55 protein-coding genes and 2 pseudogenes (1 of these 57 running past the window's edge) are annotated in these 55,346 nt (G+C 65.2%); 26 read left to right on the top strand and 31 right to left on the bottom strand.

Features of this window, described 5'->3' with window-relative positions; genetic code table 11:
- The 6 genes from DIE16_RS30175 to DIE16_RS30150 all read right to left on the bottom strand — a co-directional run.
- Nucleotides 1-190, bottom strand: the beginning of a protein-coding gene (locus DIE16_RS30175) for a pyridoxamine 5'-phosphate oxidase family protein (RefSeq protein ID WP_124893996.1). It extends 419 nt beyond the left edge of the window; only the first 190 of its 609 coding nucleotides appear in the window; its start codon is at nt 188-190; its stop codon lies beyond the left edge, outside the window.
- A gap of 87 nt (nt 191-277) precedes the next feature.
- Complete coding sequence (locus tag DIE16_RS30170; RefSeq protein ID WP_044849029.1) at nt 278-466, bottom strand: hypothetical protein; 189 nt, start codon at nt 464-466, stop codon at nt 278-280.
- 10 nt (nt 467-476) lie between these two features.
- Nucleotides 477-1,676, bottom strand: a complete 1,200-nt coding sequence (locus DIE16_RS30165; RefSeq protein ID WP_124893995.1) for a PLP-dependent aminotransferase family protein — start codon at nt 1,674-1,676, stop codon at nt 477-479.
- Between the two features lie 241 nt (nt 1,677-1,917).
- On the bottom strand, nt 1,918-3,261 hold the full coding sequence (locus tag DIE16_RS30160) for a type II toxin-antitoxin system HipA family toxin (RefSeq protein ID WP_124893994.1): 1,344 nt from the start codon (nt 3,259-3,261) through the stop codon (nt 1,918-1,920).
- A gap of 4 nt (nt 3,262-3,265) precedes the next feature.
- Nucleotides 3,266-3,526 carry a helix-turn-helix transcriptional regulator gene (locus tag DIE16_RS30155; protein ID WP_124893993.1) on the bottom strand — a complete coding sequence of 87 codons (261 nt, stop codon included), beginning with the start codon at nt 3,524-3,526 and terminating at the stop codon, nt 3,266-3,268.
- A 443-nt stretch (nt 3,527-3,969) separates the two neighbouring features.
- Entirely contained in the window at nt 3,970-4,158 is a 189-nt protein-coding gene (locus tag DIE16_RS30150) for a hypothetical protein (protein ID WP_059819600.1), read from the bottom strand.
- A 199-nt stretch (nt 4,159-4,357) separates the two neighbouring features.
- On the opposite strand from DIE16_RS30150, the gene DIE16_RS30145 reads away from it, so the two are divergent.
- The 4 genes and pseudogenes from DIE16_RS30145 (at nt 4,358) to DIE16_RS30130 (ending at nt 7,949) form a co-directional block, all read left to right on the top strand.
- The gene (locus tag DIE16_RS30145; RefSeq protein WP_044849019.1) at nt 4,358-5,704 is read left to right on the top strand and encodes an MFS transporter; all 1,347 of its coding nucleotides are present in this window, start codon (nt 4,358-4,360) and stop codon (nt 5,702-5,704) included.
- A gap of 56 nt (nt 5,705-5,760) precedes the next feature.
- A complete protein-coding gene (locus DIE16_RS30140; RefSeq protein ID WP_124489282.1) occupies nt 5,761-6,732 on the top strand; it encodes a dipeptidase in 972 nt (323 codons plus the stop codon).
- A 31-nt stretch (nt 6,733-6,763) separates the two neighbouring features.
- Nucleotides 6,764-6,988, top strand: a pseudogene (locus DIE16_RS37580) (DUF5943 domain-containing protein); the annotation flags it as partial.
- A 388-nt stretch (nt 6,989-7,376) separates the two neighbouring features.
- Complete coding sequence (locus tag DIE16_RS30130; protein WP_124489280.1) at nt 7,377-7,949, top strand: PAS and helix-turn-helix domain-containing protein; 573 nt, start codon at nt 7,377-7,379, stop codon at nt 7,947-7,949.
- Between the two features lie 125 nt (nt 7,950-8,074).
- Here DIE16_RS30130 and DIE16_RS30125 read toward each other — a convergent pair whose 3' ends face one another.
- The 4 genes from DIE16_RS30125 to DIE16_RS30105 all read right to left on the bottom strand — a co-directional run bounded on the left by DIE16_RS30125 (nt 8,075) and on the right by DIE16_RS30105 (nt 12,918).
- The gene (locus DIE16_RS30125; RefSeq protein WP_124489279.1) at nt 8,075-9,247 is read right to left on the bottom strand and encodes an FAD-binding oxidoreductase; all 1,173 of its coding nucleotides are present in this window, start codon (nt 9,245-9,247) and stop codon (nt 8,075-8,077) included.
- Nucleotides 9,248-9,455: 208 nt separating this feature from the next.
- Entirely contained in the window at nt 9,456-10,607 is a 1,152-nt protein-coding gene (locus DIE16_RS30120) for a branched-chain amino acid ABC transporter substrate-binding protein (protein ID WP_124893991.1), read from the bottom strand.
- A 428-nt stretch (nt 10,608-11,035) separates the two neighbouring features.
- A complete protein-coding gene (locus DIE16_RS30110; protein ID WP_044849023.1) occupies nt 11,036-11,227 on the bottom strand; it encodes a CsbD family protein in 192 nt (63 codons plus the stop codon).
- A 155-nt stretch (nt 11,228-11,382) separates the two neighbouring features.
- Nucleotides 11,383-12,918, bottom strand: coding sequence for a helix-turn-helix transcriptional regulator (locus DIE16_RS30105; protein WP_124524189.1), 1,536 nt, complete (start codon nt 12,916-12,918; stop codon nt 11,383-11,385).
- 394 nt (nt 12,919-13,312) lie between these two features.
- On the opposite strand from DIE16_RS30105, the gene DIE16_RS36800 reads away from it, so the two are divergent.
- Genes DIE16_RS36800 through DIE16_RS30095 form a run of 3 tightly spaced genes read left to right on the top strand, consistent with a single transcriptional unit; the run spans nt 13,313 to nt 14,134 of the window.
- Entirely contained in the window at nt 13,313-13,477 is a 165-nt protein-coding gene (locus DIE16_RS36800; protein ID WP_167357956.1) for a hypothetical protein, read from the top strand.
- A 59-nt stretch (nt 13,478-13,536) separates the two neighbouring features.
- Nucleotides 13,537-13,881 carry a BON domain-containing protein gene (locus DIE16_RS30100; protein ID WP_044849024.1) on the top strand — a complete coding sequence of 115 codons (345 nt, stop codon included), beginning with the start codon at nt 13,537-13,539 and terminating at the stop codon, nt 13,879-13,881.
- Nucleotides 13,882-13,936: 55 nt separating this feature from the next.
- A complete protein-coding gene (locus DIE16_RS30095) occupies nt 13,937-14,134 on the top strand; it encodes a CsbD family protein (RefSeq protein ID WP_044849025.1) in 198 nt (65 codons plus the stop codon).
- 227 nt (nt 14,135-14,361) lie between these two features.
- Here the strand turns inward: DIE16_RS30095 and DIE16_RS30090 are convergent, their stop codons facing one another.
- The gene (locus DIE16_RS30090; RefSeq protein ID WP_124489273.1) at nt 14,362-15,390 is read right to left on the bottom strand and encodes a DUF1338 domain-containing protein; all 1,029 of its coding nucleotides are present in this window, start codon (nt 15,388-15,390) and stop codon (nt 14,362-14,364) included.
- Between the two features lie 227 nt (nt 15,391-15,617).
- Here DIE16_RS30090 and DIE16_RS30085 point away from each other — a divergent pair, with 227 nt between their 5' ends.
- The 3 genes from DIE16_RS30085 (at nt 15,618) to DIE16_RS30075 (ending at nt 19,501) form a co-directional block, all read left to right on the top strand.
- Nucleotides 15,618-16,571 carry a LysR family transcriptional regulator gene (locus DIE16_RS30085; RefSeq protein ID WP_124893990.1) on the top strand — a complete coding sequence of 318 codons (954 nt, stop codon included), beginning with the start codon at nt 15,618-15,620 and terminating at the stop codon, nt 16,569-16,571.
- Nucleotides 16,572-17,034: 463 nt separating this feature from the next.
- Complete coding sequence (locus tag DIE16_RS30080; protein WP_124571427.1) at nt 17,035-18,663, top strand: NADP-dependent glyceraldehyde-3-phosphate dehydrogenase; 1,629 nt, start codon at nt 17,035-17,037, stop codon at nt 18,661-18,663.
- 514 nt (nt 18,664-19,177) lie between these two features.
- Nucleotides 19,178-19,501 carry a DNA-binding protein gene (locus DIE16_RS30075; RefSeq protein ID WP_124489271.1) on the top strand — a complete coding sequence of 108 codons (324 nt, stop codon included), beginning with the start codon at nt 19,178-19,180 and terminating at the stop codon, nt 19,499-19,501.
- 36 nt (nt 19,502-19,537) lie between these two features.
- On the opposite strand, the gene DIE16_RS30070 is transcribed toward DIE16_RS30075, so the two are convergent.
- Nucleotides 19,538-20,773, bottom strand: a complete 1,236-nt coding sequence (locus DIE16_RS30070) for an NADH:flavin oxidoreductase/NADH oxidase family protein (protein WP_124893989.1) — start codon at nt 20,771-20,773, stop codon at nt 19,538-19,540.
- A 78-nt stretch (nt 20,774-20,851) separates the two neighbouring features.
- On the opposite strand from DIE16_RS30070, the gene DIE16_RS30065 reads away from it, so the two are divergent.
- Together DIE16_RS30065 and DIE16_RS30060 are read left to right on the top strand one after the other, a co-directional pair.
- Nucleotides 20,852-21,319: a MerR family transcriptional regulator gene (locus DIE16_RS30065; RefSeq protein WP_124489269.1), complete on the top strand. Its 468-nt coding sequence runs from the start codon at nt 20,852-20,854 to the stop codon at nt 21,317-21,319.
- A gap of 190 nt (nt 21,320-21,509) precedes the next feature.
- Entirely contained in the window at nt 21,510-21,830 is a 321-nt protein-coding gene (locus DIE16_RS30060; protein WP_124893988.1) for a DUF1330 domain-containing protein, read from the top strand.
- A 19-nt stretch (nt 21,831-21,849) separates the two neighbouring features.
- On the opposite strand, the gene DIE16_RS30055 is transcribed toward DIE16_RS30060, so the two are convergent.
- Entirely contained in the window at nt 21,850-22,686 is an 837-nt protein-coding gene (locus DIE16_RS30055) for an NAD(P)-dependent oxidoreductase (protein ID WP_044848354.1), read from the bottom strand.
- Nucleotides 22,687-22,799: 113 nt separating this feature from the next.
- On the opposite strand from DIE16_RS30055, the gene DIE16_RS30050 reads away from it, so the two are divergent.
- Nucleotides 22,800-23,903, top strand: a complete 1,104-nt coding sequence (locus DIE16_RS30050) for a LacI family DNA-binding transcriptional regulator (protein WP_124489267.1) — start codon at nt 22,800-22,802, stop codon at nt 23,901-23,903.
- 139 nt (nt 23,904-24,042) lie between these two features.
- On the opposite strand, the gene DIE16_RS30045 is transcribed toward DIE16_RS30050, so the two are convergent.
- The gene (locus DIE16_RS30045) at nt 24,043-25,335 is read right to left on the bottom strand and encodes an MFS transporter (RefSeq protein ID WP_124571431.1); all 1,293 of its coding nucleotides are present in this window, start codon (nt 25,333-25,335) and stop codon (nt 24,043-24,045) included.
- A gap of 342 nt (nt 25,336-25,677) precedes the next feature.
- Between DIE16_RS30045 and DIE16_RS30040 the strand changes: the two genes are divergently transcribed.
- Nucleotides 25,678-27,150, top strand: coding sequence for a DNA-3-methyladenine glycosylase 2 family protein (locus DIE16_RS30040; protein WP_124893987.1), 1,473 nt, complete (start codon nt 25,678-25,680; stop codon nt 27,148-27,150).
- Nucleotides 27,147-27,680, top strand: a complete 534-nt coding sequence (locus tag DIE16_RS30035; RefSeq protein WP_124893986.1) for a methylated-DNA--[protein]-cysteine S-methyltransferase — start codon at nt 27,147-27,149, stop codon at nt 27,678-27,680. Before DIE16_RS30040 ends, DIE16_RS30035 begins: the two co-directional genes overlap by 4 nt.
- Before the next feature lie 28 nt (nt 27,681-27,708).
- On the opposite strand, the gene DIE16_RS30030 is transcribed toward DIE16_RS30035, so the two are convergent.
- A complete protein-coding gene (locus DIE16_RS30030; protein ID WP_124893985.1) occupies nt 27,709-28,527 on the bottom strand; it encodes a helix-turn-helix domain-containing protein in 819 nt (272 codons plus the stop codon).
- Nucleotides 28,528-28,604: 77 nt separating this feature from the next.
- Here DIE16_RS30030 and panB point away from each other — a divergent pair, with 77 nt between their 5' ends.
- Nucleotides 28,605-29,456: a 3-methyl-2-oxobutanoate hydroxymethyltransferase gene (panB, locus tag DIE16_RS30025; protein WP_124893984.1), complete on the top strand. Its 852-nt coding sequence runs from the start codon at nt 28,605-28,607 to the stop codon at nt 29,454-29,456.
- A 19-nt stretch (nt 29,457-29,475) separates the two neighbouring features.
- Here panB and DIE16_RS30020 read toward each other — a convergent pair whose 3' ends face one another.
- A complete protein-coding gene (locus DIE16_RS30020) occupies nt 29,476-29,967 on the bottom strand; it encodes an Lrp/AsnC family transcriptional regulator (RefSeq protein WP_124893983.1) in 492 nt (163 codons plus the stop codon).
- A gap of 156 nt (nt 29,968-30,123) precedes the next feature.
- On the opposite strand from DIE16_RS30020, the gene glmS reads away from it, so the two are divergent.
- Nucleotides 30,124-31,953 carry a glutamine--fructose-6-phosphate transaminase (isomerizing) gene (gene glmS / locus DIE16_RS30015; RefSeq protein ID WP_124893982.1) on the top strand — a complete coding sequence of 610 codons (1,830 nt, stop codon included), beginning with the start codon at nt 30,124-30,126 and terminating at the stop codon, nt 31,951-31,953.
- Between the two features lie 267 nt (nt 31,954-32,220).
- Here glmS and DIE16_RS30010 read toward each other — a convergent pair whose 3' ends face one another.
- From DIE16_RS30010 to DIE16_RS30000, 3 genes are read right to left on the bottom strand one after another with little or no spacing between them, the layout of a single operon-like run.
- Entirely contained in the window at nt 32,221-32,718 is a 498-nt protein-coding gene (locus DIE16_RS30010; RefSeq protein ID WP_124893981.1) for a TPM domain-containing protein, read from the bottom strand.
- A 2-nt stretch (nt 32,719-32,720) separates the two neighbouring features.
- A complete protein-coding gene (locus tag DIE16_RS30005; RefSeq protein ID WP_124893980.1) occupies nt 32,721-33,575 on the bottom strand; it encodes a YgcG family protein in 855 nt (284 codons plus the stop codon).
- Nucleotides 33,572-34,219, bottom strand: coding sequence for a LemA family protein (locus DIE16_RS30000; RefSeq protein WP_409364470.1), 648 nt, complete (start codon nt 34,217-34,219; stop codon nt 33,572-33,574). Before DIE16_RS30000 ends, DIE16_RS30005 begins: the two co-directional genes overlap by 4 nt.
- Before the next feature lie 297 nt (nt 34,220-34,516).
- Between DIE16_RS30000 and DIE16_RS29995 the strand changes: the two genes are divergently transcribed.
- The 5 genes from DIE16_RS29995 to DIE16_RS29975 all read left to right on the top strand — a co-directional run bounded on the left by DIE16_RS29995 (nt 34,517) and on the right by DIE16_RS29975 (nt 38,837).
- Nucleotides 34,517-34,942 carry a hypothetical protein gene (locus DIE16_RS29995; RefSeq protein ID WP_124893978.1) on the top strand — a complete coding sequence of 142 codons (426 nt, stop codon included), beginning with the start codon at nt 34,517-34,519 and terminating at the stop codon, nt 34,940-34,942.
- A gap of 24 nt (nt 34,943-34,966) precedes the next feature.
- Complete coding sequence (locus DIE16_RS29990) at nt 34,967-35,221, top strand: DUF2933 domain-containing protein (protein ID WP_124668178.1); 255 nt, start codon at nt 34,967-34,969, stop codon at nt 35,219-35,221.
- Nucleotides 35,205-35,861, top strand: coding sequence for an isoprenylcysteine carboxylmethyltransferase family protein (locus tag DIE16_RS29985; protein WP_124893977.1), 657 nt, complete (start codon nt 35,205-35,207; stop codon nt 35,859-35,861). Before DIE16_RS29990 ends, DIE16_RS29985 begins: the two co-directional genes overlap by 17 nt.
- Before the next feature lie 69 nt (nt 35,862-35,930).
- The gene (locus tag DIE16_RS29980) at nt 35,931-36,197 is read left to right on the top strand and encodes a DUF5676 family membrane protein (RefSeq protein ID WP_124893976.1); all 267 of its coding nucleotides are present in this window, start codon (nt 35,931-35,933) and stop codon (nt 36,195-36,197) included.
- 234 nt (nt 36,198-36,431) lie between these two features.
- Nucleotides 36,432-38,837, top strand: coding sequence for a heavy metal translocating P-type ATPase (locus tag DIE16_RS29975; RefSeq protein ID WP_409364471.1), 2,406 nt, complete (start codon nt 36,432-36,434; stop codon nt 38,835-38,837).
- Between the two features lie 54 nt (nt 38,838-38,891).
- On the opposite strand, the gene DIE16_RS29970 is transcribed toward DIE16_RS29975, so the two are convergent.
- Nucleotides 38,892-39,704 carry a hypothetical protein gene (locus DIE16_RS29970; RefSeq protein WP_124893975.1) on the bottom strand — a complete coding sequence of 271 codons (813 nt, stop codon included), beginning with the start codon at nt 39,702-39,704 and terminating at the stop codon, nt 38,892-38,894.
- Nucleotides 39,705-39,862: 158 nt separating this feature from the next.
- Complete coding sequence (locus DIE16_RS29965; RefSeq protein WP_124893974.1) at nt 39,863-40,678, bottom strand: helix-turn-helix domain-containing protein; 816 nt, start codon at nt 40,676-40,678, stop codon at nt 39,863-39,865.
- Nucleotides 40,679-40,798: 120 nt separating this feature from the next.
- Here DIE16_RS29965 and DIE16_RS29960 point away from each other — a divergent pair, with 120 nt between their 5' ends.
- Entirely contained in the window at nt 40,799-41,458 is a 660-nt protein-coding gene (locus DIE16_RS29960; RefSeq protein WP_124893973.1) for a glutathione S-transferase family protein, read from the top strand.
- 45 nt (nt 41,459-41,503) lie between these two features.
- On the opposite strand, the gene DIE16_RS29955 is transcribed toward DIE16_RS29960, so the two are convergent.
- The 10 genes from DIE16_RS29955 to DIE16_RS29910 all read right to left on the bottom strand — a co-directional run bounded on the left by DIE16_RS29955 (nt 41,504) and on the right by DIE16_RS29910 (nt 50,934).
- Nucleotides 41,504-42,592 (bottom strand): porin, encoded by a 1,089-nt coding sequence (locus tag DIE16_RS29955; RefSeq protein WP_124893972.1) that lies wholly within the window; start codon nt 42,590-42,592, stop codon nt 41,504-41,506.
- A 216-nt stretch (nt 42,593-42,808) separates the two neighbouring features.
- The gene (locus DIE16_RS29950; protein ID WP_124571446.1) at nt 42,809-43,144 is read right to left on the bottom strand and encodes a Rieske 2Fe-2S domain-containing protein; all 336 of its coding nucleotides are present in this window, start codon (nt 43,142-43,144) and stop codon (nt 42,809-42,811) included.
- A gap of 3 nt (nt 43,145-43,147) precedes the next feature.
- On the bottom strand, nt 43,148-43,459 hold the full coding sequence (locus tag DIE16_RS29945; RefSeq protein ID WP_124893971.1) for a YciI family protein: 312 nt from the start codon (nt 43,457-43,459) through the stop codon (nt 43,148-43,150).
- Nucleotides 43,460-43,464: 5 nt separating this feature from the next.
- Entirely contained in the window at nt 43,465-44,340 is an 876-nt protein-coding gene (locus DIE16_RS29940; RefSeq protein WP_124893970.1) for an intradiol ring-cleavage dioxygenase, read from the bottom strand.
- Nucleotides 44,341-44,369: 29 nt separating this feature from the next.
- The gene (locus DIE16_RS29935) at nt 44,370-45,437 is read right to left on the bottom strand and encodes a maleylacetate reductase (protein ID WP_124893969.1); all 1,068 of its coding nucleotides are present in this window, start codon (nt 45,435-45,437) and stop codon (nt 44,370-44,372) included.
- 7 nt (nt 45,438-45,444) lie between these two features.
- On the bottom strand, nt 45,445-46,911 hold the full coding sequence (locus DIE16_RS29930; protein WP_124489252.1) for an aldehyde dehydrogenase family protein: 1,467 nt from the start codon (nt 46,909-46,911) through the stop codon (nt 45,445-45,447).
- 40 nt (nt 46,912-46,951) lie between these two features.
- Complete coding sequence (locus tag DIE16_RS29925; RefSeq protein WP_124489251.1) at nt 46,952-47,971, bottom strand: hydroxyquinol 1,2-dioxygenase; 1,020 nt, start codon at nt 47,969-47,971, stop codon at nt 46,952-46,954.
- A 42-nt stretch (nt 47,972-48,013) separates the two neighbouring features.
- A complete protein-coding gene (locus tag DIE16_RS29920) occupies nt 48,014-48,508 on the bottom strand; it encodes a hydroxyquinol 1,2-dioxygenase (RefSeq protein WP_124523322.1) in 495 nt (164 codons plus the stop codon).
- A 114-nt stretch (nt 48,509-48,622) separates the two neighbouring features.
- A complete protein-coding gene (locus DIE16_RS29915) occupies nt 48,623-49,552 on the bottom strand; it encodes a LysR family transcriptional regulator (RefSeq protein WP_124893968.1) in 930 nt (309 codons plus the stop codon).
- 131 nt (nt 49,553-49,683) lie between these two features.
- Complete coding sequence (locus tag DIE16_RS29910) at nt 49,684-50,934, bottom strand: MFS transporter (protein ID WP_124893967.1); 1,251 nt, start codon at nt 50,932-50,934, stop codon at nt 49,684-49,686.
- A gap of 273 nt (nt 50,935-51,207) precedes the next feature.
- Here DIE16_RS29910 and DIE16_RS29905 point away from each other — a divergent pair, with 273 nt between their 5' ends.
- The 3 genes and pseudogenes from DIE16_RS29905 to DIE16_RS29895 all read left to right on the top strand — a co-directional run.
- A complete protein-coding gene (locus DIE16_RS29905) occupies nt 51,208-51,762 on the top strand; it encodes a hypothetical protein (protein WP_124893966.1) in 555 nt (184 codons plus the stop codon).
- 21 nt (nt 51,763-51,783) lie between these two features.
- Nucleotides 51,784-54,552 (top strand): type VI secretion system Vgr family protein, encoded by a 2,769-nt coding sequence (locus DIE16_RS29900; protein ID WP_124893965.1) that lies wholly within the window; start codon nt 51,784-51,786, stop codon nt 54,550-54,552.
- A gap of 18 nt (nt 54,553-54,570) precedes the next feature.
- Nucleotides 54,571-55,346, top strand: a pseudogene (locus tag DIE16_RS29895) (hypothetical protein); the annotation flags it as partial.

The raw sequence follows: 55,346 nt of genomic DNA, 5'->3' as shown, positions 1-55,346 counted from the left end.
GCAGGCGATCGGCGCGGCTCACTTGCCGCAACACGATGGTGCGCACCTTCGGCGCACCATCGAGGCCGAGCGTCGCGGCCTGCAGCATCGTGAACGGCGAGCGCTGCGTGCCGACGCCGGACTCGAGGCAGGACCAAAGGCGGTCGTACGTCTCCGTCAGCGATTCGGAAGGGGAGTCGGTGTCCGACATGATGGCGTGGCGATCCTGCGCGATTCGATCGCGACAGCTTAACCGTTTCGGCGACGAGCTTTCCTTGCGAGCCCGCCGCCGCGGGGTTCAGTTGTAGCCGAGGACGGCCGGTGCGGCGTCACGCGTGTCGGTCGACTCCGCGCCGAAGCGGCCGAGTACGTCGGCCACGTACTGCGGCCCCGCGCTGATCTGCGACGACTTGTGCGCGACGGGACGGATATCGGCCATGCCCGGCGCTTCGTCCATCCATGCGGTGTGGTTGATGATCATGTTCATGTGTGTCTCCTCACGCGGCCAGCGCCGCACCATACGCGCGCACGAGGCGCGCCACGCCTTCCCGGATCGCGTCGACATCGGGCGCGGCGAACGACAGCCGCAGCGATGCCGCGTCGACGTTGTCCGCGAAGAACGCCTTGCCCGGCACGAAGACGACCTTGTTCGCGATCGCCTGTTGCAGCAGCACGTCCGACGACACCGCGCCGATGCGCGCCCACACGAACATCCCGCCTTCGGGACGATGGAACGTGATCGCGTCGCCGAGACCGTCGCGCAGCGCGTCGCACATCGCGTCGCACTTGCTCTGGTAGGCCGCCGTGATGCGCGGCAGATGGCGTTCGAGTGCGCAGTCGGCGAGATACTCGGCGGCGGTGGCTTGCGTCCACGGCGTGCTGCACAGGTCGACCGTCTGCTTCGCGATCACGCAGCGCCGCGCGATTTCGGCCGGCGCGATCGTCCAGCCAACGCGCAGCCCCGGCGCGACGATTTTCGACAGGCTCGCGAAATGCACGATCCAGTCGCGCGCGCCTTCGACGTCGTTCGCGAGTGCAAGCATCGACGGCACCGGTTCACCCGCGAAACGCAGGTCGCCGTAGGGATCGTCCTCGACGATCAGGAAACGGTATTGCACCGCGAGGCGCAGCAACTTCAGCCGGCGTTCGCGCGTGAGCGTCGCGCCGGTCGGGTTCGCGAAGGTCGGGACCGTGTAGAGCAGCTTCGGCTGCACGATCGCGCCGGATGCGAGTTGCGACGCGAGGCGGTCGACGTCGAGCCCTTCGCCGTCGACGGGGATCGTGACGATGCGCGCCTTTTGCAGACGCATCGCCGACAGCGTCGCCGGGTACGCCGGCTGTTCGGTCAGCACGACGTCGCCGGGGCCGACCATCACGCGCAATAGCAGATCGAGGCCCTGCTGCGAGCCGGTCGTGACGAGCAGTTCGGCGGGCGTGCACGTCACGTTGCGGCGCGCCATCAACGCGATCAGTTGCTGCTTCAGTTCGGCGAGGCCGTCGGTCGGGCCGTATTGCAGGCAGCGGACCGGCTGGGCGTATGCGCGTTCGGCGGCGGCGTTCAGGCCGTCGACGTCGAACAGGTCGCTGGCCGGGTAACCGCCGGCGAACGAAATCATCCCCGGCTCGGAGAGGTATTTGAACAGCTCGCGGATCGGCGAACCGGCAGGATTCTGGAATGAAGGCGTGAACGCGTACATGTCGTCGTGAGCTGGATGGCAGCGACGGCCGGGATAGCCGACGGGTGCCGCCCGCCAAGGCGCTTCAGGCGCCAACGGCGGGAATTCGAGCCACGATTGTCGATAGTCATTAACGCTGCGGCAAACGATATCTATGCACTAGGTCTTGCGGTTTGGTCATCAAATGGGCGGCGCTCGCCGCTTCTCGGGAGGTCGGCAGACTCCCCCGGTTTCCGGTTGTCGGCGGCTCGGTGACCCGACATCACCCGCCTTTCCCGCGCTCTCCAAGCAATTCCGAGCGCCCGATCACTTCTCTTCCATTGTCGGCCTTGTCCGCATCCGAGAAACCGGCGGCATCAATCACCGGTGTGAGCGCCCTCAGTGCCGCCTGCGGTTTGGCACTCCGTAGCGACGCCATCCCTTCGTTCCACGCATGCAGCATCTGCTTTGCCACCCACTGCCACCGCGTATCGTTTTTTGCCGCTTCGGCGACTGCCTTCCCGGTGGACACGGCCGAATCGCAGAGCGCCTCGACCATCTCGCGATATTGCTTCGGCGGGATGCCGAGCCGGGAGTTGAAGAAGCGCTCCAGCGTCTTCCCGGGTGCCCATGTCTTGCGACCGTCGACGCTCAGCGCGGGCGGATTGTTCGCAAACCGCGGGTAAGCCTCCGTGGTGACGATGTCATAGGCGGGGGTGTAGAGGACATCATCGATGCCCGAGTACAGGAGAGCGATGTTCTTGGCATGGCAGTCCGCGTTACGCACCACATGATTGGTGATGATCAGCCAGCCTAGCTGTTCGGCCTGCCGCCTCCAATTTGCAGCGTGGACGTATGGTTTCGTTGCGTTGACAACCTGTTCCATTGACGGACGGTACTTCTCGTGCGGAGGCAGGCCAAGCAGGCTGCACGCGTCTTCCACGCCATATGCCGGTTTGCCTTGCTCGTCCACGTCGAAACGATCGACGACGAGCACGCGACCATCGTCCGACATCGTGGTATCCGCGACGCGGGCGACGCCCAGCCTTGCCAGCACCTGCATCGAGTAATGTTCATTGAAGCCCAGATACGGCGTTTGCTCATCGGAGCCTTTGATGATGTGCCTGCTCGTGCGCAGTGTCTGCTTGCCGACAGGCGTCTGCAACGATGAGGATTCAGGTGCCAGGAACTTGGGCACGGCTCCGGAAATCGCCGCGCGAGCGTAGTACCGCACCAGTTCTGCGAAGTGATCGGTCGTCATGTCCTCGTGCAGCAGGCGCTTGAGATCGACCGGTTCGAGCTCGCCGCCTGGCGAGCCTCCTTCGGGTGAGACGGTCACGCGGCCAATGCCCGAGCTTCCGATAACAGCCAGTAGCGAAAGGTCCGTTCCGTCCAGATAAGGACCGAACTGCTCACGAATCACCTGAAGGAGAAAACCTTCCGGCAAGTTCTGGCGAAAGAAGGGATGCAAGTCGCGAGGCCACACCCATGCATTTTCGCGAACGGGCATCGTCAAGCCGACAAAGTTGTCGGCGGTCGCATCGTCGGTGTAGCGCAACGCATAATCGTCCGCCTGACGATTGAGATGAGCGACAAGCTTGCCTTTGACATAGACGTTAAGGCGCATCTCGTCAGTCCTCGGTCTTGCGCTGTTCGGCCAGAACATCGTCCAGCGTGCGCTGATGTCCGCGCCGAACCATGCGCAGATCGTAGCCGGCTGCCTCAAGCAGGCGCACCAGCGCGGATACGCTCATGTCGCTTCGTGCAAGCGTTTCCATACGGGCAAGCGTCGTACGGGCGATGCCGGCGCGCTCCGCGAGCTCTCTCTGGGAAAGCCCCACCGCGCTGCGCGCTTCTTTCAGCATCTCTCCGACATCGGACAATGTGGTCATTTGTAGCCCCGGGGCATCAAAAATGAGTGAACCTAGCTTAATTGTAGCCCCAAAGGCACAAATTGCCATCTGCGGTTTTGTATCCCCAGGGATACAAAAATTGATGAAACAGGCACCGATGTAGCCCAAGGGCTACATGATTGGCTACACGCGGTCGATATCGACAAACGATACCCATCGATCACGGTCTTGCGGTTTGATCATCGATTGAGGGACGTGATGCGGCCGTGCCGCGCGCACAAATAGAGTACGTTCGACGGTTTTCGACGGGTACGTGTTGGCGCTTCACGGCGGCTCGCGGCCGTGGCAGTTGTCACAGGTGACTACAGGTGTGCCGCTACATGCGTTGATGGCCGCACGGAAGCGACGCCGCACCTAGCCCCAAGATGCGCGCGCCCCCGAGGCATCTTCCGTCATCGAGCCCTCGCCGCGAAACTCCCCCATCAGCGGCACACAATATCGACCGCCAGAATCTCATACCCCGGATCGGCGTTCTCGCTCGCCACCTTTTTCGCTTCTTCATACGAAAGAAAGGACATCGCTTCCTCGATCTCCGGTGCCATGCCGATGTCGCCGTCCTCGCCGGTACAGAGGAACTGAAGCCCGGTCTTCACGACATAGATGGTCGTCATGTCTCCCTCCATGGTGTGCATGGGGAACTTCCAGTCTAGCCTCCGCGCTCCCTTATTCAACTCCGGCAACGCCGGCCGGCAGCCGCCCCCCGCCCCGCCCCCGATTACCTAGGTAATTGACACGTATGGACCTAGGTAATTGGCGTCCCTACGATGTTTTCGACGCGAACCGAACCATACCTACGAAGAGGACACGACCATGACCACCCAGGACGTCGATACCAGCACGCTACGACGCGTGATCGCCGCAGCCTCGATCGGCAATTTCGTCGAGTGGTTCGATTTCGCCGCATACGGCTTTCTCGCCACCATCCTGACGCGCGAATTCTTTCCGAGCGGCGATCCCACGGTCGGTCTCCTGAAGACCTTCGCCGTCTTCGCGGTGGCCTTCGCATTCCGCCCGCTGGGCGGCCTGGTCTTCGGCGTCATCGGCGACCGGATCGGCCGCAAGCGCACGCTTGCGCTGACGATCCTGATGATGGCCGGCTCGACCACATTGATCGGCCTGCTCCCGACCTACGCGAGCATCGGTTATTGGGCGCCGTTGCTGCTCACGATCATCCGCTGCGTCCAGGGGTTCTCGGCAGGCGGCGAATACGCCGGCGCATGCGCGTACGTGATGGAACACGCACCGCGCCGCCGCCGCGCGTTCTTCGGCAGCTTCGTGCCGGTGTCGACCTTCTCGTCGTTCGCCTGCGCGGCCGTGGTCGCCTATCTGCTCGAATCGTCGCTGTCGTCGCAGGCAATGGTCGAATGGGGCTGGCGCGTGCCGTTCCTGATCGCGGCACCCGTCGGCCTCATCGGCGTGTACCTGCGCGTGAACCTGAATGAAACGCCCGCGTTCCAGGCGCTCGAAGGCAAGCACGACATCGCGCATGCGCCGCTGATGGAAACGCTGCGTTCGCAGTCGCTGAATATCCTGAAGCTCGGCGCGTTCGTGTCCGTGACGGCGCTGTCGTTCTACACGTTCACGACCTATTTCGCGACCTACCTCCAAGTGGCCGGGCACCTGTCTCGCGGCACGTCGCTCCTGGTGACGGTGCTCGCCCTCTTCTTCGCCGCGGCCCTGTGCCCGGTCGCCGGCTTCTTCTCCGACCTCGTCGGCCGCCGCGCGACGATCGCCACGACCGGCCTCTTCATCATCGTGTCGGTGTATCCGGCGTTCTCGCTGGGCGGCTCGGGCGTGCTGTCGCAATCGCTGGCCGGCGTCGCGCTGCTGGCCATCGGCGCGGTGTTCTCGGGCGTCGTGACGGCACCGCTGATGTCGGAAGTGTTCGCGACGAAAACGCGCTATACCGCATCGGCGATCACGTACAACCTCGCGTACACGATCTTCGGCGGTACCGCACCGCTCGTCGCCACGTGGCTGATCTCGGCGACGGGGACCAACCTGTCGCCCGCTTATTACCTGATCGCCGTGTCGATCCTGGCGATGATCGGCGGCCTGTCCCTGCCGGAAACGTCGAAGACGGCGCTCGAAGACGCAGGTCCGGCAACCGCGAGAACCGGCCAGTCCGCCAAGCGCGGCGTCGAAGGCGCGGTTTGAGTACACGCCCCGCTCGTGCAAACGGGGCCGACTAAACCAACGCATGGAGCAACACCATGACGAGCCTTCACGACGCCAGCATCATCATTGACGGCCTGAACATCTCCCGCTTCGAGCGATCGGTGTTCGAAGACATGCGCAAGGGCGGCGTCACGGCCGTCAACTGCACGGTCTCCGTGTGGGAAGACTTCCAGAAGACGATCGACAACATCGCGGAGATGAAGCAGCAGATCCGCGAATACAGTGAAATCCTCACGCTGGTGCGCACGACGGACGACATCCTGCGCGCGAAGAAGGAGAACAAGACCGGCATCATCCTCGGCTTCCAGAACTCATATGCGTTCGAGGACAACCTCGGCTATATCGAAGTGTTCAAGGAACTCGGCGTGAATGTGGTGCAGCTCTGCTACAACACGCAGAACCTCGTCGGCACGGGTTCCTACGAACCGGATGGCGGATTGTCCGGCTACGGCCGCGAAGTGATCCAGGAGATGAACCGTGTCGGCATCATGGTGGATCTCTCGCACGTCGGCGCGAAAACCTCGTCCGACGCGATCGCCTGTTCGAAGAAGCCGGTCACCTACTCGCACTGCTGCCCGTCCGCGCTGAAGGAACATCCGCGCAACAAGACGGACGAGCAACTGCGCGAGATCGCGGAGGCGAACGGCTTCGTGGGCGTCACGATGTTCATGCCGTTCCTGCGACGCGGCGCCGATGCAACCATCGACGATTACCTCGAAGCGATCGAATACGTGATCGACGTGATCGGCGAGGACAAGGTCGGAATCGGCACGGACTTCACGCAGGGCTACAGCACCGAGTTCTTCGACTGGATCACGCACGACAAGGGCCGCTATCGCCGCCTGACGGACTTCGGCAAGGTCGTCAATCCGGAAGGCATCCGCACGATCGGCGAATTCCCGAACCTGACGGCCGCGATGCAACGCGCCGGCTGGAGCGAGTCGCGCATCAGGAAGGTGATGGGCGAGAACTGGCTGCGGGTGTTCGGCGAAGTCTGGAACGGTTGATCGCACGACACGAACCCACCACGCACCCGCCATGCAGCCACAATTGCCGATCGACGTCGATCCGGACACCGGTGTCTGGACCACCGACGCGCTGCCGATGCTGTACGTGCCGCGCCATTTCTTCACGAACAATCATGTCGCCGTGGAAGAGGCGCTCGGCCGCGAAGCCTACGCGTCGATTCTCTACAAGGCCGGCTACAAGTCGGCCTATCACTGGTGCGACAAGGAGGCGAAGCAGCACGGCATCGCCGGCATGGCCGTGTTCGAACATTATCTGAAGCGTCTGTCGCAGCGCGGCTGGGGCGTGTTCAGCATTGCCGAAGCCGATCCGGCGACGTCGCACGCGCGCATCCATCTGCATCACTCGTCCTTCGTGCTGGCCCAGCCCGACAAGCACGGCAAGCTCTGCTACATGTTCGCGGGCTGGTTCTCCGGCGCAATGGACTGGGTCAACGATACCGCGCCCGACACGGCGAGCAGGGGCCCGCGTGCGCATTCGACCGAACTCCGGTGCGCGGGCGAAGGGCACGACTGCTGCGTCTTTCACGTCGGTTGAATGTGCTGCAAGCGCTACGGCTACAATCCGACAGGAGCGAACCTGCCCGATAGCCTGGGTCCGACCACGGTTCGGACCCGCCGACCCGATGCCGAACATGACCGACACGATGCCAAGCCTCGACTACGAAGATCTCTTCAGGCATCTGCCCGTCGCCGCGATCGTGGCGAAAGAGCGCATCATGATCGACTGCAACGAGAAGGCGCTGCAACTGTTCAGGGCGACCCGCGACGACATCATCGACCAATCGTTCGCGAAGCTGTATCCGCAGCAGAAGGACTTCGCGACGACCGGCCGTCGCCTCGCGCCGCTGCTCGCGAAGCGTGCGGGGTTCAGCGACGATCGCATCATGCGCCGCATCGACGGCAGCCATTTCTGGGTCACCGTGTGCGGCTTCGGCTACAACCCGAAGCGGCCTTTCGAGCTGGCCATCTGGACCTTCACCGACCTGTCGGGCGACGCGAAGCATCCCGACGTCGCCAGCACGTTGACCGATCGCGAGCGCGACGTCGCGGCATTCCTGGTTCACGGGCTCACCAGCAAGGAAATCGGCAAGGAGCTGAACATCAGCCCGCGCACGGTCGATATTCATCGCGCGAGCTTGTTGAGGAAGTACGAGGTGCGCACGACGCACGATCTGATCGCCTGCTTGCTGGCCTGAGCCGCTCGCGCCGGAACGACGCGTCCGGCCTCCCGCTCCGATAAAAAAAGCCCGGCAAAGCCGGGCCAATCAGTTTGAGACACAAGGAGAATCCCGCCCACCACACACCGGGCGGTCACGCCGCGCTACACGACGTTCTTTTCGACGATCGGCCGGTTTTCGAGCACACGCTCCCAGCCGAGCGACGACAGGTCGAGCGATTCGTATCGCCCGCCCAGGATCAGCTCGCTCACTCCACGCCCGGTCGCGGGCCCTTGCTGCAGCCCGTGCCCGCTATACCCGTTCGCGAACACGACGTTGTCGAGCTCGGGGTGATACCCGATGATCGCGTTGTGATCGAACACGTTGTACTCGTAGTACCCGGACCAGCAGTTCTCCACGCGCAGCGCTTCGAACTCCGGCACGCGATTCGCGAGCGTCGGCCAGATCACCTCGTCGAACAGGTCGTGATCGACCTCGTCGAGCGGCAGGTCGTCGGGGTCGCGATCGGGGCTCGGCGACGTCCCGCAGATGTACGTGCGTCCTTCCGGCCGGAAATACACGCCGGTCGGATCGATCAGCAGCGGGCAATCGGTGAGCTTCGCCGGCGACGACACGTTGAAGATGCTGCGACGCCGCGCGTACACGGGAATGTCGATGCCCATCATCGACGACAGCGTGCGCGTCCACGCACCGGCCGCGTTGACGAGCGTGTCGCATGCGTAGCGCTCGCCGTCGTTCGTCACCACGTGCGTGATCTTGCGACCATCGCGCACGACGCCGGTCACATCGGCCGGCACATACCGCGCGCCGAGCGCCTGCGCCTTCTTGCGCAGCGCCTGCACGAGCCCGTAACCGTCGAACCACCCTTCGCCGCTCGCGCCATAGGCGCCCGACACGAGATCGTCGACGTTCAGCCAGGGAAACTTCGCGCGCAGCGCGTCGCGATCCATCAACCGGATATCGGCGCCGAGCTTCGTCTGCAGCGCATGGTTCTCGCGCAGCGTCGCATCGCCTGCCGGCGTCGCGAGAAACAGGTAGCCGCCTTCATGCAGATCGATCGACGGGCGCGTGCCGTCGACTTCGAGCCGCTCGCCGATCGTGCGCAGGAAGTCGATCCCGAACAGCGACATCTCGATCGACAGCGGCGTCGAGAACTGCTGGCGAATCGACGCGGCCGACAGCGCCGACGACGATTTCGCATAGGTGGGATCGCGTTCGATGACGGTGACGGACACCGTCGGATCGGTAGCGCGCAGGAAATAGGCGATCGAGCTGCCGATCACACCACCGCCGACGATGACGACTTGAGAACTCACGACTGACTCCAGTTGCACGTGAAAGGCGCGGCCGGCCGGCCGCGCCCGAAGGTTGTTCGTGCCGCGTCGCGCGCGGCGCCGTGCGCGGCAGACCGTGCCCCCGGCGCATCGCCCCGACATGCGCCGCGATCGGATCCGATCGCTGGGGCTATTTCAGCACGTCCGGGCTCGCCGCGAAAGTCCGCGCGCGTTCGGGTAATTCAGGTACTCAGTCCGCCGTTTGCGTGGTGACGGGCTGCCACGCGGCGTTCTTCACTTCATACAGCGTCGAGCTCGGGTTCTTCAGGTCGCCCGTGCTCGTGAACGCGATCGTGCCGGTGATGCCGTCGTAGCGCGTGCCCTTCAGCGCGCCGTTGAAATCGGCCGGCTTCGTCGAGTTCGCCTTCTGCATCGCGTTGATCGCGATCCACGTCGCGTCGTACGCGAACGGCGCATACGCGAGCATGTCGACGCCGTACTTCTGCTTGAATTTCGTTTCGAACTGCTTGCCCTTCGCGAGACGCGACAGCGGTTGTCCGTATTCCCACACCGACGCGCCTTCGGCCGCATTGCCCGCGAGCCTGATGAAGTTCGCGTTCATCACGCCGCCGCCGGCCAGGAACTGCGCGCGGATGCCGAGCTGGCGCATGCGCTTGACCAGCATCGCGGACTGCGCGTCGAGGCCGCCGAAGAACACCAGGTCGGCATTCGTGCTCTTGATCTTCGTGAGCTGCGCGCTGAAGTCGACGGCCTTGTCGTTCGTGAATTCGCGCGCGACGATCGTGCCGCCGTTCGACTTCGCGGCCTTCTCGAATTCGTCGGCTTCGCCCTGGCCGAACGCGGTGCGGTCGTCGATGATCGCGATGCGCTTCGCCTTGGTCACGCTCGCCGCATACGCACCGGCATTGCCGGCGTTCTGCGCGTCGGTCGCGATCACGCGGTACACGGTGCCGAGCCCGGCGCGCGTGATGTCGGGATTGGTCGCCGACGGCGTGATCATCGGAATGCCGGCCTTCGCGTAGATCTTCGACGCGGGCAGCGTCGTGCCCGAGTTGAAGTGGCCGATGACGACGGCCACCTGCGCGTCGGTCAGCTGCTGCGCGGCCTGCACGCCGATGCGAGGATCGCTCTGGTCGTCCTGCGACGCGACGACGAATTTCACCGGCTTGCCGCCGATCGTCGGGTGCGCGGCGTTCGCCTCGTCGACGGCCATTCGCACGCCGTTCTCGATGTCCTTGCCATACGCGGCGCCGCCGCCGGTCAGCGGCACGGCAACGCCGACCTTGACGACGGTTTCCTGCGCATGGGCCGCGCCCGTCTGGAACGCGAGAATCGCAGCCGTCAAAGCAATGCCGGAAAGCGAACGAATGCGGAACGTCATCGGCCAATCCTTCTTCTGTGGGTCGGGATGCGACGCGCGACCATCGCGCGCCGGCGACCTCCCGCGTGCCGGTGATTTTTTCTGTCGCCGGGGCATCGCTCATGGCGCATCGCCTGCCGGTCGATCACCGCGGTTCCGTCTCCGGAGAACCTGTCAGCGCGAAAGAGGTGAACCGATTGTGGGTAGCCAATACGCGTGCAGCAAACGAAATATCGGAACTATGTTGTGAGGAATTGTCATCAAGTGCCCGTGCCACCGATCCGCGGCCCGCGCGACGGCGGCCTGGAAGCGAACGCATCGAGCGGGATGCGCGCACGTACCGTTGCCCCAAGGCCGCGCCGGGTCATGCCGATGGAGAATCATCGCCGTGCCACACGGCGGCAACGCAGCGCACCTCGCGCGATTCGATCAATGGCGCCCGGTGCCGCTCAATGCCGGTCGGTGCCCGTCTGCTTGCGCTCCGCATCGGCTGCCTCGCCGGCCTGCTCCTGACGCTTGCCGGCCTGCTGCTCCGCCACGCCTTCCGCTTCCGTCTCGCGGTCGCCCGTCACCTTGCCGAGCGCTTCCTTGACCGACCCCTTCACCTGTTTGAGCTTGCCTTCGATGCGATTCCTGTCCATGGTCGTCTCCTGCGATGAGTTGGGGGAGAGAGACGACGGCACGGCAGCCCGCGCCGCACCGCCGAGTGGACAGGATCGCAGCCGCGCGCCGCGCGCGGCAGATGCGGATGCACCAGCCTGCATGGTGCATTCGCACCGATGGCCCGACGGCGGCGTCAGTTCTTGCCGTCCTTGTCGGCAGCTTTCTCGCCTCGCGCACCGTTCGCGTCGGACGTGCCGACAATCCCGCGCTCGCGCGCCCACACGATCGCCTCGCCGCGGCTATGCACGTCGAGCTTCGCGTAGATCGTCGCGACGTGATTGCGGACCGTGTTCGGCGCAAGCCCGAGACGGCCGGCGATCTCCTTGTCGGCGAGGCCGTGACACAGCAGGTCGAACACGTCGCGCTCGCGCGCGGTGAGGTCCGACAGCTGCGCGCCCGCGTCCGGCGCATTCGCGCGCCGCACGTTCGCCAGTTTTTCGATCAGCGTGCGGCTGAACCACGACGCATCCTGCATCGCGGTCTCGATCGCATAGACGAGTTCCATCTCGGTGCGCTTGCGATCGCTGATGTCGAGCAGCGCGATCAGCAGGCAATCCTGCCCGTGAATCGCGACCGGCTCGGCCGACACGACGCAATCGCGCACGTCGCCGTCGCGCGTCCGGATCTGCACATCTGCGTTGCGCACGTTGCCGTCGCGCGCGAGTTGCGTGTCGATGCACTGCCGTGCGCCGCGTTCGGCCCACAGGCCGATCTCGTCCGCGGACTTGCCGAGCAGGTCGTCGCGCGCATGGCCGGCCATCCCGACGAACGCATCGTTCACGTCGAGCAGCACGAAACCGTCGGCCGTGACGATCGCGGTCGCGACCGGCGCCATCCGGAACGCCTTCGCGAAGCGCTCCTCGCTCTGCCGCAGCGCGAGCTCGGCCTGCTTGCGCGGCTCGAGATCCATGAACGTGAACAGCATGCACGGCTCGCCGTTCATGTCGATCGGCTGCCCGGCGACCACCACCGCCTTCGTGCCGCCGTCCGCGCGCTTGAGCACGGCCTCCATCTGCGGGATCGTCGCGCCCTCGCCCAGCCGCTCGATCGCGAGTTCGCGCCGCTCGGCCTGTTCGAGCACGTCGAGTTCGTAGACGGAGCGGCCGAGCACGTCGTCGCGCGCATGGCCCGTCATCTCTAGGAAGCCTTGATTGACCTTCACGTAGCGCAGGTCGTCGAGCCGGCAGATCACGGCCGGCGCCGGGTTCGCGTTGAACGTGCGCTCGAAGCGATCCTCGGCGCTCGCCCATTCGGTCGCATCGTGCAGCACGAGCGCGAGACAGTCGGGCTCGCCGGCCGCGTTCGTCAGCACGAGGCTGCGGATCCGGTGAACCCAGCTCACGTTCTCGTCGGCCGCCGATTCGACTTCGACCGTCACGTCGCTGAACTCCTCGCCCGCGATCACGCGGTCCATCGGATAGTGGCCGTCGCGCACCGGACGGTTGTTCCGGTAGCGCAGCCGGAAGCGCTCGCGATACTCGGTGACGTCCGCGCCGAGCGCGTCGAGCTCGGTCACGCCGTGCATCGCGAGCGCGGCCTCGTTCGCCCATACGATGCGCTGGTCGGGTTCGATGAGGATCACGCCCTCGGTGAGCCCCGCGATGATCTGATGCAGCTGGCGCCGGTCGGTATGCGACTTGAGCACCTGTTCGTTGACTCGTTCGTCCATTGATCGGTGGTCCACGTGGTCGATATTGTTGCCGGGCGGGTCGCCGCCGCGCCGATAAGCCCCGACATGTGCGGCCGGCGCGCGCCGCGATGATCGCGTGCGGTCGACGCGGTCGAGAGGCACGGATGCACCCTGCGCAATAGTACATTCGCATGCCGCGCCGCCTGCGTGCGCCGTCCCGCCAAGCGGCGCGCGGCGCGCCTCCCGCGTCTGTCGTCCCGCATCGCGCGTGTCACGACGCATTTCCCGTTCCCGCTTCCCCGTTCCGTCCCCGTGCAAACGCACTAGCCGATCCGGTGAATTTGCGCGATGCCCGCATGCGTTCGCGCCGGTACGCTGGTACTGCATCGGCGCTCACGCGCTGCCCTTCCATACCGCAGAGGAGGACCAACTGATGAAGCTGCATCAGACACCCGATCCGACGCGGCCCGAGCCGGCTCCGGACAATCCGCCCGAACCGTCGCCCGGCACCGATCCGCCGGTGCCGCTGCCGCCCGACGTGCCGCGTCCGGACATGCCGCCGCGCGAGCCCGGCTACGACACGCCGATCGCGCGATGACGCGCGGCGCGCCTGCACCGACTCGCCCATCCATCACGTCAATCGAAGGAGCACATCCCATGAACAAGACCTCGAACCTGTCGGCGTTGCTCGCCGTCAGCGCGGCGTTCCTGCTTTGCGCCGCCCCGCTCACGAACGCACAGGCGTCGTCGTCCGACGAAGGCATGAAGACGGAATCGAACCAGCCCGTGACCGACACGTGGATCACGACCAAGGTGAAGAGCGAACTCGCGACCACCGAGGGCGTGAAGAGTACGCACATCAGCGTGAAGACGGTCGACGGCGTCGTCACGCTGACGGGCGTGCTGCCGTCGAGGATCGCGGTGAAGAAGGCCGTCGCCGCGACGCGCTCGATCAAGGGCGTGAAGCACGTCGACGCAGCCGGCCTGAAGGCGAAGGCCTGAGCTATCACGCGGCCGCGTGCCGCACTTTTTTCTCCCCTTATGACAGGAGCGCATCATGAACGAGGACAAGATCAAGGGTCAATGGAAGCAGCTGACCGGCAAGATGAAGGCGAAGTGGGGCAAGCTGACCGACGATGACCTGAAGGTCGCCGAAGGCAACCGCGACTACCTCTCCGGCAGGATCCAGGAGCGTTACGGGATTGCGCGCGACGAAGCCGAGAAGCAGTTGAAGGAATTCGATCGCGAGCTGTAACGCGCCGGTCGTCTCACCCCGCCGCGGCGCATCCCGCGTCGCGGCCATGAAGAGGACAACGACATGGGCAAGTATCTGATCGCCTGGCTGCTCGGCGTACCGATCGGCGTGCTGCTGCTGTTCTATCTGGTGACGCACCTGTTCTGACGATCGCGGCGCCCATTCAACGCAAACGGGCCGGTGGCTATGCTCAGCCACCGGCCCGTTTTTTTCGTGCGGCGTCGCGCTTACTTCGCCGCGTTCGCCGTCATCTTGAAGATGCCCTGCGCGTTGCCCGCATCGAAACGCAGGTCCGTCACCCAGCGGCGCGCCGCCTGGTCGAACGTGCGACGCCGCGTGATGAACTCGTAGAACGAGCCCGGCACGTTGCGCTTCACCGTGCCGCCGTCGCGCGTGCGGAACTCGCGCTCGACGATGTCCGCGCGATACGCGGTCTGGAACACACGGCCCGAACGCGAGCGCTCGACTTCCGGCTTCATCGGCCGCCCCTTCGCCTTCTCGTCGTCGGACAGCTTGAACACGTCGGCCACGCGATCGGTCGCATGGTTGAACGCGTTGCCTTCGGTCGCGATCCACGCCATCTCGGCCGATTCGAGCAGCAGCGTTTCGTAGTCGAGTTCGTTCGGCAGGTCGTGCTGGCGCGCGAACGCACCGACGATCTCGGGCAGCAGCGCATGCGCAGCGTCGAGCGACAGCCAGCCTTCGCGCTCGATCTCCCACAGGAGCGCGACGGCCGCCGGCGACAGCGGATCGCGCGACGAACTCACGACGTTCGTCACGGCCTGCTGGAATTCCTTCGAGAAGCGCTCCGGATGCAGTTCGCTGACGAAGAACTGCGCGATCTCGTCCGGCGCGTCTTCGTGCGCATACGCGCGGCCGGTCATGCCGAGCTTGTCGAGCGGATAGCGGCCGTTCAGGCGGAAGCCGAGCGGACGCAGGATGCGCGTGAACGCGGCTTCGCCCGGCGGCAGCGCGCCCGTGTGCGGCCAGCGCACCGTGCGCAGCGCGCCGTGGTCGAAGTAGACCGAGCCGCCGTTTTCGATGGCATCGGCCGTATATGCGCGGCCGTTCGCCGAACGTTCGAGCAGCCCTTCGAACAGCGCCATGTTCATCGCCTGCGCGATTTCCGCGCGCGTGACGACGTCGGTTTCCCATTCGTCGAGGATGGCCGGCATGTTCAGGGTCGCGAACAGGGCGTCGGTCTTCGCCTGTCCCAGCAGCTTCGTCAGCAAGCTCTCGATATTCGGATTGCGCATCAGGATTCTCGTGTTCGGGGGACCGCCGGCAAACGTGCCGGCAACTCGATTGGCCGGCCGCCCAGCGGGCGCCTGGCCTTGCGTGGGATGCATTATTCAAAGGGTTGCAGCGGGGCGTAAAGCGAGATTAAATTGATACGTGATGAGTTTTTGGAATTATTCGTGGTCCCGACACGCGTCCGACGGCCCGCCGCGGGCCGGTCCGTTCGTCAGACAAAACGAGCATCATGCGCAAATTCAAGATCCCCAACATGGGCGCGCTCGTGGCTTTCGAAGCCGCGGCGCGCCACGAGAGCTTCACGCACGCGGCCAAGGAGCTGTTCCTGACCGAAAGCGCGGTATCGCGGCAGATCGCGACGCTCGAGGCGAGCCTCGGCGTGCGACTGTTCGCGCGCGTGAAGCAGCGCGTCGTCCTGACGCGCGCCGGCAAGCTGTACGGCACGCAGGTGCGGCGCGCGCTGGAGGCGCTCGACCGCGACACGCTGTCGATCATCGCGCACGGCAGCGGCGGCGGCTACCTGGAACTCGCGGTGCTGCCGACCTTCGCGTCGCACTGGCTGATTCCGCGCATCAAGAGCTTCTACGACCGCACGCCGGACGTGCGCGTGAACATGGGCAGCCGCACCGACCTGTTCTCGTTCGAGGACACGCACTTCGAAGCCGCGATCCACTACGGCAAGCCGACCTGGCCCGGCACGTCGTCCGACTACCTGTTCGGCGAGGAAGTCGTGCCGATCTGCTCGCCGGCGCTGCTCGACGGGCCGGTCGAACGCGTGGAGGACCTGCTCGCGTATCCGCTGCTGCACTCGACCACGCGTCCCGGCGCGTGGGCGCAGTGGTTCGAGACGCACGGCGTCGAGGACATCCGCACGATGCAGGGCGTGCGCTATGAGCTGCACACGATGCTGATCAGCGCGGCCGCGGCCGGGCTCGGCGTCGCGCTGGTGCCGAAGTTCTTCGTCGAGGAACAGTTGCAGCAGCTCGGCCTCGTCGTGCCCTGCGACGCGGCAACGGTCGGCGATTCGGCGTACTACCTCGTGTATCCGACCGAGTTCAGCCACAGCAAGCCGCTGGAATCGTTTCGGGCGTGGCTGCTGGAACAGGCGAGCGCGTATGCGGCGCCGGGGCGGGACAGGGAGGACGATGACGTGGATGCGGAGGACGACGAAGACGTCGAGTGATCGCGTCGCGTCACCGGAGGTCCGGTGCGCGCCGAGCCGGGCAACCCCGACCCGGCGCTCCGGGCAGCCGACCTCGCTTCGGCAGCGCGGCGGACCTTCTCTCTTTTCTTCACTGCGTCTGTTTTCTCTCAGGTTCCGGGCAATTTTTTCTTCGCCGCGCCGGGTCATTATCCGCTCAATGCGGCCGAAGTGAAACGTTTGCGTATGCACCGAGCGGCTTATACCCGCCATTCGGACACAATCCTTCAAATTGTTTACGCGTGGTGCGATGGCATTCGGCAAATCTTGCAATCGGCTCGGCGTTCCTTTTTAATGGAACTGGTTCCATTCCGCGTTTCGGCCATGCCGACGCGTGACGTCCCGTCGTCCGCGCGTCATCATGCCGATTCAGGATCGAGGATCGTTCAGCTCAGGATTCCGCATCGCCCGTCCTTACCGGACACCCCCGTCAAACGAGACCGTCATGCCCGATTCCGCTTCCCTGCAGCAGCTGTTTCCCGCCTATCAGGACATCCCCGCCGAGTTCCGGCTCGCAGCACCGATCCACCAGCGCGTGTCGCTGGTCGACGGCGAGCTGCGTCCGTGGGACGGCACGACCAAGACCGTGCTGTCGCCCGTGTGCGTGCGCCAGCCGGACGGCAGCGTCGCGCAGATGGAGATCGGCAGCTATCCGGTGATGGGCGAGACGGAAAGCGACGCGGCGCTCGACGCCGCGGTGCGCGCGTACGACTCGGGCCGCGGCGAGTGGCCGACGATGAAGGTCGAGCAGCGCATCGCCTGCATGCAGGACTTCATCAAGCGGATGGTCGCGCAGCGCGAGCTGGTCGTGAACCTGATCATGTGGGAGATCGGCAAGAGCCTCGCCGATTCGCAGAAGGAGTTCGACCGCACCGTCACGTACATGACGCAGACGATCGACGCGCTGAAGGAGCTCGACAACGCGAACTCGCGCTTCGTGATCGCGGAAGGCACGATCGGCCAGATCCGCCGCACGCCGCTCGGCGTCGTGCTGTGCATGGGCCCGTACAACTATCCGCTGAACGAGACCTTCGCGACGCTGATCCCCGCGCTGCTGATGGGCAACACCGTGGTGTTCAAGCCGCCGCAGTACGGCACGCTGCTGTTCGAGCCGCTGCTCGAGGCGTTCCGCGACGCGTTCCCGAAAGGCGTGATCAACACGATCTACGCGCCGGGCGCGGTGGTCGTGCCGCACATGCTCGCGTCGGGCAAGATCAACGTGCTCGCGCTGATCGGTTCGAGCAAGGTCGCCGATCACCTGAAGAAGCAGCACCCGAAGTCGCACCGGCTGCGCGCGATCCTCGGCCTCGACGCGAAGAACGCGGCGATCGTGCTGCCCGACGCCGATCTCGACCTCACCGTGAAGGAGTGCCTGCTCGGCGCGCTGTCGTTCAACGGCCAGCGCTGTACCGCGCTGAAGATGCTGCTCGTGCACCGCTCGATCGTCGACGAATTCCTGAAACGCTTCACCGCCGCGCTCGAACAGCTGAAGATCGGCATGCCCTGGGAGAAAGGCGTGAGCATCACGCCGCTGCCGGGCATGCATCGCACCGCGTACATGACCGACGCGATCGACGACGCGAAGGCCAAGGGCGCGCAGGTCGTCAACCACTCGGGCGGCGAGTTCAGCAAGACGCTGTTCTACCCGGCCGTCGTTTATCCGGTGTCCGAAGGCATGAAGCTGTATCGCGAGGAGCAGTTCGGGCCGATCATTCCGGTCGCGCCGTTCGACGACGTGGAAACCGCGCTCGATTACGTGACGACCTCGGAGCACGGGCAGCAGGTCAGCATCTTCGGCTCCGATCCGGCGCAGATCGGCGCGCTCGTCGATCCGCTCGTGAACCAGGTGTGCCGCGTGAACATCAACTGCCAGTGCCAGCGCGGGCCGGACGTGTTCCCGTTCGCCGGGCGCAAGGATTCGGCAGAAGGCACGCTGTCGGTGAGCGACGCGCTGCGCGCGTTCTCGATCCGCTCGATGGTCGCGGCGAAGCAGACCGACGGCAGCAAGCAGCTGCTCGATTCGATCGTGTCGGATCACTACTCGAAGTTCATCAACACCGGCTTCATCTTCTGAAGCGCTGAAGCCGGGACGGCGCGTCCGGCGAGTCGCGAAAAAAACGTCTCGGATATGAAACATCCGGCGCATGCGGCGCGCGCCTTCAACGCGCGGCGGGTGGCGTCGCGGCTCGCCGCACGAGACCGTCCCGAGGCCGCGGGGACGCCGCCGACGCCCATGCTCCGCGACCTTGCAGCGCTTCGTCGATCGACACACTCGACCGTTTTCAACCCGGCGTTACGTTACATCGCTGAAGCATTTCGTCCGTCCGGCCCCTGTCGCGCGGCCGACCGCGATCGCGCGCGGCGGATGGGCGCCCTGCCCGCTTTTCCGTGCAAGCCAGTCCCGGCGGGACGCGATGACCGTTGCCGCGCCCCGCGTCAACAGTGCTCAACAATCGGATCGAGGGCTGGTACGGAACCTGCATTCGCATTGCAGTGACAGCCGCGCCGACGATCGGCGCGAACACGAACCCGGATCGGGACGTCCCCCGGATACGCCCGAACGATCCACGCAAGCTGCGAGGCACATCATGGATGCGCTGCCCAATTCGTCCGATACGTCGTTCCAGATCTTCCTCGCGAAACTGCTCGAACAGCCGCAGCCCGAATGGACGGAAAAGCAGCAGATGGAACTCGAGATGGCGCGCACGCTGTCGACCCGGATGGTCAGCTACGCGGAAGCCATGCGCGGCGGCAGCGCGGATCTCGCGCACTGCCTCGTACTGCTGCGCTACGCGAAGGTCCTCGACTTCATGCTGACGTCGCTCGCCGCGCACCGCGACATTCATCCGCAGACGCTGCGCACGCTGTTCCGGCTCGCGAACCTGAAGGTCGACGACGCGTATCCGGTGTGAGCGGGCCTCGGGCAGCCCGACGCGCCGCGTGCGCGGCTAGCGCGCCGCCCGCCCCGCCATCCACTTGCGGTACCGCCGCGTCTGACACTGCGCGGCGAGTTGCTGCGACACCAGCGCGCGCAGCGGCGACACGCCCGGATGCGTACGCCGCCCGACGCTCAACCGGGCGAGCTGGAACTTCACGACGGCCATGTTCGCCAGCGCGCCCAGCGCCTTGTTCTTCCATCGGATCGGCTGCAGCGCCGGCGCGCTGTCCTTGCCGGCCTGCCAGTCGCGCGGCAGGTTCGGCTCGATCGACAGCGCGGTCGCGATGCCGACCATCGCCACGCCGCTCGCGACCACCTGCTCGGCCACCGCGCGACGCCGGATCCCGCCCGTAACCATCAGCGGCATCGCCGCGACGGCCGTGATGTCCCGTGCGAATTCGAGGAAATACGCTTCGCGGGCCAGCGTGCGTCCGTCGCGCGCCTCGCCCTGCATCGCCGGCACTTCGTAGCTGCCGCCCGACAGTTCGACGAGATCGACGCCCAGCGGATTCAGCAGTTCGACGACGCGCTTCGCGTCGTCCGCACTGAAGCCGCCGCGCTGGAAATCGGCCGAATTCAGCTTGACCGACACGACGAACGCCGGCGATACCGTCGCACGCACCGCGCGCACGATGTCGAGCAGCAACCGCGCGCGGTGCTCGATGCTGCCGCCCCACGCGTCCTGCCGGCGGTTCGTCAGCGGCGACAGGAACTGGCTCAGCAGGTAACCGTGCGCCGCGTGGATCTGCACGCCGGTGAAGCCGCTTTGCTCGGCGAGCTGCGCGGCGCGCACGAAGCGCTGCTGCACGTCGGCGATGTCGGCTTCCGTCATCTCCTTCGGCACCGGAAACTGCTTCGACAGCGCGCCGAGCGCGAGCGGCACGGCCGACGGCGCGATCGTCGTCTGGCCGAGCGCCGCCTGCATCTGGCGCCCCGGATGGTTGATCTGCATCCACACGTGCGCGCCGCCGGAGCGCGCGACCTGCGCCCATCGCCGGAAGCGGTCGAGATGCGCGTCGCTGTCGAGCACGACGCCGTTCGGCCCCGTCATCGCGCGGCCGTCCACCATCACGTTGCCGGTCAGGATCAGGCCCGCCCGGCCGTCGGCCCACGCCTGGTACAGGCGCAGCAACGCGTCGGACGGCGCGTGATCCGCATCGGCCATGTTCTCTTCCATCGCGGCCTTCGCGAGCCGGTTCGGGATCACCGCGCCATTGGGCAGCGTGAGGGGCACAAACAGGTTCATGGTGGACTTCCTCGATTGACGATGCCCAACCATAACTTTAAAGTCAGCTTCAAGGTCAAGCCCCTCTGGAGCACGAGCATGAAAATCGGCGAGCTGGCGCGCACCAGCGGCATCGCGGCGTCGCGCATCCGGTTCTACGAAGCGAGCGGCCTGCTCGAACCGGCGCGCCGGCAGGCGAACGGCTATCGCGAATACGGGCCGGAAGCGCTGACGCGGCTCGCGATCATCGACCGCGCGCAGCGCGCGGGCTTTGCGCTCGACGAGATTCGCGCGGTGCTGCCGCCCGATCTCGGCGCATGGCCGCGCGACGAACTGCTGGAGGCGTTGCGGCACAAGGTCGACGAAATCGCGCTGCTCGAGCAGCGGCTCGCGCAGAACCGGCGCAACCTGCAGACGCTGATCGACGAGATCGCGAACAAGCCCGCCGGCGAGGATTGCGCGGGCGCCGCGCAACGCATGCTCGACAAGCTGTGCAAGGAGGAAGCCGAGTCGGTGCCGGCGCCTGCGCCGGTGGCGCACCCTCGGCCGATGCGCAAGCGCGCGTAGGCGCGGCGAGCGCACGCGTGCGCCGGGTCTTGCGGTGTGATTCACGCACGGCGGCCCGTGCGCACGGCTGCGCGGATTTGCTTACGTCGGAGGTAATCGACGCGCGCCGCGTGCGCATGGATCATGGCTTCACCGATCAACGACGAACGATCGACGATCGACGCATCGCATCGACACCCCGGAGCCTGCCATGACCGCCTACGCCATCGCCCACCTGCACGACGTTCACATGTGCGACGACATCGTCGAATACCTCGAACGCATCGACGGCACGCTCGCGCCGTTCGACGGCCGTTTCGTCATTCACGGCGCGCGGCCCGACGTGCGCGAAGGCGAGTGGCGCGGCGACTTGATCGCGATCGCGTTTCCCGATCTCGATACGGCGCGCGCGTGGTACGAATCGGACGCGTACCGGCAGATCCAGCCGCTGCGCACGCGGCACGCGAGCGGCCCGTTGATCCTGATCGACGGCGTGGACGAGCGGCACAAGGCGACGGACATCCTGCGCTGACCCGCGCAGCCCGCCTCGCTTACTTCGCGTTGCGCTCCATCGGCTCGCCGACGACGAACCCGCCGCCCTGGAAGCGTTGCGCGGGATCGTCGTACTCGGCGCTCGGCGCCGTCACCGGGAACAGCCCGGCGAACTGCTCGGAACTGTCCTGCGGCCGGAAGCCGAGGAAGCCGGCCTTCGTGTTGTCCCACCACTTCACCGGGTTGTCCGACACGCCGTAGACGATCGCGTGCCCGACGCGGTTCGTCAGCAGCGAGCAGCGCACGAGCTCGATGAAGTCGCGATAGCTGAGGAACGTCACGAGCATGCGCGGGTTCTTCGGCACTTCGAACGACGAGCCGATCCGCAGGCACACCGTCTCGATCCCGAAGCGGTCGAAGTAGTAGCGCGACAGCGACTCGCCGAAGCACTTCGTCACGCCATACAGGCTGTCCGGACGCTGCGGCGAATCGGCATCGAGCACTTCCGTGACCGGATGGAACCCGATCGCATGGTTCGAGCTCGCGAACACGACGCGCTTCACGCCGTGCTTGCGCGCGGCTTCGTACAGGTTGTACGTGCCGGTGATGTTCGCATCGACGAGATCGTCGAACGGCGCGTCGACCGAAATGCCGCCGAGGTGGACGATCGCGTCGACGCCGTCGACGAGCTCCATCACAGCCGGCCGGTCGGCCAGGTCGACGACCCGGGTTTCTTCGTGCGGGGCGGCGTCGCCCAGCGCGGCGATGTCGCTCACGCGCACGACGTCGGCCCAGTTCGCCAGCGCGCCGCGCACCTGACGGCCGAGATTGCCGGCCGCGCCGGTCAGCAGCAGGCGCCCGAACGGCTTGCGTGCGCCGGTGGATGTGGCGTTCATCGAATCTCCTTGAATCTGTTCTGAGGTGTCCTGGACGTCGCCCGAAACCGGCGGAGCCGGCAACCAATCGGAAAACGTTTTCCAACTATACGCGGGGCAAAAGCCGAACGTCAATGGTTGAACCTGTTCGCACCCATCCGCACTTTCCCGATATCGTCCGGCGGCCGGACGCCGGCTTTTTCTGCCACAATCCGGTGCAATCGAACGAAAACGTTACCCTTCCGATGAAAAAAGTTTCCCCGACGATCCGCGACGTGGCCGCGGAAGCCGGCGTGTCGGTCGCGACGGTCTCCAAGTACGTGAACGGCACGCAGCGCTTTTCGCCGACCGTCGAAGCGCGGCTCAAGGAAGCGATCGAACGGCTCGGCTACCGTTCGAACCCGCTCGCGCGCTCGATGATCACCGGGCGCACGCGCACCATCGGCCTCGTGATCCTCGACATCAGCAACCCGCACTTCACGAACGTCGTCAAGGGCGCGAACCGCGTCGCGCTCCAGCACGACTACACGCTGCTGCTCGTCGATACCGAGGAGAACCAGGCGCGCGAACGCTCGCTGATCGAGGCGCTCGCGCAGCGCGTCGACGGGCTGATCGTCAGCACGCGGATGCCCGACGACCAGGCCGGCTGGATGCTCGACCTGCACAAGCCGCTCGTGCTGCTGCGGCGCAGCCCCGGCCTGCCGATTCCGAGCGTCGGCATCGACAACCGGCTCGCCACCTACATGCTCGCGCGTCACCTGCTCAATCTCGGCCATACGCGCATCGCGTACCTCGGCTTCGGGCCCGCGCGCGTGAACGACGAACGGATCCAGGGCGCGCGCGACTGTCTCGCGGAAGCGGGGCTCACGCTCGACGTGCACGACGCGCACGCGCCGACCGCCGAAGCCGGCGAGCGCGCATGCTCGCGCGTGATGCTCGGGCCGCAGCGTCCGCAGGCCGTGATCTGCTACAACGACCTGATCGCGCTCGGCTTCATGAAGGAAGCGGCGTCGCTCGGGTTCCGGCTGCCGCAGGACGTGTCGGTTGCCGGCGTCGACAACGTGCCGTACGGCGCATACGCGGCGCCCGCGCTGACCACCATCGACATCCAGAGCGAAAACATGGGCGAGCTCGCGATGCAGAAGCTGATCGACGCGCTCGCCGGGCGTACCGAGGCGAGCTATTCGACGTTCGAGCCGCGGCTGATCATGCGCGCGTCGACGGCCGCGGTGGGTTGAAGCGCGCATCGCGTTCGATATCCGCTGTATCGCTGCTTCGGCGTATCGTTGATTCGTCGCTTCGTCGCTTCGTCGCTTCGTCGCTTCGCAAACAAAAACGCGCCGCCTCCGGGCGGCGCGTTCGTTTGCCGTCACGCGATCACGCGTCGAGCTTCGCGGGCTTCATCTTCGGCGTCAGCATGTGCATGATCGCCAGCGCGAGCAGGTAGGCCAGCGCGCCGATCGCGAACAGCACCCAGTAGTGGCCCGTGCGTTGCAGCACCTGGCCGATCACTTCCGAGAACAGCACGCCGCCGATCGAGCCGGCCATCCCGCCGATGCCGACCACCGACGCGACCGCGCGGCGCGGGAACAGGTCGGACGCCGTCGTGAACAGGTTCGCCGACCAGCCCTGGTGCGCGGCGGCCGCGAGACCGACGATCAGCACCGCGATCCACAGGCTCTGCACCTGCGACACGAACGCGATCGGCAGCACGCAGCACGCGCAGAACAGCATCGCCGTCTTGCGCGCGCCGTTCACGCTCCAGCCCGCGCGCAGCAGCGCCGACGACAGCCAGCCGCCGCCGATGCTGCCGACCGTCGTCAGCGCATAGATGCACACGAGCGGCAGGCCGATATGCTGCATGTCCATCCCGCGCGACTCGTTGAGCCACTTCGGCAGCCAGAACAGATAGAACCACCACACCGGGTCGGTCAGGAACTTGCCGATCAGGAACGCCCACGTCTCGCGCTTGCGGATCAGTTCGCCCCAGCGCGGCGCGCCGGCATCCGCGTTCGCCGCGTCGAGCGCTTCGGCTTCATCGCGCGGCTCGTCGTATTCCGCGGCGAGCGCGCGCGTGTCGGCCGTGCGATACATCAGCAGCCACACCGCGAGCCATACGATGCCGATCGCGCCGATGATCACGAACGCCGCGCGCCACCCGTAGGCCACCGCGATCGCCGGGATGATCGCCGGCGCGAACACCGCGCCGATGTTCGCGCCCGAGTTGAAGATGCCGGTGGCGAGCGCGCGTTCGCGGCGCGGAAACCATTCGGCCGTCGTCTTGATCGCGGCCGGGAAGTTGCCGCCCTCGCCGATCCCGAGCAGCGCGCGCACTGCCGCGAAGCCCGTCACGGAGCCGACCGCCGCGTGCAGCATCGCCGCGATGCTCCACACCAGCATCGCGACCGCATACGAGATGCGCGTGCCGAGCCAGTCGACGATGCGCCCGAAGCCGAGCAGGCCGATCGCATAGAACGCGGAAAACGCCATCACGATGCGGCCGTACTGCACCTGGGTCCAGCCGATGTCGTGCTGCAGCATCGGCGCGAGCAGGCCGAGGATCTGTCGATCCATGTAGTTGATGACGGTCGCGAAGAACAGCAGCGCACAAACGGTCCAGCGGTAGCGGCTGGCCGCGGTGCGCACGGCACCGACGACGGCGGATTGCATGAATGTCTCCGATACGCGGTCGCGCCCGTCGCGCCGCTGGATTGTGCTGTCCGTGACCGGCGACGGGCGCCGGGGCGGGCGGCGGCCACGCCCCTTGCGTGGCGCGGCCGCTCGTCCGTCGAGTTCTGGAAAACGTTTTTCAAAGGATAGGGCGTGGCCCGGTGCCGTGTCAGTCGGGGATTTCGATGAGTCATCTCAAAATTGGCCGCGCAAAAAGAGATGACTGTTTCGCAGAGTGGCATTAACCGTTTTTCCGGGATTCTCCCGCGTGCGAAACGGGGCCACGACGCGGGTTGGCGCGTCGATACACATGTCCGATTCCAGCCAGAATCGGCGGCGCGGATGGTTTACAGTCGCCGCATGCGCCTCGATCCCGACACCTGCTACGACGCCCTGCTTGCGCGGAACCGCCGCTTCGACGGCTGGTTCTTCGTCGGCGTGTCGACGACCGGCGTGTATTGCCGCCCCGTTTGCCCGGTGAAACCGCCGAAGGCGCGGAACTGCAGTTATTACCCGACCGCCGCGGCCGCCGAGAAAGCCGGCTTTCGCCCGTGCATGCGCTGCCGGCCCGAGCTCGCGCCCGGCCACGGGCTGCTCGACCTGTCCGGCAATCTCGCCGACGCGGCCGCCGCGCTGATCGAGGACGGTTTCCTGAACGAGCACTCCGTCGACGCGCTCGCGCGGCGGGTCGGCGTGACCGAGCGCCATCTGCGCCGGATCTTCGCCGCGCAGTTCGGCGTGTCGCCGGTCGAGTTCGCGCAGACGCACCGGCTCTTGATGGCCAAGCGTCTCCTGACCGATACCGCGCTGCCGGTGGCGGTCGTTGCCTCGACCGCCGGATTCGGCAGCGTGCGACGCTTCAACGATTTGTTCCGCCAACGCTACGGCCTCAATCCGCTGCGCTTGCGCAAAGGCGCCGGCCCATCCGCCGATGGCGACATGACCTTTCCGCTGCCGTACCGGCCGCCGTTCGCGTGGCCCGAGCTGATGCAATTTCTCGCGCAGCGGCGGATCGGCGGCGTCGAGCGGATCGACGCGCACGGCTATGCGCGCGTCGTCGCGCTGCCGAACGGCAACGGCGACGCGCATCTGACGGGCTGGCTGTCCGTCACGCACGTGCCGCAGCGGTTTGCGCTCGCGGTGACCGTATCGCCCGCGCTGACGCCCGTCGTGCCGGCCGCGCTCGCGCGCGTGCGGCGGCTGTTCGATCTCGACAGCCGCCCCGACGTGATCGACGCGCATCTCGGCGCACTCGCGAGCGGCTCGCCCGGCTTGCGCGTGCCCGGCGCGTTCGACGGACTCGAGATCGCGATCCGTGCGATCGCGGGCGAACGACTGGCGGCGACGCAGGCTGGTGAGGTGCTGGCGCGTGTGGCCGAACGCTTCGGCACGCAGGTGCACCACGCGCCGCCGGGGCTCACGCATGCATTGCCTTCGGCAGTAACGCTGGCGAGTGTGCCGCCGGCGGCGCTCGAAGCAACCGGCGTGACGCGTGATGCGGCGCAGGCGATCGTGGCGCTGGCACGTGCGGTCGCCGACGGCACGCTCGCGCTCGAACCGATGGCGCCGCTCGATGCGACGCTCCGCGCGTTGCGCGCGCTGCCCGGCTTCGACGAATGCGCGGTGCAGTACGTCGCGATGCGTGCGATGGCCTGGCCGAACGCGTTTCCCGCCGACGACGCGTGGCTTGCTCCGCGCGCCGCCGCCGAGCGTTTGCACATCGCATCATCCGCGCCGCACGCGGCGCACTGGGCGCCGTGGCGCGCGTATGCCGCACTGCATGTGTGGCGCCTTCATGGAGAAGCTTCGCGATGACGCACGCTCATCTGATTCCGAGCCCGCTGGGCGACATCGCCATCCGTATCGAGGACGATGCGCTTACAGGCCTTTTTTTCGTCGGCCAGAAATACTATCCGTCGCTGGCGATCGCGCCGGACGCGGACGTACGCGGCGCGGCGCCGCTCGCGCGCAAGGTCGCCGAGGAAGTCGCCGAATATTTCACCGGCACGCGCGAAACCTTCTCGGTGCCGATTCATCTGCGCGGCACCGCGTTTCAGCGCAGCGTGTGGAAGGAACTGCTCGCGATTCCGTTCGGCGAACTCGTGTCGTACGGCGACATCACCGAACGCGTCGGGCTGCCGATGAGCGCGGCGCGTGCCGTCGGCGGCGCGGTTGGCCGCAACCCTGTGTCGATCATGGTGCCGTGCCATCGCGTGATCGGCGCGTCGGGCAGCCTGACCGGTTATGCAGGCGGCATCGAACGCAAACGCGCGTTGTTGTCGCTCGAAGGCGCCGGGTTCGCGCGCGGGGAACGTCATCCGATGCAGCAGTCGCTGGCGTTCTGAATCAAGATCCGCGGCGCGCGTTGCCGCGTCATGCGCTCAACGCCGGCCGGCGCGCTTCACGCTTCGCATACGCGCCCGGCGTCACCTTGAACTTCGCCTGAAACAGCGCGATGAACGACGACGTCGAGTCGTAGCCCAGCTGCGCGGCCACCGCGCCGATCGGCTCGCCCGCATCGAGCAGCGGCAGCGCCGCGAGCAGCCGCACGGCCTGCCGCCACTCGGTGAACGACAGCCCCGTGTCCTGCCGGAACAGACGCGACAGCGTGCGCCGTGTCGCACCGACCTGACGGCCCCATTCGTCCAGACTGCGCGTGTCGCCCGGATGCGCATGCAAGGCACGCGCGATTTTGAGCAGACGCGAATCGTGCGGCAGCGGCACCGTCAGCGGCGCGGGCCGCATCTGCGCGATCCGGTCGGCGATCAGGCACACGAGCGCACCGTCCGGCCCCGACTCGTCGTAGTTCACCGGCAACTCGCCGGTCGCGATCACCAGCTCGCGCAACAGCGGCGTCATGCAGAGGATCATGCAATCGTCGGCGGCATCGTCGCGCGCGATCGCATCGTCGAGATACAGGCTGTGGAACGCGACGCAATCGCGCGTCGACACCGCGTGCGGCACGTGCGGCGGAATCCACATCGCATAGTGCGGCGGCAGCAGATGCCGGCCCGACGGCGTCGATACCTCCAGCACGCCGCTCGTCGCATACATCAGCTGGGCCCACGGGTGACTATGCGCGTCGACGCTCGCGTTGCCGGGAATCCCGAACGCGCGCACGAACAGCGGCCTCGGCAGGCGCGCCATCGGCGGCACCGCGTACGGATCACCCGATTGTCCCGCCAGCGACATAAGACGTCCTCCGAAGGTCATTGCATGCACGATCGCGATGCTACCGTAACGACTCTTCTTTCTCACGGCTTCCGTTCATGAGCGCGCATACCCGCACCACCCGCAAGACCGTCACCGCGATCCGCGCGACGAAAGGCATCGGCAGCCTCGTCTCGCTCACCGCCTATTCCGCACCGATGGCGAAGCTCGTCGACGAAGTGGCCGACGTGATCATCGTCGGCGACTCCGTCGGCATGGTGCTGTACGGCATGCCCGATACGCTGCGCGTCACGCTCGACATGATGAGCGCGCACGGCGCGGCAGTCGTGCGTGGCACCGCGCAGGCGTGCGTCGTCGTCGATCTGCCGTTTTCGACGTATCAGGAATCGCCCGCGCAAGCGTATCGCTCCGCCGCGCGGCTGCTCGCCGAAACCGGCGCGCAAGGCGTCAAGCTCGAAGGCGGCAGCGAGACGGCCGACACGATCCGCTTCCTGACGGAGCGCGGCATTCCGGTGATGGCGCACGTCGGCCTCATGCCGCAACAGGCCAATGCGACCGGCGGCTTCCGCGCGCAGGGGATGGACCCGCGCTCGGCCGCGCAGGTGTTCGACGCCGCGTGCGCGGCCGAGCGGGCCGGCGCGTTCAGCGTCGTCGTCGAGGGCACAGCGGAAGCGCTCGCGCGCCATCTGACCGAAACACTGTCGATCCCGACCATCGGCATCGGCGCATCGCCCGCGTGCGACGGGCAGGTGCTCGTGACCGAGGACATGATCGGCGCATTCGACGCGTACACGCCGCGCTTCGTGAAGCGCTACGCCGATGCGAACGCGGTGATGCGCGACGCGATCCGCCAGTACGCGCACGACGTGCGGCAGCGCGTGTTTCCCGAGCCGGCGCACTGCTTCGGGTACGGCAAGCCGCTGCAACTCGCGGCGGCCGCCGCGGCGTGACGGCTGCGCTTACGCACGATTACGCACGATTACGCATCGCATGCGCGACCCGCGCGTTCGCCTCGAACTTCGCACGATGCGTCGAGAAGAACGTCCGAACGTTGCGCACGTTCGACGCGCCGGTGAACAGCCGCCGCGCGAACGCGTCGTATTCGGCGACGTCGGCCAGGTCGGCCACCACCACGAAATCCGGCCCCGGCGACACGCGGTAGCACTGCGTGACCGCCGGCTCCGCGCACACGTAGGTTTCGAACGCGTCGTAGTCTTCGGCCGTCTGCCGGTCGAGGCTGATCTCGATCAGCGCCGTGACCGCCGTGCCGATCGCGACCGGATCGAGCACCGCGACCTGGCGGCGGATCACGCCCGCTTCCGTCAGCCGCCGCACGCGACGCATGCAGGTCGGCGGCGACGACAGCGCGCGCTCGGCGAGTTGCAGGTTCGACACCGATGCGTCGTCCTGCAGGATCGCGAGAATGCGCAGGTCGAGATCGTCGAGCGTGATGCCGGCCATGGACGGCTCCTTCCGGTCAGGGTGTGAAATTTAATTCCAACATGATAGACGATCGCCTGTCTGTTTCATCTACCGATGTATTTTGAAATTTAATTCCATTCGTGCACCTCTACCATCGCTGTCACGGGTCCAGACAGGACATTTACGGAGCGCGCTATGTGTGGAATTGTCGGGGCGGTTGCCCAGCGGGACATCCTGCCGAACCTCGTCGACGGGCTGAAGCGGCTCGAATACCGCGGCTACGACTCGTGCGGCGTCGTGGTCTATCGCGATCGCGCGCTGGCCCGCGCGCGCAGCGTCGACCGCGTCGCCAACCTGCAGCGCGAGATCGCCGGGCATGCGCTGTCGGGCTACACCGGCATTGCGCATACGCGCTGGGCGACGCATGGCGCGCCCGTCACGCTCAATGCGCATCCGCACTTCTCGCCGAGCGACGACAACGCGCGCATCGCGCTGTCGCACAACGGGATCATCGAGAACTGCGACCAGCTGCGCGCGGAACTGCAGGCGCATGGTTATGTGTTCGCGAGCCAGACCGACAGCGAGGCAATCGCGCACCTGATCGATCACCTGTACGACGGCGACCTGTTCGACGCGGTGCGCCGCGCGGTCGCGCGACTACGCGGCAGCTACGCGATCGCGGTGATGTGCCGCGACGAGCCGCACCGGATCGTCGGCGCGCGCGACGGGATGCCGCTCGTCGTCGGTGTCGGGGATGGCGAGAATTTCCTGGCGTCGGATGCGATCGCGTTGTCGGGTATCACCGATCGAATCGCTTACCTCGAGAACGGTGACGTTGCCGATATCCAGCTGCATCGCTACTGGATCGTCGATGCGGCCGGCCAGCGCGTCGAGCGTGCGGTGCAGCGGGTGGCCGCGCATAGCGGCGCGGCCGACCTCGGATCGTATCGCTATTACATGCAGAAGGAGATCTTCGAGCAGCCGCAGGCGGTGGCCGATACGCTGCTCGATGTCGGCTCGATCATGCCGGAGCTGTTCGGCGACGGCGCGTGGCGCGTGTTCAACGACGTCGATTCGGTGTTGCTGCTCGCGTGCGGCGGCAGCTATCACGCAGCGCTGACCGCGAAGTACTGGATCGAGAGCATCGCGAAGCTGCCGGCGAGTGTCGAGATCGCGAGCGAGTTCCGGTATCGCGACAGCGTGCCGAATCCGCGCACGCTGGTCGTCGCGGTGTCGCAGAGCGGCGAGACGGCTGACGTGCTCGGGGCCGTGCACGTCGCGAAGCAGCGCGGGATGCTGCACACGCTCGCGATCTGCAACGTCGCGACGAGCGCGCTGATGCGCGAATGCGCGCTGCAGTTCGTCACGCGTGCGGGGATCGAGATCGGGGTGGCGTCGACGAAGGCTTTTACGACGCAGCTCGTGGCGTTGTTCTTGCTGACGTTGTCACTGGCGCAGGTGCGCGGGCGGTTGAGCGACGACGAGGAGAAGGCGCATCTGCACGCGCTGCGGCATCTGCCCGATGCGATGTCGAAGGTGCTCGCGCTGGAGCCGCAGATCATGGGCTGGTCGGAGTTGCTCGCGCGACGCGACAACATGCTGTTTCTCGGACGCGGGATGCATTATCCGATCGCGCTCGAAGGCGCGCTGAAGATGAAGGAGATTTCGTATATCCACGCGGAGGCTTATCCCGCCGGGGAGTTGAAGCATGGGCCGCTGGCGTTGGTCAGTAACGAAATGCCCGTGATTGCGGTGGCGCCGAATGACGTGCTGCTCGAAAAGCTCAGGTCGAACATGCATGAAGTCAGCGCGCGGAACGGCAGGCTTTTCGTGTTCGCGGATGTGGACTGCGGGTTGGTGCCGAGCGAGGGGATCGAGGTGATTCGACTCAATGAGTACTACGGGCCGCTGTCGCCGATCCTGCATACGGTGCCGATGCAGTTGCTCGCTTATCACGCGGCGTTGGCACGGGGGACGGATATTGATAAGCCGAGGAATCTGGCCAAGTCGGTGACGGTGGAGTGAGGGGATATCGCGGAGGATCGGGCTTTGCCGAGTTCCATTAGTTTTCGGTTACGGGCCTTGTTGTGGTTTGGGTTACGGGACGCTTACCTGCCGGCTGCGCCTTACCAGACGAGCGCAAACCAGCATCAAAGCCAAAAGGGGCGCTGGAGCTTTTTTTCAGAGCCCCTTTTTTCGGGTGGCCATCTGCTCCTCGAAATCGGGGCGTTTTGGAGTCGACATTTTCTCGGTGTGGACAGGTTCAAGAGGACCGATGTCGAGCTTCGGAACTCATATCACAACGGGCGCACTCGAAAGATCATCGAGCCACGGGCCGTGAAACGGAAAGTGTTTTTTCAGCAGCTCCGTAACTTGTTCGATACCTCGCAGAACACCTGACCGATAGTCGCCCTGCTGGAAATGAGCCTCCATGGCTTCGCAAATCGCCTCCCATTCGCGTTGGTCCACTCTGACGTGTATGCCTCGGTCCACGACAATTTCGACGTCCCGGTCCGCAAGGAGCAGATAGATGAGAATGCCGTTGTTGTGCTCCGTGTCCCAAACCCGGAGGTCCGAGAAAACCTCGATGGCACGGTCCCTCGCAGAGGTGCCCTTCAGCAACGCGCCGATATGCAGCGCCCCTTCCACGGCAAACCTGACCTGACCCACGTGCACGCGATGACTGGCACGTACAGCCTCTTCGATCGAGATCAGCGTCCGCCGTGAAAATGCCTTGTCGACCCGCCAGCGGGTCGCGAAAAGATGTCGGAAGAGACGTTTCAGGTCCATACTCACCACCGTCCCGATGCGCCACCGCCGCCGAAGCCCCCACCGCCGCCGCGAAAGATGTCGCGATTCGAATCACGGCCGAAACGCCCGCCGCGACCATCGATGAAGCGCCCGTCAGCGGCTCTCATACCGCCCCCCAGCAACGTGAAGAGCAGCGCCATCATTCCCGCCGCGATGGCGACAAAAAGCGCCTGCGATAAGACCCACGCGATTGCCCCGACGACACCGCCGGTCACGACGGCGCCGGGCAGTCGCCCGAACATGGCGCGCAGCAGGCCACCGGCCATGACCGTCAGGAGGAAGAGAACGGGAAGCAACCGTCCGGCGCCGTCGCTTGCCCGAGGTAATCGCCGCGGTGGCGGCAACGCCTCGCCGCTGGCGACGCGTATCATGCCGTCGACGCCGGCGGTGATGCCACCGTAGAAGTCCCCGTTTCGGAACCGCGGAACGATCGCCTCGTTGATGATGCGATTGCTCGCTGCATCGGTGAGCACGCCTTCGAGGCCGTACCCGACCTCGATTCGAAGCGCTCGGTCGTTTTTCGCGACAATCAGGAGCGCGCCGTCGTCCACATTCTTGCGGCCGAGCTTCCATTGCTCGACGACTCGCATCGAATACTGTTCGATGGTTTCGGGCTCCGTGGTCGGAACGATGAGAACTGAAAACTGCGTTCCTCGTTTCGCCTCAAACTCTCTCAACGTCTTCTCGAGGCTGGCCGACTGGTCGCTGGTCAGGGTTCCAGTTTCATCGGTGACTCTCGACGTCAACGGCGGGACGGGGACGTCCGCGAGCGCACCGGCTCCGCCCAGGAGAAACGAGGTTAGAACGACGGCCAGCGCCAGTCGGAGCACGTTCAATTGGATGTCCCGCCTGCAGAGGCCGGCGTCGAGCCGAAGTCGACCCGCGGCGGTCTGGAAATTTCAGCTTCGTTGCTTACGGAGAAGTTGGGGCGCTCCAGATAGCCGAAGGCCTTCGCAGTCAAATTGTTCGGGAACGAACGTATCGTCGTGTTGTACGTCTGAACGGAGCGAATGTATCGGTTTCGGGCTACCGCGATACGATTTTCCGTACCCTCGAGCTGCGCCTGCAGGTCCCGGAAATTCGCGTCCGACTTCAATTGCGGATAGTTTTCCGAAACCACGAGCAGCCGTGATAGAGACGACGTGAGCTGTCCTTGCGCCGCTTCGAATTTTGCGAGCGCCTGCGGATCAGCAATGAGTTCCGGTGTGGCGCGAATCTCACCCACTTTCGCCCGCGCCTCCGTCACACGGACCAGCACTTCCTTTTCCTGGTCCGCGTACCCCTTCACTGTGTTGACGAGGTTGGGAACCAGGTCGGCACGCCGTTGATACTGATTGAGAACTTCCGACCAGCTGGCCCTCACCTGCTCGTCCTGGCTCTGGATGGCGTTATAGCCGCACCCTGAGAGAGACAGCAAGCTCAGCGCCAATGCGCCTGTCAGAAGTGCGCGGGCCAGACGGCGCCGTGCGGACATTGCCATAGAACTTTTCGACATGGACGCGCCTCTGCCTTGTATTCCCGGCATTCCGCCGCTCACCGGTGCACTGCCTATCGTAAGTAGCTCGGCGGTCGCAGGGTTGATGCACGTCAATGCTGCATTGTCGAGCGCGCCCGGCGCGATGCACCGTCTCGGGCGCGTGTCGGCTCCACGGCCGCGCCACATATGAAGAATTCGGCGCGTGATTCGTTGAGCCACGTCAAGCCATCGAAGGAGCGTCAGCATAGAGTGGTTTCAGGGTTCGACCGGCTCTGAAGAACCATGCTCCTGGAGAACAAGATGGCATTCCCGCACAAACTCGCAATCGCAATTGCGACGCTCGGCATGGTCCGTGCCGTTGCAATCGCCGGCACGCCGGCAGCCGCCGACAATGCAGCTCACGATGCCCATCATCCGAATAAGGCAGCCGCAAAAGCGCCGAACAAGTCAAACCGCGAGGCGGACGACCAGATGCAGGCCATGCGCGCCATGCATGAAAAGATGATGAACGCGAAGACGCCTCAAGAACGCGCCGCCCTGATGGACGAGCAAATGAAAGTCATGCAAAACGGCATGAGCATGATGGAGATGATGGGTGCTCGCTCGTCCGGTATGCCGATGTCGTCGCGGCACGAGAGTATGGAAATGCGGATGGATATGATGCAAATGATGATGCAGGCAATGATGGACCGTCAGGCTGCGCAAGAGCATCCGGCCGAGAAGTGAGACGATGCGAAACGGGAGACAACCATGGATGACAGCTCGCATGGTGCCCGGCCGTTCTGGAAATCACGGTCAGCCATTGCACTCGTAGCATTCACTGCAATAGCGCTATTCCTCCTGCTTTCCGAACACCGCGCCCACTTCCTTGGCGTCTTGCCATATCTGCTGTTGCTCTCGTGCCCGCTGATGCATCTGTTCATGCACCACGGGCACAGGCACGACGGGATGAAAACGACCGGCAGGCGCCCTCATTCGGGAGACGGTCATGACCAGCATCGGTGACGGTTACGGCCTGTGGAGCCTCGTAGCCATCAATTCTCTCGTCTTCATCATCTTCGCGTTCAGCTTCTTCAAGCCAGCGACAAAGCGGGACTGGCGAACGTTCGGTGGATTCTCCGCCTTCATCGTCGCGCTATTCGCAGAAATGTACGGGTTTCCGCTCACCGTCTACTTGCTATCGGGCTGGTTGCAGACGCGATTTCCGCACACGAATTTGCTATCTCACGATGCAGGGCACCTGTGGTGGACCTTGACCGGCAGGCACGGCGACCCGCATGGCGGACTTCCGCATCTCCTCAGCTTCTTCTTCATACTGGGCGGCTTCTACTTGCTGTCCACGGCGTGGCACGTACTGTATGAAGCTCAGCGTGGCAAGGCGTTGGCCACCACCGGACCCTACGCGAAAATCAGGCATCCTCAGTACGTCGGGTTCGTCGTGATCATGCTGGGTTTCCTGCTCCAATGGCCCACGCTCGTGACTTTGGCCATGTTCCCCGTTCTCGTTTTCATGTACGTTCGACTAGCCATACAAGAGGAGCATGATTCGGAGGCGCGGTTCGGCACTGCGTGGCGTGAATACGCGGCACACACGCCGCGCTTCGTACCCAGCTTGTTTGGGAAACGCCCGGCTCAAGTGCATTGATTTCAGGCGGCTCACCCGTAGCTGGCACTGCCGAACTCGATCGCAATCTTCCGGGATGAGGAGGCTGCCATGAAACCCTTCAAGACTGGCGCGACGCTTTCAGCCACGGTTGTGCTGTTCTATGTCCTGTGCACACTCGTATGGATGGCGCTTCCTGGACCGTTCATGAACTTCATGAACGCTCTTTTTCACGGACTCGATTTCCGACGCCTTCAGACCGGCGAGCCATTGTCCTGGTGGTTTGTTGTCTACCCGGCCCTTGTGTTCGCGGTCTGGTTCTTTGCGGCCGGCGCCTTCTTTGCGTGGTTATACAACCGCCTGAGTGGACCGAACTGATGCAATTCCGTACGCCCATACCTCTCTCCCGAACTGCATGTTGCCAGTGTCGGTCTCGGGAATCAGAAGATCGAGGCAACAGCTAGCCTCGATACAGGTAACTCACGTCGTAGCACGGTCGTCACGTCAATATCGAACGCGCAGAGCGACGAGCCTCAATGGAAACGGAACGGGTGAGCAAAGGAGCGTCAAATGAGCGGCCAACCCGGCGAAGACGAGCTTCATCACCAAAGGATGTCCGGGCACTTGTCATCGGACGAACGTCACGGTCGTGAGACGGACGAGCACGCCCCTTTCGCCGGGCATGGACACGACAAGCATGCTCATCGCCATGATGGCCAGGACAAACACGCACGCTCCACGGATCCGCTTCGCGACCCCGTCTGCGGAATGGCGGTGACCGATGAGTCACGCTTGCGCCGCGAACACAATGGCAAGTGGTACGCGTTCTGCAGCCAGGCCTGCTTGACGAAATTCGAGGCAGCGCCGTCCAGGTACGTTGAGCCTTCGACCATCGAGGAGCCGCAAGCACTGCCCGAGGGCACCGTTTACACGTGCCCGATGCACCCGGAAATTCGACAGGACCATCCCGGGCAATGCCCGAAGTGCGGCATGACGCTGGAACCGATTCTGCCCAGCGTCGACGAAGGCGAAAATCCGGAACTGGTCGATTTTCGACGCCGATTCTGGTGGACGTTGCCACTGACAGTCATCGTTTTCGTGCTGGCGATGTTTGGCCATCGCCTACGATTGATGGGCGCCGGCACCGAAAGCTGGGTTGAGTTCATCCTCTCTACGCCGGTCGTCCTGTGGGCAGGCCTGCCGTTTTTCGAGCGGTGCGTGCGCTCATTCATGAACCGCAGCCCCAACATGTGGACGCTCATCGGGCTCGGGACAGGCGCGGCCTATATCTACAGTGTCATCGCCACCCTCTTCCCCGGCGTGTTTCCCGAAACGTACAGCGCGCACGGCCGGGTCAGCGTGTATTTCGAGGCGGCGGCAGTCATCATTTCGCTGACGCTTCTCGGGCAGTTGCTCGAACTGAAGGCCCGCTCGCAAACGTCCGCCGCCATCAAGGCACTCCTCGGGCTCGCACCCAAGACCGCGCGGCGCATCAACCCGGACGGTTCCGAAGCAGACATTCCGTTGTCCCATGTTCATGTGGGAGACCTGCTTCGCGTGCGGCCGGGCGAGAAAGTCCCCGCGGACGGCGTGGTGACGGACGGCACGAGTTCGCTCGACGAGTCCATGATTACCGGCGAGCCCATTCCGGTCACGAAGCGCGTTGGCGACCACGTCATCGGCGCAACGATGAACGCGACAGGCAGTCTCGTCATCCGCTCGGAAAAGGTCGGCGCCCAGACCGTCCTGTCGCAAATCGTGCAGATGGTCGCGCAGGCGCAGCGCTCCCGTGCGCCCATGCAGCGCATGGCCGACAAGGTGGCCGGCGTGTTTGTCGTCGGGGTCGTCAGCGTCGCTCTCCTGACCTTCCTCGTGTGGGGCATCTTTGGGCCTGAACCCAGTTGGGTATTCGGTCTCATCAATGCGGTGGCGGTGCTCATCATTGCGTGCCCCTGCGCGCTGGGCCTTGCGACGCCCATGTCCATCATGGTCGCAAGCGGCAAAGGAGCCACGACCGGGATTCTCTTTCGCGATGCCGCTGCGATTGAAAATTTGCGCAAGGTCGACGTGCTCATTGTCGACAAGACGGGGACGCTGACCGAGGGGCGTCCTGCGTTCGAGCAGGCCGTAGGCACAAGCGGATACACGACCGACGACGTGCTTCGTCTGGCGGCGAGTCTCGACCAAGGCAGCGAGCATCCGCTTGCTGCAGCCATCGTTGCGGCAGCCCGCGAGAAGAAGCTGACTTTGGACCGCACGGAAAATTTCGAATCCGCAACGGGTATCGGCGTGAGAGGAGTCGTCGCTGGCAGGCGACTTTCACTTGGCAACACCGCGCTGATGCGGACTGACGCCGTATCCGTCGAATCGCTGTCCAGGGAGGCGGATAGCCTGCGTGCGCAAGGCGCGAGCGTCATGTACTTGGCAGTCGATGGCAGTTTGGCCGGACTGCTGGCGGTCGCTGACCCGATAAAGGCGACCACGCCAGAGGCGCTTTCGACGTTGAAGGAGAACGGTATCCGAGTCGTGATGGCGACCGGTGACGGGGTGGTCACTGCCAAGGCCGTGGCCGGGAAGCTCGGCGTCGACGAATTCCATGGCGAGGTGAAGCCTGCCGACAAGCTCGATCTGGTGACACGGCTTCAGCAAGCCCGGCATGTCGTCGCGATGGCTGGCGACGGCATCAACGACGCCCCCGCGCTGGCCAAGGCCGATGTCGGCGTGGCCATGGGAACAGGCACGGATGTGGCAATGAGCAGCGCTCAGGTGACGCTCGTCAAGGGCGACTTGCGCGGTATCGCGCGTGCTCGAGCGCTGTCCGAGGCAACCGTCGCGAACATGAAGCAGAATCTTGGCTTCGCGTTCGTTTACAACGCGCTCGGGGTCCCGTTGGCGGCCGGGGCACTTTACCCGTTCACGGGGCTGCTGCTGTCGCCGATGATCGCGGCGTTGGCGATGAGCCTGAGCTCAGCCTCGGTCATCTCGAACGCGCTGAGATTGCGCAACGCCAAAATTTGAGCATGCGTGCGCCCCGCAAGCCGGTCAGTATCCCCGCCCCGCGCACGAAAACCCCTACTTCGACAACTTCAGCTTTTTCGCCAACACGACCCCGCTCGACGGACTCACCAGCGAGATCGCATTGATATCCATATGCACCCTGGAGATCCGGGTCGTAATGTCCGTCGGCTCGTCGATACTCGGATCGGCATGCTCGACTTGCTCGGTCAGATAAGGCCGAACCAGGCGCCCGGTAAAGACGAGCGCGAAGTCGCCATGCGCTTGAGCGTACACGGCAGGCGAAATCCGCATCCGGCTGCGAACCGTGGTCTTTTTGCCATGCCCGGACTCGAGTTCGATGATGTCGATCTGCTGGATGTACCCTTTCGCTTTCGCTTCGGGGGCGATCACGAGCCCTCGCCCTCGCGGCCCCTTCGTGACCTTCCGGAGCAGGATGCCCGTCCGGTCGCCGTGCTCCGCGTCGAACAGGTCGACGTCCAGCGTCAACAGGTGCCGCTGCGACCGGTACCTCAGCCCGTACTGCACCGGCACCACGAACGTCACGTCGCGATCCAGGCCGACGGCCGCCAGATCGGGATTCGGGGCATACCGGTCGGTTGCGTCGGAGACCAGGCCGCGAACCCGGTCGCTCAAGGAAGGCGGCGCGGGGCTGATGTGCAGCTTCTTCAGGGCATCCCGAATGGCAACCGGGTCGTCGCCGACGATCGGTCGTGCGGGCGACGCGTCGTGATCGGCAGCAGGCGCGACGTGCGTCGTGCCGTCGACGGCCTCCGCCTCTGCATGCACCGCGACGGGCGCCAGGATCATCGTCAAAGCGACGACGCACGCGAAGCTCGAACGCCCCAACTTGGATTTCCGATGAAACACGAAGGCTCCTGATTTTCTTGCGGATCGGTCAACGACGAGCACTATAGGGTGGAATGATAGGCAACGCATCCATTGTTTGAAATTCACCGATGCCCTGAGCGCCCCTTCGCCGGTTCATTGTCAGCCGAAAGCAGGCCAACGCCCGCTCATCCGCAACCTCACCCCTGCCGATCCTCCCGCCGATACTCCGCCGGCGCCTTCCCGACCAGCTTGCGAAAATCGCGCGTGAAATGCGCCTGGTCGAAATACCCCAACGCCTGCGCCAGTTCCGCGAGATCGACCGGCTCGCCGCCGGCGAGCTTGTCGGCCGCCTCATGCAGGCGATAACGACAGATCACCCACTTCGGCGTCACGCCCACATAGTCGGAAAAGAGTTGCTGCAGCGTGCGCTCGCTCAACCCCGCGCGCTCGGCCAGATCGCGCACCTGCGTGAGCCCGATATCCTGCTGCAGCATCTGCAAGATGCCATGAATACGTTCGACCTGCGGATCGGCCGGCGGCAGCACCCGCAACAGCAGCGCCTCCGCGGCCGCCACCATCCCGGCATCATCCTCGGCACCGAGCACGGCGTCTTCGGCTTGCGCGTCGCCGCAATCGAGCAGCGTCGACACCGGCAGCACCTTGTCGGTCGACAAATGCACCGGCTTGCCGAAGAACGCCCGAAACGCGCCCGGCCGGAACCGCAAGCCGATCACGCGCCCGGCCCCGGCCAACGTCGTCTCGAACGCCCCCGACACCACGCCGAAGATCCCCGTCCGCCGCCGGTCGAACACCAGATTCACGCACGGATACGGCAGCGTGCGCTGCACATACGGCGGCTGGTTGCGCAGATCCCATTCGACGATCCAGTGGTGATCCAGCACCCCGGCCAGGTCGGCACAGGGGTAATAGCGATTCAGGCGGAAGCGCTGATTGAAGGCTTTCGGGCCGACGACGCCTTTGGGCGTGTCGGTCACGTGACGCAAGTCGGTCATGGCGACGAACCGTTGAAGTGACTGCGTGATGATGCACCGCCACAGCGGATTTTTCCAAGACGAAGCCGCGCGGCCGTCCTATATTGGTCGACCTGTCCCGAATGCACACCGGAGCCCGCGATGCAGCAAGACCGTCACCTGACCCTGTTCCACTCCCCGCGCAGCCGCTCGGCCGGTGCGCGGATGCTGCTGGAAGAACTGAGCGCCGACTATGAACTGCACGCGTTCGACCTCTCCACCGGCAAACATCACGAAGCCGACTACCTCGGCATCAACCCGCTGGGCAAGGTTCCCGCGCTGCGTCATGGCGACGTGATCGTCACCGAGCAGGCCGCCGTCTACATGTACGCGGCCGAGTTGTATCCGGAAGCCGGCCTGTCGCCGGCGCCGGGCGATTCGCTGCGCGGGCCGTATCTGACCTGGATGACGTTCTATGGCTCGTGCCTCGAGCCGGCCATCGTCGACCGCTCGATGAATCGCCCGCCCGCCGCCTACTCGACGTCGCCGTACGGCGACTTCGATACCGTGATGATGCGGATCGATGCGCAACTGGCGAAAGGGCCCTACCTGCTGGGCGAGCGCTTTACGGCGGTCGACGTGCTGTGGGGCTCGGCACTGAACTGGACGACGATGTTCAAGCTGGTACCCGAAACGCCGCGCATTCGCGCGTACATCGATCGCGTGCTGGCACGCCCGGCGATCCAGCGCGCGCAGGCGGCGGATGCGGCGCTGGCGGCGGAACAGGACAAGGCCAAGGAGGCGGCCGCAGCGGCGCGCTAGCCGGTTGGCGGGCGAACCGTGACGCCGGTCCCGCCCGCCGCGCCATCAGAACATCGTATGCAGGCCGACCCGCGCCACCGCCTGACTCGCTGAACTCGACGCCCCGTTCGGATCGAGCACGCCGTTGATCTGCGCGTTCGCGCCGCTGTTCGCGCGTTGATAATCGGCGGACACGTAGACCATCGTCCGCTTCGTGAACAGGTATTGAAGCGCGACGCTGACCTGATGCGCATGGTTGTCGTTCACGGCTTCGTTGCCCTTCATGTACATGTACTTCGCGCCGAGAAACACGTCCGGCCTGATGCGCCACACGCCGCCGGCCTCGGCCATCCACACGCCGGCGTCGTTGAACGAATTGTGCACGGTGGTCAGGAGTGCCTTCGCGCTCACCGCACCGAAGTCGTAGTGCATCCCGACACCCCAGTTGCGCACGCTGGTCGACGGCGTGCCGGGCGCCGGGCCGTACTTCTCGTTCGTATATGCGGCACCGATGCCGAGCGCGCCGACTTCGTAGTTCAAGCCCGCGCTTACGGCATTGTCCGCGCCGATGGAACCGGCCACGCCGCCGAACGCATACATCACGCCGCCCGACAACCCTGCAATCGTCGGCGAACTGTATTTGACCGAGTTCGCGACTGGCTTGCTGCCTGCCGTGCGATCCCAGTCGAACGCGCCGGTCGGGTTACCGGGTAGCGCGAGACGCTGGAACGGGCCATTCCTGAATCCGTACAGCCCCGAGATGTCCATCGAGATCGCATTCCCCTTCGCAAACAGCGAATCGACCATGAAGTCGTACTGATTCCCGAGCCTGATGCTGCCGAACCGGTCGCTCTCGATGCCCACGTATGCATTACGTCCGAAGATCCCGGTCCCGATGATGCTGCCGTTCGCCATCGAGAACTGGTTCACGAGCGCGAACGTCGCGTGATATCCGCCGCCGAGATCTTCCGTGCCGCGAAAGCCGAACAGGTTCGGCGTGAAGATGCCGTCGTCGAACTTGACGTTCTTCCCGCCGCCCTCGTTGCTGACGTACGAGATGCCGCTGTCGATCAGACCGAACATGGTCACGCTGCTCTGTGCGTACGCACCCTGCGCGATGGCCAGCATCGCGAATACTCCAAACCCGAGCTTCATTGCGTCTCCGTCTTTTTTGAAATTCGAGCCGGTCGCCCGCCACGTCGCGAACAATCCGCCCATGCTTCATGAAACAACACCTTCCCCCACCCGGATCAGGCTTGCATCCGGGCCGGCATAATGAGATTTACTTAGCTTTACTTATCGACTGGAACGAATGAAATCCCGCGCACTTCCGATTTCATCCAGCCTGATGCGATCCGCCCTTCCGCCGATTCAGGCGCTCCGGCAAATCACCCACGCCGCCGCATCCACCTCGACGGCCACGGCTTCCAGCCCGGCACCCGAGCACGGCCCGTCGATACACACACCGTCGTCGAACCGGAACAGCGCACTGTGATGCGCGCACATCAGCACCTGGGATCGATAACAGGAAACGCTGCCCGGCACGAAATCGAGCGGAACCGAGAAATGCGGGCAACGATTCACGTAAGCCCACACCTGCTCCCCGCGCCGCACGACGATGACGGGACGTCCGATGCGCGCCTCATCGACGACCCGCGCGCCACCATCCGGCACATCGGCGAAGCGACAGAGTTGCGTGGCACCCATGACTCACGCTCTCCGCTCGGGATTGCCGAGGCTCCAGTCCCACGGTCGCACCTCGACCCGCGAGAACAGCCCTTCCTTCACATACGGATCGTTGCCGACGAACTGCATCACCGCATCGATGTCGTCCGCCTCGACGACGAGCAGCGTGCCGTTCATCGCATCGCCCTGCGGATCGAGCGTCGGCCCGCCGAGCCGCACATACACGCCGTGCTGCGAGGCGGAACGCAGGTAGGTCCGATGCGTCGCCCGCACGCGGTCGCGCACCTCGCGCATGCCGGGCTGGTCCGTCGCGAACACCGCAAAGAATCGCGCCATGTCGGTCAGCTCCGGTCGAGCACGAAGTCGTACGTCGCCTCGCGATACGGGCCGCTCAAGCCGACCCGGCGCGCGAGCTCGTCACCCGCCGCACGCGGGCGATAGGCGACCATCAGCGACAGCTTCACGCCGAAGACGGCATCCGACTGCAGATACGCGTCGTTCTCGTCGAACAGATGCGTGACGAGCTTTCGGTAGCCCGGTGCATCGATCATGAAATGCAGGTGCGCCGGCCGCCACGGATGGCGCCCGGTGGCGTCGAGCATCTTCCCGACCGGGCCGTCGGTCGGAATCGGATAGCTGACCGGCAGGATCGTCGTGATCGCGTAACGACCTTCGGCATCGGTCCGGTAGCGGCCGCGCAGGTTGCCGTGCGGCTGCGCCGTATCCTGCCCGGAATACATGCCGTTCTCGGCGGTCTGCCAGACGTCGAGCACGGCGCCCTGAACCGGCTCGCCGTCGGTAGTGAGCACGCGGCCATGCACGACGACCGGCGTGCCGGGCGTGAACGCCATGTTCTCGCCATACGCGCGCTCGGGCATGCCCTCGATGTAGAACGGGCCGAACACGGTCGTTTCCGTCGCGCCGGTGGCGAAGCGATGGTTGATCGCATCGACCAGCATCGACACGCCGAGCGTGTCCGACAGCAGGATGAATTCCTGGCGCACCACGTCGTCGCACATCTGCCCGGTTTCGGTCAGGAAGCGAATCGCGGCCATCCACTCGGCCTCGGTCAGCTCCGTTTCGCGGACGAACGCATGCAGGTGCCGCACGAGGCTCTGCATCAGCACGCGCAAGCGCGGGTTCGGCGTACCGTCGAAGCTGGCGACGACCTGCTCGGTCAACCGCGTGTCGCCGTCATCATGATGATCATTCGTCACGTTCGTCTCCTTTGTATGCAGCCGGCCGCTCACTGCGGCTCGCGCCCTTCCCACGCATGCTGAAGCAACTCGCGGATCGACGCGCGCTCGATCGGCCGCGGATTCGCGTACGGGTTCCGGCACGCGAGGTCGGCGGCTTCGTCGAGGCCCGCTTCCGGCATTCCGATGTCGGCCAGCGCCGCCGACAAGCCCAGTTGCCGGTTCAACCGGAACAGCAGCGGGCCGGCGTCGGCCGCGTCGGTGCCGCCCAGCGCCCGCGCGACGCGGCGCAGCGCGTCGGGCGCCGCCGCATGGTTGTAGTGCGCGGTATGCGGCAGCATCGCGGCGTGCGTCTGTGCGTGCGGCAGGTTGAAGGTGCCGCCGAGCGTATGACAGAGCTTGTGATGCAGCGCCATACCGACCGCACCCAGGCACGTGCCGGCGAGCCAAGCGCCATACAGCGCGCGGCTGCGCATCTCGCGGTCGTCGGGCGCGCGCACGATCGCGGGCAGCGCTTCGCCGAGCGCACGAATCGACTCCTCGGCCATCAGGCTGATCACCGGGTTCGCATCTTCCGCATAGAGCGCCTCGACCGCATGCGCCATCGCATTGACGCCCGACGCCGCGGAAATCCCCGGCGGCAGCGACAGCGTCAGGGACGGGTCATACAGCACCGTACGCGGCAGCACGCGCGCGTCGCGTCCGGTGCGCTTGAGCCGGCCTTCCGTGAGCCCGAAAATCGGCGTCATCTCCGAGCCCGCGTAAGTCGTCGGCACGGCGAGGATCGGCAGCGACGACTCGAGCGCAATCGCCTTGCCGAGCCCGATCGTCGAGCCGCCGCCGATCGCGATGCAGCAGTCCGCGCCCAGCTCGGCGGCCATCTCGCGCGCGGCCCGCGCCACCTCGACCGGCACGTGCATCACGGCCTGTGCGCACACGCCGGCCGCACGCTCGCCGAGCACGTCCCGGACGCGTTCGGCGAGCGGCTGCTGCTCGGGCGTCGACAGAATCAGCGCCCGCTGCGCGCCGAGCGCGGACAACTCGTCCGGCAGCCGTTCGAGCGCGCCCCATTCGAACACGACGCGGGACGGCGTTCCCTGATAGACGAAGCGCTCCATCTCGGCCTCAGCGCTTGAAGTGCGGCGGCACCTTGCCGTCGACGTTGACCCACACCGAGCGCGCTTCCGTGTAGTCGTGCATCGCCTCGAAACCCATCTCGCGGCCGTAGCCCGACTTGCCGATGCCGCCGAACGGGCTGCCCGGATTGACGCGCTTGTAGCAGTTGATCCAGCACATGCCCGCGTCGATCCGCGACGCCATCCTGTGCGCGCGGGAGAGATCGTTGGTCCAGAGGCCGCTGCCGAGCCCGTATTCGGTCGCGTTGGCGATCGCCAGCGCTTCCTCGTCGCTGCCGAAGCGCAGCACGGTGACGAACGGGCCGAACACTTCCTCCTGCGCGACGCGGTCGGCGGCGCTCTTCGCCTCGATGACGGTCGGGCGCACGTAGTAGCCGTTCGCGAGTGCCGCGTCCTGCGGCACGCTGCCGCCCGCGAGCACGCGGCCGCCCTGCTCGCGCGCGACGTCGACGAACGACAGCACGCGGTCGAGATGCTGCTTCGACGTCAGCGGACCCATCTCGGTGTCGGGGTCCAGCGGGTTGCCGACGCGGATCGACGACGCCAGCGACACGAAGCGCTCGAGGAATTCGTCGGCGATGCGCTCATGCAGCACGAGCCGCGAACCGGCGATGCACGCCTGCCCCTGGTTGTGGAAGATCGCCCACGCGGCGCCGTTGATGGCGGCGTCGAGGTTCGCGTCGTCGAACACGATGTTCGCGCCCTTGCCGCCGAGTTCCAGCTGCACGCGCTTCAGGTTGCCCTGCGACGCCTCGACGATCCGGCGGCCCGTCGCCGTCGAACCGGTGAACGCGATCTTCCCGACACCGGGGTGTTCGGCGAGACGCTGGCCGGCCGTATGACCGTAGCCGGGAACGATATTGACGACGCCTTCGGGAAACCCGACTTCGGCCATCAGTTCGACGATGCGCAGCGTCGACAGCGGTGTGATCTCCGACGGCTTGAGCACGACGGTGTTGCCTGCCGCCAACGCCGGGCCCATCTTCCAGCTCGTGAACATCAGCGGGAAATTCCACGGCACGATCTGGCCGACGACGCCGATCGGCGCGCGCTGCACATAGTTCAGGAAGCCGGTCTCGACCGGAATCACCGAGCCCTGCAGCTTGTCGGCCATGCCGCCGAAGTAGCGGAAGCAGCCGGCCGTGCGCGGCACGTCGAGCGCGCGCGAATCGCGGATCGGGTGGCCGGTGTCCAGCGATTCGAGCTGCGCGAGTTCCTCCGCGTTGGCTTCGATCGCGTCGGCGAGGCGCAGCAGCAGCCGGCCGCGCTCGGCCGCCGGCATCGCCGACCACTTCGGGAATGCGCGGGTCGCGGCTTCGACCGCGAGGTCCACGTCCGCCGCGGTGGCGGCGGCGATCTTCGCGATCAGCGAGCCGTCATGCGGATTGAGCACGTCGATCGTGCCGCGCTCGACGGCGTCGACGAAACGGCCGTCGATGAAAAGTTGGGTTTGCATGAATCGTCCTCGATGGTGTGCTTGTGCGAGCCGGCGCGGCTCAGAACTCGATCGGATACGGCGCCAGCTCGCCGCTCTCGTATCGCTGCGGAAGGTTCGGCGTCGCGTTTTCCCAGACCAGCAGCATCGAACGCTTCGTCGAGTAGCCCTGGTGCCGGATGTCGGCGGGCATCGCGCAGATGTCGCCGGCCCGCATCGTGACGCGCGCGCGCGGCGCGCCGGTGTTCTTGTCGCCGATGTCCCACACGATTTCGTCGGACAGTTGCAGGAACCATTCGACGCGGTCGTTGCCGTGGAATACCGGCAGGATGAATTCCTCGGTGGTCGGGCAGAACAGGCTGCGCCCGCACACGGAGGTCACCGACGGATTCCACGTCACGTCCGAACGCGACAGGTACTTGAACAGGTTGAACGCATGCAGCTCGCCTTCGAAGCCCGGCTTCACGTGCACTTCCGGCTCGTCCTGAGCGACGTCGAGAAACGCGCGGTTCACCGGCAGATCGTCGCGCAGCGGCGAGTCGCCTTCGAGGCCCGGCATGCGGCGCGTCGCGATGCGCGTGCGTTCGATCGCGGAGCCGTTCTCGCCGTGCTTGCGCCCGAACGCCGTGCCGGTTTCCTCCGGCGCCGCGAACGGATCGAAGCCTTCGTTGGTCCAGTCGTGCAGCATCGCCTTGAAGGTCGCCATGATCGTCGGCGTTTCGAACGTCTCGGTGTAGTCGACGCCGGCTTCCTTCAGGATTCCGTTGAACGTGCCCGCATAGACGTCGACCTTGCCGTAGTGATTGCGCGTGCCGAACACGTGATCGAAATTCACCCAGCCGTAGAAGAAGCCCCACGCGACGTCGCGCATCATCGCGCGCAGGAATGCGTCCGCGGGGATCGCGTGCGTGCGGGTCTGGCCTTTCGCCGGCCAGCTGATTTTCACGAAATACTCGTCGCGCTGGAACGCGAATTCACCGAGGTGGAAGCGGCGGTAACCGGTGACGGCATCGGCTTGCGTGGCCTGCACCAGATCGGCGCCGAAGCCTGCGGAAAGATCGAGGGTCTCGAGGGTGGCCATAACGTGTCTCCTGGAATAGTTGAATCTTCGCGATCGAATCGATCAGTGCAGGCAGATGTCGGCCCACTTCTCGACGGACAGCTCGCCGAGCACGGTCTGCACGAGCGCGACGCCCGGCTTGCTGGCGGTGAAGCGATACGCGCAGCCGGCCGGCAGCAGTGCCTGGTGGCCCTTGCGCAGCACGACGTAGCCCATCTCGCGGCCCGCCGGCTGCGTGCCGGCGTTCACGGTGCCGCGGCCGGTGGCGGGCGGGTTGTCGAGCTTGATGAAGTCGATGCGGACTTCGCCGTCCATCTGGATCGCGAACTCGTCGTGCGCGCACGCGAACCACGGCGACTGGCCTTCGGTGCGCAGCACTTCGATCACGTATTCGAGGTTCTTGCCGGCGACGACCTTTTCGTAGGGGGCCGACTTCGATGCGATCTCGAAGACGTTCGAGAACGCGTAGTGTTTTGCGCTGCCGCTGGTGATTTCGATCTCGCCCTTCGTGTAGCCGTCGAGCGAGCCAAAGACGGTGTGGAATGCCGTGTCGGTCATTGCTGTCTCCTGAGTTGAACCGCTTGTTGGATTCAACTTTAGGGGCGACGACGCCCGTCAACAAGGCAACGGAGCGCGACTACGGCATTTGCGTTTCGCGAATAATCGCTTCGCTCAACGAACCCAGCCGCGCTCCAGCAGCGGGCGATCCCACGGCGACTCGTCGCCGATGTATTCGACGAGGAATTCGACCAGCGCCTTCACCTTCAACGCCTGTCGCTGCGTTGCGGGATAAACGGCGGCGAAGCTCAGCGGCGCGATCTGGAAGTCGGTGAGGATGGGCACCAGCCGGCCCGCGACGAGCGCGTCGCTCGCGACCAGCGTGGGCAGGCACACGACGCCGCCGCCCGTCAGCGCGTACTCGCGCAGCAGGTGCACGGAGTTCGAGCGGATCATGCCCGGCAGCTCCATTTCGACGACCTCGTCGCCGCGTGGCAGCGTCCAGCGGTTGCGTGATGGATAACCCGAATACAGCGCCGTGGTGTGCTGCAGCAATTCGCGCGGATGTTGTGGCGCACCATGCGCGTCGAGGTAGGCCGGCGACGCGCAGAACAGGCGTCGGACCACGAACAGGCGCCGCTCGATCAGCGACTCGGATATCGGCGGAAAGATCTGGAACGCGATGTCGAACCCTTCTTCGACAGGGTCCACGACACGGTCATTGACGATGATGTCGAGCTGGATGCCCGGATAGCGGCGATTGAATTCGGCGAGCGGCACGCCGAAGTGATCGAGCGCGAAGCCGGGCAGCATCTGGATGCGCAGCCGCCCGGTCGGCGTCGCGCGCAGCTCGCGCATCTGGTCGGTCAACTCGTTGACGCGCCCCACGACTTCCGCGCATTCGCGGTAGAAGGTCTCGCCCACTTCGGACAGCCGCACGTGGCGCGTGCTGCGATGGAACAGCGGCGCGTTGACGAACTTTTCCAGTTGCTGGATGCGGTTCGTCACGACCGAACTGGTGACCCCAAGCTGCCGCGCCGCTTCCGCGAAGCTGCTCGCCTCCGCGACCCTGACGAACGCCTCGATGCTCAGAAACCGGTCCATGCCGCACCTTTCCCGAAAGCCAAACCGGCAGTCTAACCGCACCTGCCGGCCGGGTGGGTCACGCCGAACGCGTCACACTGTCACCTGACGGGTGTCAATCCCGCCGGCTGCGCGCATGACCGCGGGGCACGTTACGGCTGCTTGCCCGCCGACAGCTCCGGCTGCACGCCTACGCGGCGCTGCAGCACGGCCGGGGCCGTCTCCCGCAGCAGCATGCTGACCACGATGCCGAGCAGCACCGCCCCCATCGGCAGCCACAGAATGTTCTGGATCCCGAAGTGCGCGGCGACGTAGCCGCCCATCGCCGGCGCGATGCCGCCGCCGAAGATCTCGCCGCAACCGACCACCACGCCGATCGACGTCGACACGAGGCCGACGGGCGCGGCTTCGGTCGCGACGGGGCCCGACAGCAGCGACACCAGCCCGAGCGTGAAGAACGACGCGACGAACAGGACAACGAACAGCACGACCGGTTGCGGGCCGAGGCCGCGGAAGATGTAGAGCATCACCGCCGTGCCGGCGAAGCCCGCGATGCTCGCGAGGCAGCGGCCCACCACGTCGGACAGCCCCGGCAGCCCGAACTGCCCGAGAAAGCCGCCGAAGCCGATCGCCGACACCACGAGGCCCATCTTCTGCGTGCCGAGCGCAAGGTAATCCGTCAGGTACAGCGGCAGCAGCGCGCCGAGCACGAACACGCCGGTCATCGCGCAACACAGCGCGGCCATCGCGACGAGGATGTTGCGGCTCTTGAGCACATGGCCGAGCGATGCCGGCGCGTGCTCCGACACGACCTCCTTCGCGCGCTTCGGTTCGCGGATCACGAAGAACATGATCGCGCCGAGGATCAGCCCGGGGATGGCCACGAGCGCGAACACCCAGCGCCACGACACGACGTTGAGCAGTTGGGTCGCGATGATCGGCGACAGCGCCAGCCCGAACAGCGCGAAGCCGCTTTGCTGCAGCCCGAGGTTCAGGCCGCGCCGCCGCGGGTGCGACGCGTCGGCGGTGGCCGCGAAGCTGGTCGGGCAGAACGAGCCTTCGGCGACGCCCATCAGCCCGCGGATCGCGATCAGGCCGAGCAAGCCGCCCGCGAGGCCCGAGAAGCCGGACAGCAGCGAGAACGCGATGATGGCGGGGATCAGGACCTTGCGGCGGCCGACCTTGTCGGAGATGCCGCCCATCAGCGCCGCGAAGATGCCCCACGACAGGCCGAGCACGCCGATGCAGTTGCCGACGTCCTGCGCGCTCAGGTGCAGGTCCTTCATGATCGAAGGGAACAGCGGCGCGATGAGCCAGCGGTCGAGGCCGACCAGGCCGAAGCCGAGCGCCAGCAGCGTCACCGCCTTCCACTCATAGGAGGTATCCCACTCGTTTGCTTTCATGTCTGTCTCCGTGGATTGGTCCGCTTGCGCGCGCCGGGGCGTCCGCGCATCGGCCAGGTCCGTTGTCTTGGGTGTGCGACGCGACGTGAGTCGCGAGGAAGTGGCGGCCGCCTGTCCGGCTTCGTTCCGGTTGCAGGCGTCGAATTCAATCAGCCGACGCCCGAACGATAGGTGCGCGCACGCGGATCGGGTATGGAACAACCGGCGAACGCGCCATTCGCGAAACGCAAATAATCGGGCGCGGCAGGCGGGAAAGGTCGATGGAGAAGCGCTGTGCGAACGGCGGCAGCGTTGAAGCAGCGCTCCTTCCCCGGTTACGGGGGAATCCCTCATAGACATCAGCGAGGCCCGCACGCGACGCCGCTTGCGCGACCGATGAACGCGGTTCGGCGCGCCGCCCGGCCGCGCGCCGATCAGGATGCGGCGAATGACGAGACCGGCAACCGGCAGATGCGATCCGAGCAGGCACGAAGCAATCCGTCCACACGTTTTTCGTCAGCGCAATACGCCGCCATTTTCTTCGATATCAGACGGATCCTATCTTCGAAATCCATAAATCGATTTTATTTAAATAAAAAGACCTGCACGACAACCACGCAATCTGACAGAACCACCTTGCGCCCGCCCTTTTTACCGATTAATACGAGACCTTTCAAAATCATCCGAGTCGCCGAAAAAGAAAAATACCGTTTCAAACCAATCATCCAGCCATACAAAAACAAAAATAAATTTATCGAGACCGACAAGCTTGATATTCTCGACGCGAATTTTCGATCCGATTTCCTCAATTCAAACAGGACCACATTTCAAACAAATCCTAATCAATAAAAAAGCAATGAGATTATGACGATGTCGATAGCAAGAACATTTCGGGAATTTGCGTCCAGTCTGACCGACGGGAACTCGCGACCCGTCGATCTCCATTTCGGCCGGGCGCAGCGCGCGGTCGGCCACTTGCTTGCGCTCCATCACGCCGATATCCGCGAAGGCCTGATGTCCGGCATCGACGGCGAGCTGACCTGCGTGTCGAGCCACGATCATCTGTCGCCGACGCTGTTTCTCGGCCTGCCCGTATCGGTCCGGCTGACGACCGACCGCGGCAGTACGCGTGCGATCAATGCGATCGTGCGCGAAGTGCGAACCGGTCAATCCGACGGCGAACTGACCGTCTATCAATTGCACGTGTGTGACGCGCTGTCGTTGATGGACCGCCGCACCAACGCTCGCGTATTCCGTTCGCGCCGCGTGACGGAGATTCTCGCGACGCTGATGAACGAGTGGAAACTGCGCAGCCACGCACTCGCGCGCGCATTCGATTTCGACCTGTCCGGCTTGCAGGCCGATCGCTATCCGGTGCGCGAACTCACGCGGCAGGTCAACGAGTCGGACGCTCGTTTCATCCGGCGTCTGCTGCGTCGGGAAGGCATCACGGTCTTCGCGAAGGCCGAGCCGGCCGGAGGCGCGCGCGGCATGAACGACGCGTGGCCGATTCATACGCTCGTGTTCTGCGACGACCCGCATCGCCTGAAGGAAGCGCCGGCCGGTACGCTGCGGCTTCACCCGCGCGACGCCGGAACCGAACAACGCGACACGGTGACGCTTTTTGCGCACTGCCAGAGCGTGTCTCCCGGCCAGGTCCGCCGCGCGTCCTGGGACTACAAGCCAGCCCGTGCAGATGACTCCACCGCTGTCACGGACCTTGACCAGGGCGAAGCCGGGAATGACCTTGCGCGCCTGCTGACCGACGTCGCGATCGACATCCCGCACGTCGGCGACTCATGGCGCGATCACGATCGCATCACGCGCGACCGGATACTGGCGCATCAGTTCGAAGCCGAGCGTTACGACGGAATCAGCAGCGTACGCGACCTGCCCGTCGGCCACTGGTTCACGCTGACGGGCGACCCGGAGCTGGACATGCGGCCGGCCGATCGTCGCCAGTTCGTCGTCACGTCGGTTCGGCACGATATCTGGAACAACCTGCCGAAGCCGCTCGCGGGCCGCGCGCACACATTGTTCGCGGCGAGCCGGAACCTCGCGCAAACGGCTGCGCCGGCACCTGTCGATCTGCCGGAGCAAACCGACACGCGCTATGAAAACCGTTTCACGTGCGTGCGACGCGGCGTGCCGCTCAAGCCCGCCTATGATCCGAAGGTCGACGTACCGCCGGTGCACCTGCTGACCGGTACGATCGTCGGCGCGCAGGGCGAGGAAGTGTTTTGCGACGGGGCCGGCCGCGTGCGCGTGCTGATCCACGGGCACGATCCGGCCGATCACGCGCACGCGCAAGGCGCCGGAACGAACGGCCGGGCCGGCGACAGTGCGCCGATTCGCGTCGGTACAAGCCTCGCGGGCGGCAACTTCGGCGCGCTCTTCCTGCCGCGCGTCGGCATGGAAGTGCTGCTGGGATGTCTGTCCGGCGACCCGGACCGGCTCGTCATCATCGGCGTGCTGAGCAACGGCGCGAACCCGCCCGTGACGTTCACCCATACGGGCGCGCTCCCCGGCAACCGCTTCCTGTCGGGCATCAAGACCAAGGAAATCAACGGCCGGCGCTACAACCAGCTTCGTCTCGACGATACGCCGTCGCAAATCTCGGCGCAGCTGGCGAGCGAACACGCGTATACCCAACTGAATCTCGGCTATCTGACGCAGCCGCGCGAAAACGGACACGGGAAGGATCGCGGCGAAGGTGCCGAGCTGCGCACCGACGCCGCCGCGGCTCTGCGCGCGGCGCAGGGCATCCTGTTGTCGACCTATGCGCGCACACGGGCCACCGGCGGTCAGCTCGATCGAGACGAACTGATTCGACTGCTCGACGAATGCACGGCGCTGTTCAAATCGCTCGGCGACTATGCCGGCGAGCATGGCGGACAGTCGGCCGATACCGCCGGTCAGGACAACGTCGCCGATGCGTTCCGCAACTGGACGCCTGACGGTGCGCGGCCCGGTACGACCGGCGATGCGCCCGCGTTGATCGCGTTCGGCGCGCAGTCGGGGTCGCTCAACGTCACGCCCAGGACACACGTCATGTATGCGGGCGAGAACATCGATCAGATCGCGCAGCAACACGTTCAGGTCAGCAGCGGCGAGCGCATCAAGCTGCATGCCGGTCGTGGCGTCGCGATGTTCGCGCACGGCGACGGCGTGTCGGCGATCGCGAATCGCGGGAAGGTCACGATTCAATCGCAGCACGACGATACGCAGGTCGATTCGGCGAAGAACCTTCAGTTGACGGCCAGTGGCGGAAACCTCGTCGGCACGGCGAGCGATGAAGTCGTGTTCGTCACGTCCGGCGGGGCGTATCTCAAGCTGCGCGGTGGGGATATCGAACTGGGATGTCCGGGGACATTCACGGTGAAGTCGGCAGGGCATGTGTGGGACGGGCCTGCAAGCATGAGTGCGGACATGCCGAAGTTTGGTCAGGACACGCTTGGTCGAGTACCGAAGCTGATCCGATCGGCGGACGGCAACCCGGCTGCCGGGTTCGACGGCCACGTTCAACAGTCTTCCGGGGTGCTGTCGAATTTGACGACCGACACGGCCGGCGAACTGCCGGCGGTTGATGCCGACCAGTTCGAGAGACTGGCGTTGAAGTTCGTCAAGAAGAACATTTAGGAAAACGCAGGAGTCTGAATGACCGATTCATTTCTCGATCCGCCACCTCTAGTGGATGCACGCACGGACGAACGCTCGACAATCGCAGCTACACCGGACGCAGCCGCATCGCGTCCGGCACCGCCGCAGATCGTCGTGGGCCGGGTGGAAGGTGTGACGATGTTTGCGAAGAACACGCCGCTCATCTGTCTCAAGCAGATGCCGTTGCCCGGCATCGTGATCTTCGTGCATGGCGTGAACTCGGAAGGCGAATGGTTCGAGGCGTCCGAAGCCGGGTTGTGCGCCGGGCTGAATCGTAGGCTCGGGCGTCTGGACGATCAGATGATGTATCACGGCATTGATGCGGGGCAGTTGACGCCCGCGAAGTACACGGAGAGCGTGACGCCGGATGGGTTTCTGAACCCGATACTGTGGGACGGCAATTACATCAAGCCAGATCCATCGTTCTCACCTGTCATTCACTTCCGGTGGGGGTATCGAGCGACCACCGACGAACTCAAGGAGTACGGCGACAAGATTTTCTTGAATGAGCAGGATTACTGGGGCGGCGGCCCGTTCACGAACGGCTGTTCGAGCTTGCCCGATCTTTGGCATGGCGGCCTGGACGATCGAACGATGGGATGGATGACGGTGCAAGGCATCAATCCAACCAATCGGCCACTGTATCGCGCGCCACCCCGTGCATATGGCGTGCTTGCGGCGTTACGCCTCGCCAAGCTGATCGAGTCGATCCGCCGCATGCAGGCCGACGTGCCGATTACCGTCGTGTGTCACAGCCAGGGCAACATCGTCGG

Source organism: Burkholderia sp. Bp9090, from assembly GCF_003857985.1.
Lineage (GTDB): Bacteria > Pseudomonadota > Gammaproteobacteria > Burkholderiales > Burkholderiaceae > Burkholderia.
The sequence above is the reverse complement of the archived record's forward strand: the minus strand, read 5'-3'. Positions and strand labels throughout refer to the sequence as shown.

What these genes read in the sequence shown, in the direction of transcription:
- DIE16_RS30055 (WP_044848354.1), bottom strand. Translation starts at nt 22,686, where the DNA reads ATGAACGCCACATCCACCGGCGCACGCAAGCCGTTCGGGCGCCTGCTG.
- DIE16_RS29980 (WP_124893976.1), top strand. Translation starts at nt 35,931, where the DNA reads ATGAAACCCTTCAAGACTGGCGCGACGCTTTCAGCCACGGTTGTGCTG.
- DIE16_RS36800 (WP_167357956.1), top strand. Translation starts at nt 13,313, where the DNA reads ATGAAGCTGCATCAGACACCCGATCCGACGCGGCCCGAGCCGGCTCCG.
- DIE16_RS30020 (WP_124893983.1), bottom strand. Translation starts at nt 29,967, where the DNA reads ATGGCCGGCATCACGCTCGACGATCTCGACCTGCGCATTCTCGCGATC.
- DIE16_RS30160 (WP_124893994.1), bottom strand. Translation starts at nt 3,261, where the DNA reads ATGCGCCTTAACGTCTATGTCAAAGGCAAGCTTGTCGCTCATCTCAAT.
- DIE16_RS30130 (WP_124489280.1), top strand. Translation starts at nt 7,377, where the DNA reads ATGCCGAACATGACCGACACGATGCCAAGCCTCGACTACGAAGATCTC.
- DIE16_RS30150 (WP_059819600.1), bottom strand. Translation starts at nt 4,158, where the DNA reads ATGACGACCATCTATGTCGTGAAGACCGGGCTTCAGTTCCTCTGTACC.
- DIE16_RS29995 (WP_124893978.1), top strand. Translation starts at nt 34,517, where the DNA reads ATGGCATTCCCGCACAAACTCGCAATCGCAATTGCGACGCTCGGCATG.
- DIE16_RS30065 (WP_124489269.1), top strand. Translation starts at nt 20,852, where the DNA reads ATGAAAATCGGCGAGCTGGCGCGCACCAGCGGCATCGCGGCGTCGCGC.
- DIE16_RS30040 (WP_124893987.1), top strand. Translation starts at nt 25,678, where the DNA reads ATGGTTTACAGTCGCCGCATGCGCCTCGATCCCGACACCTGCTACGAC.
- DIE16_RS30050 (WP_124489267.1), top strand. Translation starts at nt 22,800, where the DNA reads ATGGTTGAACCTGTTCGCACCCATCCGCACTTTCCCGATATCGTCCGG.
- DIE16_RS30110 (WP_044849023.1), bottom strand. Translation starts at nt 11,227, where the DNA reads ATGGACAGGAATCGCATCGAAGGCAAGCTCAAACAGGTGAAGGGGTCG.
- DIE16_RS30060 (WP_124893988.1), top strand. Translation starts at nt 21,510, where the DNA reads ATGACCGCCTACGCCATCGCCCACCTGCACGACGTTCACATGTGCGAC.
- DIE16_RS29915 (WP_124893968.1), bottom strand. Translation starts at nt 49,552, where the DNA reads ATGGACCGGTTTCTGAGCATCGAGGCGTTCGTCAGGGTCGCGGAGGCG.
- DIE16_RS30030 (WP_124893985.1), bottom strand. Translation starts at nt 28,527, where the DNA reads ATGTCGCTGGCGGGACAATCGGGTGATCCGTACGCGGTGCCGCCGATG.
- DIE16_RS29910 (WP_124893967.1), bottom strand. Translation starts at nt 50,934, where the DNA reads ATGAAAGCAAACGAGTGGGATACCTCCTATGAGTGGAAGGCGGTGACG.
- DIE16_RS30155 (WP_124893993.1), bottom strand. Translation starts at nt 3,526, where the DNA reads ATGACCACATTGTCCGATGTCGGAGAGATGCTGAAAGAAGCGCGCAGC.
- DIE16_RS30070 (WP_124893989.1), bottom strand. Translation starts at nt 20,773, where the DNA reads ATGAACCTGTTTGTGCCCCTCACGCTGCCCAATGGCGCGGTGATCCCG.
- DIE16_RS29930 (WP_124489252.1), bottom strand. Translation starts at nt 46,911, where the DNA reads ATGCAAACCCAACTTTTCATCGACGGCCGTTTCGTCGACGCCGTCGAG.
- DIE16_RS29925 (WP_124489251.1), bottom strand. Translation starts at nt 47,971, where the DNA reads ATGGCCACCCTCGAGACCCTCGATCTTTCCGCAGGCTTCGGCGCCGAT.
- DIE16_RS30170 (WP_044849029.1), bottom strand. Translation starts at nt 466, where the DNA reads ATGAACATGATCATCAACCACACCGCATGGATGGACGAAGCGCCGGGC.
- DIE16_RS29965 (WP_124893974.1), bottom strand. Translation starts at nt 40,678, where the DNA reads ATGACCGACTTGCGTCACGTGACCGACACGCCCAAAGGCGTCGTCGGC.
- DIE16_RS29985 (WP_124893977.1), top strand. Translation starts at nt 35,205, where the DNA reads ATGACCAGCATCGGTGACGGTTACGGCCTGTGGAGCCTCGTAGCCATC.
- DIE16_RS30045 (WP_124571431.1), bottom strand. Translation starts at nt 25,335, where the DNA reads ATGCAATCCGCCGTCGTCGGTGCCGTGCGCACCGCGGCCAGCCGCTAC.
- DIE16_RS30145 (WP_044849019.1), top strand. Translation starts at nt 4,358, where the DNA reads ATGACCACCCAGGACGTCGATACCAGCACGCTACGACGCGTGATCGCC.
- DIE16_RS29935 (WP_124893969.1), bottom strand. Translation starts at nt 45,437, where the DNA reads ATGGAGCGCTTCGTCTATCAGGGAACGCCGTCCCGCGTCGTGTTCGAA.
- DIE16_RS30140 (WP_124489282.1), top strand. Translation starts at nt 5,761, where the DNA reads ATGACGAGCCTTCACGACGCCAGCATCATCATTGACGGCCTGAACATC.
- DIE16_RS30010 (WP_124893981.1), bottom strand. Translation starts at nt 32,718, where the DNA reads ATGGACCTGAAACGTCTCTTCCGACATCTTTTCGCGACCCGCTGGCGG.
- DIE16_RS30095 (WP_044849025.1), top strand. Translation starts at nt 13,937, where the DNA reads ATGAACGAGGACAAGATCAAGGGTCAATGGAAGCAGCTGACCGGCAAG.
- DIE16_RS30000 (WP_409364470.1), bottom strand. Translation starts at nt 34,219, where the DNA reads ATGGCAATGTCCGCACGGCGCCGTCTGGCCCGCGCACTTCTGACAGGC.
- DIE16_RS30090 (WP_124489273.1), bottom strand. Translation starts at nt 15,390, where the DNA reads ATGCGCAATCCGAATATCGAGAGCTTGCTGACGAAGCTGCTGGGACAG.
- DIE16_RS30080 (WP_124571427.1), top strand. Translation starts at nt 17,035, where the DNA reads ATGCCCGATTCCGCTTCCCTGCAGCAGCTGTTTCCCGCCTATCAGGAC.
- DIE16_RS29990 (WP_124668178.1), top strand. Translation starts at nt 34,967, where the DNA reads ATGGATGACAGCTCGCATGGTGCCCGGCCGTTCTGGAAATCACGGTCA.
- DIE16_RS30100 (WP_044849024.1), top strand. Translation starts at nt 13,537, where the DNA reads ATGAACAAGACCTCGAACCTGTCGGCGTTGCTCGCCGTCAGCGCGGCG.
- DIE16_RS30120 (WP_124893991.1), bottom strand. Translation starts at nt 10,607, where the DNA reads ATGACGTTCCGCATTCGTTCGCTTTCCGGCATTGCTTTGACGGCTGCG.
- DIE16_RS29900 (WP_124893965.1), top strand. Translation starts at nt 51,784, where the DNA reads ATGTCGATAGCAAGAACATTTCGGGAATTTGCGTCCAGTCTGACCGAC.
- DIE16_RS30165 (WP_124893995.1), bottom strand. Translation starts at nt 1,676, where the DNA reads ATGTACGCGTTCACGCCTTCATTCCAGAATCCTGCCGGTTCGCCGATC.
- DIE16_RS29950 (WP_124571446.1), bottom strand. Translation starts at nt 43,144, where the DNA reads ATGGGTGCCACGCAACTCTGTCGCTTCGCCGATGTGCCGGATGGTGGC.
- DIE16_RS29955 (WP_124893972.1), bottom strand. Translation starts at nt 42,592, where the DNA reads ATGAAGCTCGGGTTTGGAGTATTCGCGATGCTGGCCATCGCGCAGGGT.
- DIE16_RS29945 (WP_124893971.1), bottom strand. Translation starts at nt 43,459, where the DNA reads ATGGCGCGATTCTTTGCGGTGTTCGCGACGGACCAGCCCGGCATGCGC.
- glmS (WP_124893982.1), top strand. Translation starts at nt 30,124, where the DNA reads ATGTGTGGAATTGTCGGGGCGGTTGCCCAGCGGGACATCCTGCCGAAC.
- DIE16_RS29920 (WP_124523322.1), bottom strand. Translation starts at nt 48,508, where the DNA reads ATGACCGACACGGCATTCCACACCGTCTTTGGCTCGCTCGACGGCTAC.
- DIE16_RS30075 (WP_124489271.1), top strand. Translation starts at nt 19,178, where the DNA reads ATGGATGCGCTGCCCAATTCGTCCGATACGTCGTTCCAGATCTTCCTC.
- DIE16_RS29975 (WP_409364471.1), top strand. Translation starts at nt 36,432, where the DNA reads ATGTCCGGGCACTTGTCATCGGACGAACGTCACGGTCGTGAGACGGAC.
- DIE16_RS30085 (WP_124893990.1), top strand. Translation starts at nt 15,618, where the DNA reads ATGCGCAAATTCAAGATCCCCAACATGGGCGCGCTCGTGGCTTTCGAA.
- panB (WP_124893984.1), top strand. Translation starts at nt 28,605, where the DNA reads ATGAGCGCGCATACCCGCACCACCCGCAAGACCGTCACCGCGATCCGC.
- DIE16_RS29960 (WP_124893973.1), top strand. Translation starts at nt 40,799, where the DNA reads ATGCAGCAAGACCGTCACCTGACCCTGTTCCACTCCCCGCGCAGCCGC.
- DIE16_RS30035 (WP_124893986.1), top strand. Translation starts at nt 27,147, where the DNA reads ATGACGCACGCTCATCTGATTCCGAGCCCGCTGGGCGACATCGCCATC.
- DIE16_RS30105 (WP_124524189.1), bottom strand. Translation starts at nt 12,918, where the DNA reads ATGGACGAACGAGTCAACGAACAGGTGCTCAAGTCGCATACCGACCGG.